Genomic DNA, 57,671 nt, shown 5'->3' with positions numbered 1-57,671 from the left:
TGGGTGAAGGTGCTGGTGCAATCATCTTGGAAGATTATGAACACGCAAAGGAAAGAGGAGCTAAGATATATGCTGAGGTAGTTGGAGGCGGTTTGTCGTCCGATGCTTATCATATGACTGCCCCACATCCTGATGGGATAGGAGTTATTGCCGTAATGAGAAATTGTTTGGAAAATGCTGGATTGAAACCTGAAGATGTTGATCATATCAACACACACGGTACTTCCACACCTTTAGGTGATGTTGCCGAACTTAAAGCTATTACGGAGGTTTTTGGCGAGCACGCCAAGGACATCAATATCAATTCAACAAAATCAATGACGGGACATTTGTTGGGTGCTGCAGGTGCTATTGAAGCTATTGCTTCTATTATGGCCATCGAGCACGGCATTGTGCCTCCAACTATCAACCATTCGGTAGTTGATGAAAATATTGATCCGCAATTAAACTTAACACTTAACAAAGCTCAAAAGAGAGATGTTAAAGTGGCTATGAGTAATACTTTTGGATTTGGCGGTCATAACGCTTGTGTATTATTCAAAAAATTAGATTAAATCCCGAATGAATTACATTCGTAACATATTAAATTCCCGTTCTAAAAATGACGGGAATTTTTTTTTAGAACTTCAGAAGATCTTAGGCTATAAACCTAAAAACAAGAGTCTATACGTCAAAGCATTTACCCATCGCTCCATGAATGTCAAGGATAAAAATGGGATCGCACTCAATTATGAACGACTTGAATTTGTTGGAGATGCCATGCTTGGCCTTGTGATTGCCGCTTATCTTTATGACGAAGTGCCAGAAGGTGATGAAGGTTATTTGACGAAAATGCGTTCTAAGGTGGTCAGCAGAGAGCATCTTAACGAATTGGGCAAGGAGCTTAGGCTCATCGACTTTGTCGAATCAAAAATTCCTAAGAACAATTTTGGAAGCAACATTCACGGCAACTTATTTGAAGCTCTTGTTGGTGCTGTGTTTTTGGACAAAGGCTATAAACAATGCGAAAAATTCATCAATAAAAAGGTTATTAACAAGCATATTGATATTGAAACGCTGGAAGGCAAAGTCATCAGTTATAAAAGCTTGTTGATTGAATGGTGCCAGAAAGAAAAGAAAACCTTTGATTACAATGTTTATGAGGATTCAGGCAATGACAACCTTAAACATTTTTCGGTAAAACTGTCCATTGATGGCAAAGTTGTTTCAAAAGCAAGGGCAACCTCCAAAAAGAAGGCTGAAGAAAAGGCTTCCAAACGCGCTTTTTTTGCGTTTCAAAATAAGATCAATCGATCATTTAAGGAATAAATATTGGCTTCCAATAAAAGTTACTAACTATAACGATTTCGCTTGGCGCGCCTGTTAAGAATATACCAAACATGATATTACAGTGGAGATAAAGTATTATCTTTACCGCTCATGTTATTATCACTATGGCGTTACACAAACTACTTGTAGATGATTTTTATGACGCATCCTACTCGCTTTTTGCTGTACATTGTAGATTGGAAGATTACAGGTTAGCATATCTTCTCAATAAATATTTGAACCTGAAACTGAGACGTCAACCTCAGGATTTAGATTACAAATATTTTGCTGCTACTTATTCTATTTACGAATGGTTTGATGAAGAGTTTTTTACAACTTGGCATATGGTGTCAAATGTTTGTAAGAGAGAGGAGGACAGTTTGCAAAGTTCGGGATCATTGTTTTCAACAAATGAAAAAGTCTTGAAAACCTATCATTTGTTGCCTGAGCTCAAAAATGTGGACTTCTTAATTAAAATTACTAATGATGACCGCTGTTTGGACGAAAAGATGATGTTGGACAAGATCCAGGCCATACCTCAAGTAATAACAACCTACACTATTGATGTAGACCAATTAAGGTCTAGAGATAACTTAATTTTTTGATTAATGCAAAAACGAAAAAAAACAAAGATAGTAGCGACATTAGGACCAGCTACGAGTACTAAGGCGGTATTAAAAGGAATGCTTGATGAAGGTGTGGACGTTTTTAGAATCAACTTTTCTCATGCTGATTATGCCGATGTTGAAGAACGCATCAAAATGATTCGTGAACTCAATGAGGAATTTGGATATAATGCTGCCATCTTAGGCGATTTACAGGGACCTAAATTACGCGTTGGTGTGATGAAGGGAGAGGTAGTCGTTAAAGAAGGGGATGAGATCACCTTTGCTACGGGGAAGAAGTTTGAAGGCACAAAAGACCGTGTCTTTATGACCTACGATAATTTCCCACAAGATGCCAAGCCTGGAGAACGCATATTATTGGATGACGGCAAGTTGATTTTTGAAGTTGTCTCTACAGATAAGAAATCTGAAGTTAAGGCCCGTGTCATTCAGGGTGGCCCTTTAAAATCGAAGAAGGGAGTTAACCTGCCAAACACTAATATTTCGCAACCAGCGTTGACAGAAAAGGATATTGAAGACGCTATTTTTGCCATTAAGATGAAAGTAGATTGGATGGCCCTATCTTTTGTACGCCACGCGGAAGACTTAATGCAACTTGAAGAATTAATTAAAAAGCACAGCGATCATAAAATTCCGATCATTGCAAAAATTGAAAAACCGGAAGCAGTTGAAAATATTGATAAAATTGTTGCTTATTGCGACGGATTGATGGTAGCTCGTGGTGATTTGGGCGTGGAAATTCCGGCAGAGGAAGTCCCTCTAATCCAAAAACAGCTGGTTCTAAGAGCAAAACGAGCTCGTATTCCTGTAATTATTGCAACCCAAATGATGGAAACGATGATTTCCAGTTTGACTCCCACTCGGGCAGAGGTTAATGACGTTGCCAACTCTGTGATGGATGGCGCCGATGCGGTAATGCTTTCGGGAGAAACATCAGTGGGACAATATCCTGTGCAGGTGATCAGACAAATGAGCAATATTATTAAAAGTGTGGAGGATTCGCCTTTGATCAAAGTGCCACAATCACCACCACATATTCGTACCAAGCGTTATATTACAAAATCCATTTGTTTTCACGCTGCAAACATGGCCAATGAAATCAATGCAAGAGCTATTTCCACATTGACCAATAGTGGCTATACGGCCTTTCAAATTTCAGCATGGCGACCAAGTTCACATATTTTAGTGTTTACTTCCAACAGACGTATTTTGACACAGCTCAGTATGTTATGGGGTGTTAAGGCTTTTTTCTACGATAAGTTTGTAAGCACCGATGAAACCATTGAAGATGTCAATGCCATCGCGTGCAAGGAAGGCTATCTTGAGACGGGTGATATGTTGGTCAGTTTGGCCGCAATGCCTATACAAGAAAAAGGGATGGTAAATACCTTAAGGGTTACTGAAATTACCAATTGTAATTTTTAAAATAGCAGAGATTCTTTAAAAAGAACTCTTAATCATAAAAACCTCGGGGACTCTTTAAAGGTCTTTGAGGTTTTTTTATTTCTACCAGTGTGTTTTAATATCCCGAGGTTCTTGATTGGGATACATAAGATAAATAAAAAGAGTTAAATTTATAGTGATTCAAATTTTCTTATTCATAAACGCAACCAATTGGTTAAAAACGCATCTATTATGAAAGCATCGTTAGCGATGCATTGTTCTAATTTCAATAAACTCTGATGAAAAAAGCGGTCATTCTTTTACTTGTAGTTATAGGTTTTAGTTGTGCTAAAAGCGATGATGACACTCAAGGCGTCATTAATTTAAGAGTGAATGGTTGTTTTGACAATTTTGAAAGTGGTGCCAAAATTTGCTTGGACTCTATTTTCAATGATTCTCGATGCCCAACAGGATTTGTTTGTGTCTGGGAAGGAGATGCCGTGGCCGCTTTCACATTGACCAAGAACAATGTGGTCAAGAGTTTTAATCTGCACGTTAATAAAAAATTTCAAAATGACACCATCATTGAAGGCATTGCCATCAAACTACTTCAGATAACACCTTATCCGGTGGCACATCAACCAATAGATCCTGACGATTATAGAGCGGAAATAAGCGTAGCTGAAAATTAAGCTTAGAAGAAACTCAAAATTAAAACCCGAACTTCAATTGCACGTTCACCGTTTGTTTTAGATTATTGACAGATGCAGCCTTGTTGTCTTCCGTATTTAGGTTGGACATTGATATGCCGAGTAATCGTACGGAGTTGCTCATCTTTTCTTGATACAATAAATCTTTTGCGGTTTCAAGAATGATTGTGTGATCACTTACAAAATAGGCTAAGGTTTTACTCCTGGTCTGCAATGTAAAATCACTGTATTTTATTTTTAGGGTGACCGTTTTTCCCGCAACTTTACTTTTATCTAGGCGCTTGGCGACTTCTTTGGCGATTTTCTCCAACTTTTCGAGCATAAATATTTCACTCGATAGGTTTTCATTAAAGGTGCGTTCGGCGGCTAAGGACTTTTGGATGCGGTTGGGCTTGACCTCACTGTTGTGAATTCCTCTAACCAAATAGTAATAATAACTTCCAGACTTGCCAAAGTGTTGTTCAAGATATTCTAAGGTTTTTGTTTTTAAATCTTCACCCGTAAAAATACCCAACTGATACATTTTATCTGCAGTTACTTTTCCTACACCATGAAATTTTCTAATGTCCAAAACTTTTAGAAAATCCAAAACATCCTCTGGATTGACCGTTTTTTGTCCGTTGGGCTTGTTGTAATCGCTGGCAATCTTAGCTACAAATTTATTAATGGATATTCCTGCTGAAGCTGTGAGTCCAACTTCTTTAAAAATGCGTTCTCTAATTTCTTGGGCAATCAAAGAAGCACTTGGATTTCCCTTTTTGTTTTCCGTCACATCCAAATAGGCTTCATCTAAAGAAAGAGGCTCCACCAAATCTGTATAGTCATAAAAAATGGCTCTAATTTTTTTTGAGATTTCCTTATAGCGATCAAAACGCGGACTTACAAAAATCAATTCCGGGCAATTGCGTTTGGCCTGCATCCCGCTCATGGCGCTTCTTACTCCAAATTTACGAGCTTCATAACTAGCCGCGGCAACGACGCCTCGCTTCTCACTGCCACCAACGGCCAGAGCTTTACCTTTTAATTCAGGGTAATCCATTTGTTCAACAGATGTGTAAAACGCATCCATATCTACATGAATGATCTTTCTAATTGGTAAATCGTTTGGCATAGTGTAAATTTATAACATCTAAACCTAATAGAAATTATAAAAGATGGCAAAAACAGCTATTGTTTTGGGTGCAACTGGATTGACGGGAAACATTTTGTTGAAAATGCTGTTGGAAGACGAGCGCTATGGTCAAGTGACTGTTTTTGGAAGAAACAGCTGTAATATAAAGCATCCAAAATTGGAAGAATATATTATTGATTTATTCGAATTGTCTCATTATGCCAATAAGTTTAAGGCAGATGAAGTCTTTTGTTGCATAGGAACAACTAAGGCGAAAACCTCAAATAAGGAGATCTATACAAAAATTGATTATGGGATTCCGGTGGAAGCGGCAAAACTTTGTAAAGCGAATGAAATTGGAACCTTTGTGGTTATTTCAGCTTTGGGGGCCAAAAAAAAGAGCAAGATTTTTTATAACAGGATCAAGGGCAAAATGGAAGTAGCGGTATTGGAACAACAGATTCCCAATACCTATATTTTACAACCTTCATTGATCTCGGGAAAACGTGAGGAATTTCGACTGGGAGAATATGTGTTCAATGCCTTGATGAGCCTATTTAAACCAATGTTCCGTTTTGGAGGGCTTAAACGCTATAAGCCAATTGCTCCAGAAACTATTGCTAAATGTATGATATGGGTGACCAACAATGCCTATCAGTCGGGACGAATCGAATCAGAAATAATACAAGAATTAGGTGAGTGAGTTAATTGAAATAGAGCGAAAGTTTCTTGTGGTTTCGGACGCGTTTAAGTCCGAAGCCTATAGACGTACACGGATAATACAGGCTTTTTTAAATTCTGATAAAAGCCGGATCGTCAGGGTAAGGATAAGTGGAGATGAAGGATTTTTGACCATTAAAGGAGAACCTTCAGAAGATGGCGTATCACGCTTTGAATGGGAAAGGCAAATTCCCAAATCAGATGCCGAGGCCTTATTGAAGTTGTGTGAAGAAGGCATTATCGACAAGATTAGGTATGAAGTCAAAGCTGGAGAACATATCTTTGAAGTGGATGAGTTTTTTGGTTCTAATGAGGGGCTAATTGTTGCTGAGGTTGAACTCAGTCACATTTCGGAGGTCTTTTTAAAACCCAAGTGGTTGGGTAAGGAAGTTACCGGGCAATCAAAGTACTTTAACTCCCAATTGCTAAAGAATCCGTATAAAAACTGGCCTAAATGAAAACTTTATAAAACTGAGAATGATGAAACATATAGCTTGGATGATTGGGGCAATGCTGATTTTAGCTTCCTGCAATGAGAAATATAGAAAGATAGACAAAGACGATGTGACGGTCAGTTCAGAGCGTTTGGATACGATTGGTCCTGAACCTAAAACCCAAACGGAGATTCGAGAGGAACTGCTCACCAAGGGCTATCAGATATTTGATATTATTGATGAGAAAACCAATGACACAATCATTATGCAGCAATATTTTATCGCTTTTTTAAAGAACGGTCCCAATAAAATTCAAAACGAAGAAGAATCCAAACGTTTACTTAGGGAGCACTTGGAACATTTAAAGAACATGTATGATATGGGTTATGCCGATATTTCCGGGCCTTTTGGGGATGTTGGTGAGATCACCGGGATTACCATTTATAATGTACCAACCTTAAAAATGGCAGATAGCTTGGCAAATGCTGACCCCATGGTGAAGGCTGGAAGTTTGGAGATTGAAATTCATCCGTGGTGGGCACCTAAAGGTTATTCTTTGAGATAAGGTAAAAAAACCACTGTTTGTGCGACAGTGGTTTTATAAGACTTAATTGATGAGAAGCTCTATACTTTCTCTTTTTTAGCGCAACAAGCCATTTTGCAGTCGTCTTTGCATGCTTTTTTATCAGCGGAAGCCTGTTCCTCTCCCATCTTTTTATCGGAACAACAAGCCTTTTTAAAATCTGCATCGCAATTATGTTCAGTAGAAAATGCCTCCACAGTTTTCATATCCTTCACACTATAGCTATCTGAAACAGATACAACAGCCTCTTCAAGAGAGGTTGGAGTTACTTTGGCGTTATCATACTCTACCATTGCTAAACGTGTGTCAAAATCGACTGTAGCAGATTTTACACCTTCCATTTTAGCAATTTTCTTTTCAATTGTTTTAGCACAACCCATAGCGCAGGTCATTCCATCTATACCAAACTCTGCTTTTGCGTAGGTGGCGTTGGGATCCAATTGGTTCTCAGTGACCGTTTCTGGCTGTGCCGTGTCAACTGTTTTTACTTCTGGTTGAGCCTCTTTGCAACTTACTGAGAAAACTACCAAGAGAGAAAGCAATGCAAGTGTTTTGAATGTTTTCATAGCTTATAATAATTTGAATTATCTTTTTATGGTAATACTAAACAAAATTAAGAAAAGTTCAGATTTATTGCACAAAAAATCAACAATTTACGCTTCAGGGCCTTAAAAGAGGATCAATATGGGATTTGGTTCAATCTAAAGCACTTGTTTATCATAGAAACTGACTTATTTCAATGTTTAGATAAGTACTAACTGAGACGACCTCCTCGCATTGATGGTATTAAAGATTTTAGAAAAGTGTATGATCACCTCTAAATAGAGCATAAAAAAAGTCTGAAGATCCAAACTTCAGACTTTTTATGTAATACTAATGGTATGTTAATTGAAATCTGCCTCAGTGACACCTTCATTAACTCTGTGGTTGGTCACGTTCATTTTGATAACTTGAGGACCAGTTGTAATTGACATACTATAAGGATACATCATTCCTTTTACTGGTGAATAATTGCCAAAATCTTCAACGGTAGTAAAGGTTTGCCCTTGTGCTTCCGTTGTTTTTTCGACTCTTACCAAATAACCTGACTCTACTTCGTAGTAACGGAATGAATCCTTGCCATTTAAAGTGACTTTTACTTTATAAGTATCCTTTCCATCAATACTGATCACACTTTCAAGAGATACGTCACTTGGTTCATAATATAGTTCAGGATAGATGGAATTTTCAGCCTGTTGGTCTGCAATCTGATCTTCTGTTAGCTCCAATCTGGCGCCTTGTTGTTCAATATAGCCTGTGGTACCGTTGAATTTTTGCTTCATGATCACACCCATGCCTTCTATGGACATTTCCAGGGAGGTTTTATTTGGTGCCATAGCTTTCATTTCACCTGAAGGGGAAAAAGGCATACCTTCAATAGTAACATTGGCATTCGTCCAAACTGTCTTTACCTCTTTCGCTTTATCCTTACCTCCAACAGCCTCAAAATATGAGTCTATCACGGTTTGTGCAGTTGCTCCTGCTGGAATTGGTTTTGAAAACTTTGGTTTGTCAACAGGATTGGCGAAAGGATCGAAATATAAAATAGGGATCCCGGTTTTTTCTAGATTTTCAAGAACATCGGCACCTTTACCTACTATAACAATCCTTGCGTTTTCCGGTTTAAAATATTTATTCGCTACACGATTGACATCTTTAGCTGTAACTGCATTGATTTTCTGCAAGAAAGTCTCGTAGAAATCCTTAGGCAAGTTGTTCAACTTAATGTTCAAGGCGTATCGCGCAACAGTTTGTGGACTTTCTAAGGCCAACACAAAATCGCCAACATATTTTGCTTTGACGTTTTTAAGCGCTTCAGCGTCTACTGGCTCAGTTTTTATACGTTTGACTTCTTTTAGCATTTGAACCACGGCACTATCCGTTACCGCATTTCTGACAGCAGTACTAGCTCTGAAGCGGCCTACGTACTTATCGGCATTGACGTTAGATCCTGCTCCATAGGTATAGGCGTGCTTTTCGCGTAAGTTCATATTAAGATAACTATCAAAACCTCCTCCTAAAATCTGATTGGCAATCAATACAGCATGGTAATCTGGATCATTCATTTTTAAATCGACATTGTTGGTCAATACAATATTTGATTGTACTGCGTTAGGCATATCCACAAAATTGATTTGGGTGTATTGTGCATTTGGCATCGCTTCAGGCACATGGGTCTCAATGTCTACAGATTTTGACCAATTTCCAAAACGTTTTTCGATTTGAGATTTGATGGTCTTGAAATCCACATCTCCAACAACGACCAAATATGCATTATTAGGATTGAAGTTTTCTTCATAAAAAGCTGTGACATCTCCAAAGGTGATGTTATTGACCGTTTCACTAGATACAAATTCTCCATAAGGATGTTTTACCCCAAAAGACAAAGCATTTCCTACGCGGGAAGCAACAGCATCAACACTTTTTTCTTGAGTTTTCAAACCTTCAATGAGTCGTTCCTTTTCTTTTAGGAATTCGTCCTCAACCAATAGCGGATGAATGGCAGCTTCAGCCAATAATTCTAAAATTCTATCAGAGTATTGAATTAATGCACTCGCAGAAGCACCAGAAGAACCGAAACTCAAGCGCGCGCCCATGAAATCAATCTCTTCATTAAACTCTTCTTTGGAAATTGATGTTGTTCCGTTGCCCAACATAGCCCCAACAATAGTGGAAACGCCAGCTTTGGCACCTTCTGTTTCTGGTTTGTTATCGATGGTCAGGTTAAAAGAGACTCTAGGAAGTTTATGATTTTCAACAACCAGCACTTTCATCCCATTATTAAGGGTGAATTCTTGAGGTGATTTTAAATCGATCTTTGGAGCAGGTCCAGGTTGAGGTTGTTTTGAACGGTCAATTTGTGCCTGAGCAGAAAAAGCCATGAAAAACACCATTAAGAATCCTGATATATAAGTTTTCATATGATACACTTGTTTTAAAATTTAATTATTGGTTATCTTTTTTTGGAAGATATTGAAGTTCAAGGCGTTGGTTTGGACTCAAATATTTTTTAGCAACCTCTCTGATTTCTTCTCTCGTGACAGAGCGATAGATATCAATTTCACTATTGATTAGGTTCACATCGCCTTTTAAAAGATAGTTGGTCGCTAAATTTGAAGCAATACCTGAAACGCTAGCATTGGAGTTGACATAGCGATTTTCAAACTGATTTTTAAGTTTTTGGTAGTCTCTTTCAGAGATCAATTCATTTTGAATTTTCACAATTTCTTCATCCATTTCGGCCAGCAAACTGTCCAATGGGACATCACCTAAAGGCAATGCTAAAATTGCAAATATGCTGTAATCCATTTGGCCTACGTTGATAGCTTGTGCTTGAAGGGCCATTTTCTTCTCGTCGACCATTTTTTTGTAAAGTACAGAGCTCTTACCGCCACTTAAGTAACTTGAAATCATATCCAATATATACGATTCGCGCTCTTTAAATCCAGGCGTACGGTATGCAGCAATGATCGCAGGAATTTGAATGTTGTCGTCATAATAATTGGCTTTAATAGTTTCAGTAATTGGCTTTTCTTCTGGAAAATTTCTAACTACATCTGCTCCTCGTGGAATAGGACCAAAATAATCCTTTACCATTTTTTTAGTCTTTGCCATATCGATATCGCCGGCAACAACTAAAACAGCATTGTTTGGTACATAGTATTTCTTGAAATAAACTTGAAATTCTTCCAGAGTAGCAGCATCCAAATCTTCCATTTCACCAATAAGCTTCTCTTTATACGGATGTACCTTGAACAAATTTTCCCCTATTGCAGCCAAAAATGCGCCATAAGGGGCATTGTCGAAACGCAATCTTTTTTCTTCTTTTACCACTTCGTTCTGAGTGTCTACACCAATTTGATTGATAATAGGATGCATTAAACGCTCAGATTCCATCCATAAACCCAGTTCTAAATTATTAGATGGGAATATTTCATAGTAGTAAGTTCTGTCCAATGAGGTGTTGGCATTGTTGGAACCTCCGTTGGCATTGACGATGGTAAACCATTCGCCACGACCAATGTTTTTAGTGCCTTCGAATAGGAGATGCTCAAAAAAGTGGGCAAAACCAGTACGGCCAGGTTCATAATCTTTTCCCCCAACATCATACATGACTGAAGTAATTACTACGGGAGCTGAATTGTCTTGATGTAGAATGACGTGTAATCCGTTGTCTAAATCAAACTCTTCAAATTCAACCTGTTGTGCATTGGCATGGGCACCAAAAAGCAGCAAAGCGGTCAAAGCGAATAAGAATTTTTTCATTGTGTGTTTTTTTAAATTAGTTATCGTATATTATAAGTAGCTCAATGTAAATATTTGTTACAAATGCGCTCAAAAATAAGAAATGATCATACCATTTCAGTGTGCATTGTAAAAAATAAGTTTAAAAATTGTTATAATCGAGATTTTTTTACGAAATTTAAGTCTCAAAAGTTAAAAACCTGCATTTTATGAATAGATCCTTATCAATTGCCTTAAAATATGGGTTGTTTATTGCGGGTAGCTTAATTGCGTATTTTTTGATTTTGAGATTATTTCATTTCCATGACCAACCTTGGTTGCGTTTGGCCAATGGTCTCTTTATGGCTGCTGGTATTTACTTCGCCATAAGGTCTTACAAAAACAAATACAATGCTGATTTTACCTATGTGGACGGTTTTAAAACCGGATTGCTCACTGGTTTCATTGCTACAGGCTGCTTCATTGTCTTTATGGCTATTTATATGTTCCATATTGATAAGGCATTTTCTCAGAGCATATTACAGGATTGGTTTGACGGAGAAGAGCGCGGTGCAGGTATGCTAATTATCATTATTTTAATGGAAGGGTTGGCCTCAACTGCCGTTTTGACCTTGGCTTGGATGCAGATTTTTAAGAAAAGTCAAAATATTGGCCAACATGAGCATTTCGGGGACAATAAACCTAAAGATACGCACTAAGACAACTTTACTCTAACCTTCATAAGTCAATCAAAGCATTGAATCAAATCCCTGTTCATTACGGAATCGTCATTTCCAATTCTGTTGATAAAAAGGCCTTTATAAATCAAATTTTGTCAAAAAATAGTACAGGCGAACTGAGTGTTTTTAATCACTACGATGGCATACTGTTTTCTGATTTGGCAATTGCCGAGTTCATAGAAAAGGAACATAGACATCATACAATCGAAATTACGAGATCAGAAAACAGACATTTTCATACCTTTTCTTCGGGAGAGCGACGAAAACTGTTCTTGGAATATTGCTTAGCCCAAAATCCAGATTATATAATTTTCGACAATCCATTTGATCATCTTGATCAACAATCGAGAACAGAATTATTCCATCAACTGTATAAGCTATCAGATTCTATTTCAATTCTTCAGCTATCCCACCAAGAGAAGAATTTATTGACATTTATAAAGCATAGGGTTCATGTGTCTGATAGTACTTTTAAAATAACCAAGATTAAGAAGGCGGGCTTATTGCGATCAAACAAACGTCCTTTTGATTTTCCAAGTTCTTTGGTGTCTTTTAAGGTGGCTTACGAAAAAATCATTGAGTTCAATCAAGTTTGTGTTCGTTATGGAGATCAGCCTATTGTCAAGGATATTTCATGGACAGTGGGTCAGGGAGAATTTTGGCAGTTGATAGGTCCCAATGGCTCCGGAAAGAGCACCCTGTTATCATTGATAACTGGCGATAACCCGAAAGCTTTTGGTCAGAACATCATTATTTTTGACAGAAAAAAAGGAAGTGGAGAAAGTGTCTGGGACATCAAAAAGAACATCGGATATTTTTCTACTCACCTTACCGAATTGTTCAAAAGAAACCATACGGTAGAACAGATGGTTTTGTCTGGCTTTTTTGATTCGATTGGTTTATATGTAAAACCTAGTGGACTGCAACAGCAAAAAGCATTGCAATGGCTTGATGTCATTGGCATGAGACATTTAAGGAACTCTTATTTTAACAGACTTAGCTTAGGGCAACAGCGCGTAGTGTTAATGGTAAGGGCCTTAATTAAACAGCCGCCCTTATTGATTTTGGACGAGCCTTTTGAGGGGCTTGATCCTGGAAACACTGCCTTGGTATCTCAGTTGATAAACGGCTTGGTCAAAAACACCGAAATTACGATCATCTATGTGTCCCATACCGTTGAAAAATCGTTGGCCCCATCCCATATTTATGAATTGATTCCGACTCAAGGAGGTTCTATTGGACGATTGAAACTGGAGGATTAATTCAATTTTTTTGGAAATCCGATTTCTTTCATATAAATTAGAATTGTCTGTTCATTAAAATGAAATATCGTCATCTTTCTCCAATTAAGAGCAAATATTCCATTCTGTCATTAAAAAACGTTTGTAGATTAATAATTTAGGTGTATATTTGCACCCATTTTATAATAAAAATTAACTAAATTTAAACGTTACGCTATGTACGCAATTGTAGAGATAGCAGGGCAACAATTCAAAGTTGAAAAAGACCAGAAAGTGTTTGTTCACCGTTTAGCAACAGAAGAAGGAAAGACCGTGTCTTTCGATAATGTTCTTTTGATTGGTGATGGTGATAAATTTACTTTAGGCGCCCCAGCTATAGACGGAGCTCAAGTAGGAGCAAAAGTCTTAAGTCACCTTAAAGGTGATAAAGTTATCGTTTTCAAGAAGAAAAGACGTAAAGGTTACCGTGTGAAAAACGGACACCGTCAAGCTCTTACTGAAATCGTTATTGAAAGCATTGTTGCTTCGGGAGCTGTTAAAGCGACCAAAGCTGAAAGCGAGGGAGCTGTTAAAGCGACCAAAGAAACAGCTAAAGCAGACAAAGCTAAACCTGCCAAGGCAGAAAAGCCAGCAAAAGCTGAGAAAGCTACGCCAGTAAAAGAGGCTAAAAAAGCAGAACCTAAGAATGCTGTAAAAAAGGAAGTTGAAGTCAGTGAGAATTTAGTAACTCGTGCAGAGCACAGAGCGGAAGATGCGAACGTTGAAATCAACATTGACAAAGTTCTTCACAGTATTGGAACTGCGCTAAAGGCAGATGCTGATGATTTGAAATTAATCAACGGAATCGGTCCTGTTTACGAAGAAAAGCTCAATGAATTAGGTATTTATACTTTTGAGCAAATCAGCAAATTAAAAGCTGCTGATAGAGAAGAGCTTTCAGCAATTGACGGTATCACACGTGAGAAAATCGAATCTGATGAGTGGGTAAAACAAGCAAAAGCTTTGTTGAAAGACAAAAAATAATATAATAACCTGTCTGCCGACGTGGCAGATATTTAAAACCTTAAGACAATGGCTCATAAAAAAGGAGTTGGTAGTTCTAAAAACGGTAGAGACTCAGAATCGAAGCGCCTTGGTGTGAAGATTTACGGAGGTCAAGCGGCTGTTGCTGGAAATATCATCGTAAGACAAAGAGGCTATACACATCACCCAGGTGAAAATGTGTATGGTGGAAAAGATCACACTTTGCATGCACAAGTTGATGGTCTAGTGAAATTCACAAAGAAGAAAGACAACAGATCTTATGTATCAGTTGAACCGTTTGACGTTTAATTTTTACAAATTCTGTTAACACCTAAAACCCTCTCTGGTCATCAGCGGGGGTTTTTTAATTTATAGAGGTTTCAAAGAATTTAAAAATCTGTGAGACTTCCTTACTATATAATTTCCATCTTCTTCAATAAGAAACTGGCGTTCATGTTTTTGCAAACTCCGGTTTTGAAGGTGTAATCAAAATAGAGGTCGTCATTGATGATCTCTGCATCAAAATAGTAGTTTTTTACTTCTTCGAGTTCATTTTCAATTTCACATAAACTCAGATCATGGGTAGCAATGATGCCGGTAGCCTTTGAGGCGACTAATTTTTCAACGAATTTCCGGGAGCCTATGGCTTTGTCGGTGCTGTTCGTGCCTTTTAGAATTTCGTCCAGGATGATAAAATAGGGTTCTTTTTGAATGGCGTCCACAATGAATTTTAAGCGTGTCAATTCGGAAAAGAAATAGGAGCTGTCATCCGTTAGGGAATCACTCGTACGCATGCTTGTAATCAATTTAACAGGGCTGTATTTGCTTGAGCCAGCACAAACGGGCAGGCCAACATTGGCCATGACAATATGGAGGGACACCGTTCTTAAGAACGTACTCTTTCCGGCCATATTTGCGCCTGTAACAATAAAAAATTGTTCGTTGTCAATAGTTAAATCATTATCAACACGCTTCTCCGGCTTTAGTAAGGGATGACCTAATTGGGTTGCTTTGATCACATGTTCTGATGTCGTAATTGTCGGGAATACATATTGAGGATGGTTGAAAGCGTAATTTCCCAAACTATTATAGGCATCAAAAAACGAGACTACCTCAAACCAATCTTCTACTTTGTCTTTGTAAGAAGCAAGCCAGCGCTCCACTTTATAACTGTTTTTTAAATCGGTCAGAAAGTACCCATTCCCAAAAATAGCAGAAATAAAATTGTTCCGATTATCCAAGGCATCTAAGGCATTGGACAACTTTGTGAAAATTACCGATGCTTTTTCGGATTCGGATTGAATGTATTTTTGCTTGTCGGATAATAATTCGGAAGTAAAAGCCTCATTTTCTATTTGTTTCAATAGTAAAGTGTATTGTTTGAAAGTTTCTTTAACTTTCTCTGTATGGACGGACAATTCGTTGATTTTCTTTACATATATACCTGTAATGCCCAAACCTAAAAGTAGCCAATAGCCCAAAAAACCGATACTGAGGATGTCTAAAAAGAATAAGGTGAACATGGTGATGGTCCCTCCCAAAAAGGCATATGGTACCCATTTTATCGCTTTTGGTAAAAACGGTTTGTGATTTTTTAGCCATTGGATGATTGTTTTGGCAGAGGTTTCTACCTCTATCAAACTTGCAGTAGCGGAATAGAGTTGGCGCCATTCTGTCTTTGATGCCAATTCTTTAATAGCATCTTGCCGTGTTTCAATATCTTGTATATGATTTGCTTTAAGAGCTTCAGAAAGTTGTTGTGTACCCTCATTGATGACTGTTCGGTTGAGGAATTGAAAGAAGGAACCTCGACCAAATAAATCAATGTCCAAACTGTAGAAATGTAATGGATCCTGGAATTCCAAACCTTGATTTCGGTCATGAAATTTACCGGAACCGATCTCAAGCTCTGTCTTATTAATTGCGCTCAAGGCTAATTTTAACTGCCTTTGGGCTTTAATATCAGTATATTTTGAGAGCAAAACGATAAAAATAAGAATACCTATTACAGCGATAGCTACCGCAATTTGCCAATTGGAAAACGTAAAGTAAATTCCGGTTATGGTTGCCAAAAAAATGGAGATACGCAAAATACTGTATAGCGTCATTTTTTTATAGAGCGCATCTGCTTCTGATTGATAAAATTTAGAATGCTCTTTATAATATAAATTTGGGTTGTGCATGATTGAAAATTGAGATTCAAAGAAACAAAAAATCCCAATTTTAAATTGGGATTTTTAGAGTTATTCCTGCCTACGCTATTGGAAGACTTTATCCTTTTAAGCTCGCAGCCAAATATTCACGGTTCATACGTGCAATATATTCAAGTGAAATTCCTTTAGGACATTCCACTTCACAGGCTCCGGTATTGGTACAGTTGCCAAAACCTTCTTCATCCATCTGTTTTACCATGTTAAGAACACGTTCTGTAGCTTCCACCTTCCCTTGGGGCAATAGTGCAAATTGAGACACTTTTGCAGCAACGAACAACATGGCCGAAGAGTTTTTACAACTCGCCACACAAGCACCACAGCCAATACAGGTTGCCGCTTCGAAGGCTTCGTCAGCATCGTGTTTGTTGATTGGAATGGCATTGGCATCAATGGTGTTTCCGGAAGTGTTTACCGATATAAATCCACCTGCGTGTTGGATTCGGTCAAATGAACTTCTATCAACCACCAAATCCTTAATTACAGGAAATGCATTGGCTCTGAATGGCTCTATAAAGATGGTATCGCCGTCTTTGAACATACGCATATGCAATTGACAGGTTGTAATTCCTTTATCAGGTCCATGTGGTTCGCCATTAATATGCAGTGAACACATGCCGCAAATGCCTTCACGACAATCGTGATCAAAGGCTACAGGCTCTTCACCTTTATTGATTAAGTCTTCGTTTAAAATGTCCAACATTTCAAGGAATGACATATCGCCATCAATTCCATCGATTGGGTAATCGACCATTTTTCCTTTTGTATCGGCGTTTTTTTGACGCCATATTTTTAAAGTTAATTTCATAACGTTCCTTCTTATTTATAACTTCTTTCTTTCACTTCAATATTCTCGAACTCCAATTCCTCTTTATGCAATACTGCATCTTTGGGTGTTCCTTTATATTCCCATGCCGCGACATATTGGAATTCTGGGCGTCTTAAGGCCTCTCCTTCTTCGGTTTGGAATTCTTCCCTGAAATGTCCTCCGGCAGATTCCTCTCTCTCTAAAGCATCTTTGGCAAATAGCTCACCTAACTCTAAATAGTCAGCAACTCGCATGGCTTTGGCCAATTCTTCATTATATTCGTTTAGGACTCCTGGGACTCTTACATCTTTCCAAAATTCTTCACGTAGCGCTGCAATTTCAACAATTGCTTCTTTTAAACCTTGTGCATTTCTAGCCATACCACACTTGTTCCACATAATTTTTCCAAGTTTTTTATGGAAATGATCTACGGAATGTGCTCCGTTATTATTGATTAGGTGCTCCAAGCTATCTTTCACGTTCTTTTCTGCTTCATCAAATTCTGGCGTATCGGTCGGAATTTTGCCAGTTCTAATGTCTTGTGATAGATAATCGCCAATGGTATAAGGCAGTACAAAATAACCATCCGCCAAACCTTGCATCAACGCCGACGCTCCAAGACGGTTTGCACCGTGATCAGAGAAATTGGCTTCACCAATGCAATATAATCCTGGCACAGTGGTCATCAAGTTGTAGTCTACCCAAAGGCCACCCATGGTATAATGCACCGCAGGGTAAATCATCATTGGAGTTTCGTACGGATTTTGATCTACAATTTTTTCGTACATCTGGAAGAGGTTACCATATTTTTCTTTGATGACTTCTTGACCAAATTTTTTGACTATTTTGGGATCGTTTTCATCAAAGCCTCTAATGTGGGCACGTTCTTTTCCGTAACGCTCAATAGCAGAAGCGAAGTCCAAAAATACGGCTTCACCGGTTCTATTGACGCCATAACCAGCATCACAGCGTTCTTTTGCTGCACGTGAGGCCACATCACGAGGTACCAAGTTTCCAAAAGCTGGATAACGACGCTCTAAGTAGTAATCTCTGTTTTCTGCTGGTATATCTGTAGGTTTTAATTTGCCTTCTCTAATGGCCAACACATCATCCATGTTTTTTGGTACCCAAATACGTCCGTCATTACGAAGTGATTCAGACATCAAGGTCAATTTGGATTGATGCTCGCCAGAAACAGGTATACAAGTTGGGTGAATTTGTGTATAACACGGATTTGCAAAGAAAGCACCGCGTTTATGGGCTTTCCAGGCAGCAGTCACGTTACTTCCCATGGCGTTGGTGGATAAGAAGAATACGTTTCCATAGCCTCCGGTACCCAAAACAACAGCGTGAGCGGAGTGACGCTCCACTTCTCCTGTAACTAAGTTTCTTGCAATAATGCCTCGCGCTTTTCCGCCAACCACAACTACGTCTAACATTTCATGACGGTTGTACATGGTGATTTTTCCACGGCCTATTTGGCGGTTCATGGCCGAGTAAGCACCCAATAACAGTTGCTGACCTGTTTGTCCAGCAGCGTAGAATGTACGTGACACCAATACCCCTCCAAAAGAACGGTTGTCTAAATAGCCGCCGTATTCACGTGCAAAAGGAACTCCTTGGGCTACACATTGGTCAATGATATTTGCCGATACTTCTGCCAATCGATAGACGTTGGCTTCTCGAGAACGGTAATCGCCACCTTTTACAGTATCGTAAAATAATCTGTAGGTGGAGTCACCATCACCTTGATAGTTTTTAGCGGCATTGATTCCTCCTTGAGCTGCAATAGAGTGCGCACGACGTGGCGAATCCTGAAAACAAAATGCTTTTACGTTATAACCAAGTTCGGCCAAGGTTGCCGCTGCAGACCCACCGGCCAATCCAGTACCAACAACAATCACATCAATGTTACGTTTGTTAGCTGGGTTGACAAGGTTAATGTTGTTTTTATAATTGGTCCACTTATCAGCAAGAGGACCTTTTGGTATTTTAGAATCTAAAGCCATATTAGATGTTTTTTTAGTTGAAGTGATGATAGAGAGCAATAAAGATAAATCCTAAAGGGATGACTATGGCATAAGCCTTGCCAAATCCTCTTAAACCTTTTGTGTATTTATTGTTGGCTCCCACCGACTGAAATGCAGAGCTGAACCCGTGCAACAAGTGCAATGATAAAAACACGAATGAAAGACAATACAAGGCCACGCGCCAAACGTCTACAAATTTATGCTGTAACTCCTCATAATAACGATACTCGCCACTTGCGAGAGTTCCAGACATATCGCCTTGAATAAACTTAGTGTTGATTTCTGGCAACCAAAAATCATAAAAATGAAGTCCTAGAAAAAGTAAAATGACCGCACCGGTGTAGATCATGTTTCTGCTCATCCAAGTAGAATTGGCATTGCCGTTATACTTGACATACCCAATGCTTCTTGCATTTTTATTTCTTATTTCCAGCACCATGCCCATCACAAAGTGAAAAATCACCCCAAAAATCAAAATGGGTTGAAAAATATATTGCACAACCCAAAAGGTGCCCATAAAATGAGAGGCCTCGTTAAACGTGTCGGCACTGAACACAGAAAGAAGGTTGATTGCAAAATGCTGTACTAAGAAGATCATGAGGAAGAATGCCGAAAGCGCCATGGCAAACTTTCTTCCAACTGAAGAATTAAAAATTCCGCCCATATTTTGTAGTTAGTTTAATGTGATACAAAGATACGTTTCAAACGATTGAATGACAAGAAATAGATTTAATTATACTTATTTGGAATGAGTTTAATTAAAGAAAGGAATCCATTTGTTTTGAAAATGAACCGAAGCCTTGAATCCATTTAGTTTGTTGATCTAAAAGTAAACATCTTCAAAATACCTTCAAAATATGGGGTTAAAAGTTTCATAAAAGGAGGTCAGATTTTTTTAACAACGGTCAAATCTGTAATTTTGAAAAAACGATTATCCCATGAAATACGACAGAATAGATTCCAAACTTTTTATAAAAAATCGGAAAAACTTTATGGCTCAGATGAAGCCGAGCAGTTTGGCGGTTTTTAATTCCAATGATATTTATCCTATAAGTGCCGATAGCACCATGCCATTTCAGCAACATCGGGACATTTTTTATTTAAGTGGTGTGGATCAAGAAGAAAGCATTCTTGTGCTTTTTCCTGATTGTCCGAAAGAAAAGCACCGTGAAATTTTATTCTTGAAAGAAACCAACGATCATATTGCCGTTTGGGAAGGTGAGAGGTTGACCAAGAAAGCGGCCTTCGAAACTTCAGGGGTCAGAACCGTTTATTGGTTGCAGGACATGGAGAAGATTATGTTTGAATTGATGTCGCAATGTGATACCGTTTACATTAATACCAATGAACATTATCGTGCGAGTGTAGAAACGGAAACCCGTGAAGACCGTTATACGAAATGGTTAAAAGAAAAATACCCAGCACATTCTGTAGCCAAAAGCAATCCTATTTTACAACGCTTACGGTCTGTAAAGGATCCCATTGAATTGGATTTGATGCAAAAGGCCTGTGATATCACTGAAAAAGGCTTTAGAAGACTTTTGGGTTTTGTGAAACCAGGGGTTTGGGAATATGAGATTGAAGCGGAATTGATGCATGAGTTTTTACGCAACCGCTCCAAAGGATTTGCCTACACCCCGATTATTGCTGCCGGGAATAATGCTAATGTGCTTCATTATGTGGTCAACAATCAGCAATGTAAAGCCGGCGATTTGATTTTATTGGATGTTGGTGCAGAGTATGCCAATTATGCAAGTGATATGACGCGAACCATTCCAGTGTCCGGGAAATTCTCAAAACGTCAAAAAGAGGTATATAATGCGGTCAACCGTGTGAAAAAAGAAGCTCAAAAAATGTTGGTTCCTGGAACGATTTGGGCAGACTATCACGTAGAAGTTGGTAAAATAATGACTTCGGAATTGTTGGGTTTAAAATTATTGGACAAGGCCGATGTTAAGAATGAAGACAAAGATTGGCCAGCCTACAAGAAATACTTTATGCACGGCACCAGTCATAATATCGGTTTGGATACACACGATTACGGGATTTTAACCGAACCAATGCAAGCCAATATGGTGTTTACCGTAGAACCCGGAATTTATATTCCAGAAGAAGGCTTTGGCATTCGACTGGAAGATGATTTGGTGATCCAAAAGAAAGGCGAGCCATTTAATCTGATGGGCAGTATCCCTATTGAAGTGGAGGAAATTGAAGATATCATGAATTCCTAAAAATAAATTTCATCGATTAAAAATATAGTAGAGGCTCTTTGCAAAGAGCCTCTACTTTTTGCAAAGAGCCTCTACCATAATACCACTCTGATTGGTTTCCACGCAAAAGTATATGGTAAACACCAATCAGATTTTTTAATAAGCCGGCACCAAATCAAACACATATCTATTAAGTTTTCTCAAAGTCTCCAGTTTGTCGCTGGTATTGATCAATAAAGAAATATTATTGCTGCTGCCGCCATAGGAAATCATTCTCACATTGACATCCTGTAGAATCTGGAACAATTTTGGTGTATCAGGATGGTAAACAATATGGTTTCCAACAAGGCAAACAATAGTCCGGTAGCTATCTATTTCAACTCTTGAGAATTTTTCCAATTCGTTCACAATTTCAGACAGATTTTTAGTGTCATCAATAGTAAGTGAAATGGCGATCTCTGAAGTTGTAATCATGTCAATGGATGTTTCGTATTTCTCAAAAATTTCAAATACCTTTTTTAAGAATCCGTGTGCCAATAGCATACGGGCCGATTTAATCTTGATGGCGGTAATGCCATCTTTTGCTGCAATAGCTTTGATGCCTTCGCCATGGATGTCATTAGTGATTAATGTGCCATGTGCAGTGGGCGAATTGGTGTCTTTTAAACGGACCGGAATGTCTAAGTCCCTTACCGGTGTTACAGTTTGTGGATGTAAGATTTTCGCTCCAAAATACGCCAGTTCGGCGGCTTCATCGAATGACAGGTTGGATATGGCATGGGTTTCTGGGACAAAACGTGGATCATTATTGTGGAAACCATCAATATCCGTCCAGATTTGAACTTCTTTAGCGTTTAAAGCGGCGCCAATAATGGTTGCGGTGTAATCGCTGCCACCACGTTGTAAGTTGGCAATCTGTCCCTCAGCGTCCAAACAGATGAACCCTTGGGTAATATAAATGTCGGCTTCAGGAAGTTCATTAATGATGCGATTGAAGTTTTGACGTATATAGAAGCTATCGGGCTCACTGAACTTGTCAATCCGCATAAAATCCAAGGCTGGTAATAACTGAGCGTTGAGGCCCTCTTGCAGTAAAAACCGACTGAATATAAATGTAGACAACAGTTCTCCCTGGGCCACAATTTTATTAGATAGAACGGTCGAATAATTGACGTTGACCGTAGCGTTAAGCATGTTGAAGATAGAACTGACATATAGGTGTGCTTCCTCTCTTAGATTAGGTTGATGAATTAATTGATTCACCGTTTGTATATAAGTTTTATGAAGATCGGAAATCAATTCTAAAGCATTTTCTATTTCCTTATATTTTATACATTCTGAAATTGTGACCAGCGAATTGGTGGTACCTGACATAGCAGATAATACCACGACTTTACGTTGACCATCATTAATAATGTTTTTGACATTGGTCATATTCTCTATAGACCCGACTGATGTACCTCCAAATTTTAATACAAGCATAATTTTAAATTTTATCGCACGAAAATAGGCCTAACCTCTGTTTCCACAATGAAAATTAAAAAATTTGACTAATTTTACACAAATTGTTAAATAGTTAACAAATGCGAACGATTACTGCTTGTGTCAATGAGATTCTAATTGCTCAACCTTTTTTAGAAGAAGCATTGTCAAGGGGCATCATCAACTATTCTGCTTTGGCAGAGGAATTGGTTATTCCCATCAGCGAGATGTTAAAAAAACCTGTGAAATCCGGTGCCGTCATGATGGCGCTGCGGAGATACCAATCACCAATGGATTTTGGAAATTCCCTTAAACTTAAGCGGGTTATCCAAAATCTGGGTGATATTACAGTGAGATCCAATTTAACAGATTTCACCTTTCAAAATTCAAAAACCTTGAGCTATAGCCACTCCAAAATTCTGGAGCAAATGGATAATTATTCTAATGTGTTTTACGCATTTACACGAGGGGTTTATGAGAGCAATATCATTATCTCAACCTCGCAAAAACACAATATTCTAAAGCATTTTCAGGATGAGATTTTGCTTGGGGAAAGAGCGGAATTATCTGCCATCACTATCAGCTTACCTTCTGATAATTCGAAAGTCACAGGTCTTTATTATCAGATTTTTAAGCGATTGGCTTGGGAAGGGATTGCACTCTATGAAGTCGTTTCTACGACCAATGAATTTACCATCCTGGTGGAAGATGAAGTGGTGGACAAGGCGTTTTCGGTCATGAAGCGTTTGAAGGAGTAACCCGTTCCAATACATTCAAGATGACGAACATAAAAAGGGAAGGTAATAACCAGCCTAAATTGAAATGGCCCAATGGAACAAAGTCAATCACAGCGTTCAAGGTGTCCGAAGGCATCAAGATTTTCAAAAAATCTGGAATACTAAATATAAATGCTATAATGACGACGCCTCTAAACACTAATGATGACGCCCATTTATCTGGGAGTGTATTCAGTAAAATTAGAATAATGGTTATTGGATAGATGAACATAAGAGCAGGAATGGCGATGTCTATGATGAATCCAACGTCAAATTGACCCATAACTATTCCTAATAAACTTCCTATAATAGCGGTTAACGTGTAAGCATTTTTAGAGTTGCGAAATAAGCCTTTAAAATAATCGGCAGTACCAGTAATAATGCCCACAGCGGTTGTAAAACACGCCAAAGCAATTAAAACGCTCAACAGGCTTGCACCTGCGCCTCCCAGAGTTTTGTTGCCCAGTCCTAACAGTAATTCCGGTCTCGTGATATTTATAGGAAATTCTGAATTGTGCAATGATCCACTCAAAATAAGCCCAGTATAAATAATGAACAAACCAAATCCAGCTACCAAGCCAGCTTTAAAAATAAGCTGTCTTTTTTCTATAAAGGATTGCGAGCTATTTAAATTGATGGAGATGATTAACACGGCACCTACCACCATGGCTGCGAGGGCATCAAAGGTCTGATAGCCTTCCAAAAGTCCATCAACCAAAGGTGCTTTAAATTGTGAAGCCTGTATAGTTTCTGATGGTGAAAACATGGCGATACCTATAATAGCTAACAATATCGCAATAATTATGGGAGTAAGATACTTGCCCAAGAGGTCTAAAACTTTGGACCGATTCATCACAAAAATAAACACTAAGATGAAGTAGATGCTGCTGGTGAGCAGACTGCTGCTTTCAAAAAATGGTGCAATGGCCATTTCGTGGGTTACTGAAGCCGTTCGTGGTGCGGGTAATATAATGCAGATGGCATAGACTAGTATGCAAAAGACAATACTAAAAAGGTGAGATACTTTTTTTCCAAAATCGTACATCGTACCCTGTAATTTGGCATGTGCGATAATGCCTAATATCGGAATAACCACCGCAGTAATCACAAAACCGACGGTCACCAAAAACCAATCAGGTCCAGCATTGAATCCTAAAAATGGCGGTAATATTAAATTTCCAGCCCCAAAAAACATCGAAAACAAAGCGAAGCCGGTAATAAGTATGTCCTTGATTTTATTCATCCTATAATTAATATAATGTCTATAAGCTTTTGCCTCGCGGGTCAAACTCTTTATATATTTGCCGAATATAGTTTAAATATGATTTTAGAATACAAAAATAGCCCAATCTTTTATACCGATGTAGGGCGGGGAAAAGCTGTGGTTTTGCTTCATGGATTTTTGGAGAATTCATCCATGTGGCAGGATTTGGTTGCCGAAATAAAAAATAGCCATAGGATTATTACCATAGATTTACTGGGTCATGGAAAAACGGGCTGTTTGGGCTATCTCCATACTATGGAAATGATGGCAGATGCCGTCGTGTCTGTTTTAGATCATTTGAAGATCAAAAATTCATTTTTTATAGGTCATTCTATGGGTGGATATGTGTCCTTGGCACTTGCTGAATTGTATCCTGAGAGGGTTTATGGTCTTTGTTTGATGAATTCCACTCCTTTTCCTGATAGTCTTGATCGGCAAATGAATAGAGATCGGGCAATTAAAGTGGTCAAACAGAATTCCAAGAATTTTATAAGGATGTCCATATCCAATTTGTTCAGCCCTGACAATAGAGAGCAATTTGTCGAAGAAATTGAATATATAAGATTGGAAGCCATGGATATGCCGGTACAAGGGATTGTTGCTGCTTTGGAAGGTATGAAAATTAGAAAGGACAGAAGTCAAGTGCTTAAAGCAATGGAAGCTCATAAAATGATTATTTTAGGACAGAAAGACCCTGTTTTGGAATTCGATGACTTAAAATTACAATTGGCTGAATTAGAGCTTGATATTGTGGAATTTAGAGGTGGGCATATGTCACATATTGAAAATAAATGCGAATTTACTTACTTTATAAAGCGTTTTATCGAAAATTGAGGTGTTTTGACGTCAATTTAATTTTATTTTTTTAAGTTAGGCATCTCTAACTAAGACAACCATGAAAAAAACCAGTAATGCCCCAGCCCCAATGAAGCTTTATTGCAGCCTTTTTGGTCACAATTATGTGGTTTCAAAAAAGGTCACTTCGCACGTCAAAGAATATACCTGCAAGTGCTGCAAAAAGCAGTTGACTACTAACAGTAATGGTGATTTAACGGAGTTAACACCTAAGTTTAAAGAAATCAATTCTATATTGGAAGAGATGTACATGCGCAGAACGCTCCGTTCACAGGAAAAAGCGCTCAGTTCATCGATATATTAGAATTGAAGACTGGCTTATTGTTTTGGTTTTTATATATTTAGATATCCTCTAAAATAATATTTAAAACTAATAGCCAATTGAAAACTGTTTACTGTTCTATTTTTGGACACAACTATGTTGTATCCAAAAAAATCACTTTTCATGTCAATGAGTATAAATGCACACATTGCCATTTAGAAATGACCACTAATAGCAACGGAGAATTGACACCGTTGACTCCAAAGTTCAGGGAAATCAATTCAGTTCTTGAACGTATCCATAAAAGAAGAAAATCTAGGAGAATGGAAGGATTGCTCGTATTTGAGCACTGATTTATTGTCTAGTTAATAAATCTCAAAATACACCTATACTTCACAAAGACGTTTAAAATACTAATTACGACGTCTTTGTGATGTTTTTTAGTACCCAGATATCAGGGATTTGTCAGTACAGAGGCCGAAAAAAAATGAATTTTATGTGATGGTTGAAGCCATCTCATCTTTCTCCAATTTATAATAGGGATTTTTTCGGTAGACATTGCGCAATGAAAATTTGGTCGGAAGGGAACGTTTTTCTGAGTAGCTATTTATTGAACTTTTCTCGAGAACTTTTATTAAAACCTTAACACATAATTTTCTCAATTGTAATTCGTTTTAATTACTATATGAAGTAGTCCTAAATCTTGAGTTTTGAAACATTTATATTGTAGATTATTTAGTCACGATTTTATTATAAAAAACGAAATCACCAAATTTGTCAAGGAGTATCAGTGCATGCGTTGTGGCTTGCAAGCGACCACAAGTGATACCGGAAATCTTATTCCTTTGACTGATAGGAGACGAGAGATCAATAAGGAATTAAAAAAGTTGTATAATAAAAGACGAAAAATAAAACAAAAAGTTTATTGATCTTTTAATGCGTTCCAACCTTTGGCAATTAAGGGAATAAGTGCATCTCCACGTGTTATCAAATGCATACCCTGTTCTTTTTCAGTCATATAGCCAATTACCGTTAAATTTGGATTCCCTTTGATTTTTGGAAAATCCTCTTGGGCAATGGTCATCAACAATTCATAATCCTCTCCACCATTTAAGGCAATTGTTGTACTGTCAATATTAAATTCCTCACAGGTGGAAATGACTTGTGGATCTAACGGAATCTTGTTTTCGTACAATACTGCGCCCACATTGCTTTGCTTGCATAAATGAATGATTTCTGAAGATAAACCATCACTAATATCAATCATTGAAGTGGGTTTTACTTTTAAATCCCTTAAAAGTTTGATAATATCCTTCCGTGCTTCTGGTTTCAATTGACGTTCTACAATGTAGGTATAGGGCTCTAAGTCGGGTTGGTTGTTTGGGTTGACCTTAAACACTTCTTTTTCACGTTCCAAAATCTGAAGTCCCATATACGCAGCACCGAGATCGCCAGTAACCACCAACAAATCGTTCGGTTTTGCACCACTTCTATACACAACATCATTTTTGTTGACCTCTCCAACTGCAGTTATGGAGATGATCAATCCTGTGGTAGAGGAGGTCGTATCACCACCAACCACATCAACGCCATATATTTTTGAAGCGGTTTCAATGCCAGCATAGAGCTCTTCCAATGCCTCCAAAGGAAATCGATTGGAAATTGCAATGGCAATCGTGACCTGAGTTGCGCTCGCATTCATGGCATATACATCTGATAGATTGGCGATCATCGCCTTGTAGCCCAAATGTTTTAAGGGCATGTAACTCAAATCGAAATGCACGTGTTCCACCAAAATATCTGTTGTGATCACAACCTGTTTCGATTTAAAGTCTAAAACGGCGGCATCATCACCAATACTTTTGATTGTGGATTTCTGGGTCGCTTTAAAATTTTTGGTCAAATGGTCAATCAGGCCAAATTCACCTAATTCACTTATGGGGGTACGGGATGGGTTTTTATCTTCTATCATGATACAAATTTAGGGATATAGCTTACAAAACGCCAATCATTTTTGGGAATTATTCTACACCAACTGCTATCTAAAAAACTAATAGTACTATTTGGGAATATATTGAAAAGATCCATGGAAATGCCCTAGTTATATTGTATATTTGTCCACTATTTAGAAATAATCTTAATAACAAATGATAAAAGTATCTGAAACAGCTAAAAAAAAGGTCATCGAGCTCATGAGTGAAGATGGCTTTGACTGTGCAACCGACTTTATACGCGTTGGTGTGAAAAGTGGTGGTTGTTCGGGTTTATCGTATGATTTGAAATTTGATAAATCACAAAGAGATGAGGACAAGGTCTTTGAGGATAATGGTGTCAAAATTGTTATTGATAAAAAGAGCTTTTTATACCTCATTGGTACAACCCTTGAGTATTCAGGTGGTTTAAATGGTGCAGGATTTGTGTTTAATAATCCCAATGCAAATCGCACATGCGGATGTGGGGAATCGTTTTCCCTATAATCCCATCCCAACTTTCCCAAAGGGAAGGATTTTAACAAATAATGTAAAAGACAATGACGAAATACACAGAAGACGATTTAAGAGAAGAGCTAAAAACCAAGGAATACCAGTATGGATTTTTCACTGATATTGAGTCCGATACGTTTGAGCCTGGTTTAAATGAAGATGTTGTTCGCGCAATTTCTTTGAAAAAGGAAGAGCCGGAATGGATGACCGAGTGGCGTTTGCAAGCATTCCGAGCTTGGGAAAAGATGATTGAGCCTGAATGGGCCAATGTTACCTACGAAAAACCTGATTTTCAGGCTATTTCCTATTATTCGGCACCAAATACTAAGCCTAAATATGATAGTTTGGATGAGGTGGATCCGCAATTATTGGAAACTTTCGAGAAATTGGGAATTTCTATGGACGAGCAGAAAATGTTGGCTGGTGTTGCCATGGATGTTGTAATTGACTCCGTTTCGGTGGCTACAACCTTTAAGAAATCACTGGATGAGAAAGGAATTATTTTTTGCTCCATCAGTGAGGCCATTCAAAAACATCCTGAATTGGTCAGAAAATATATAGGAACGGTTGTACCTCAAACGGACAACTTTTACGCAGCCTTAAATTCGGCAGTCTTTAGTGACGGTAGCTTCTGCTATATTCCAAAAGGCGTTCGCTGCCCAATGGAATTGTCCACTTATTTCCGAATCAATCAAGGAGGAACTGGACAGTTTGAAAGAACGCTTCTCATTGCAGATGAAGATAGTTACGTAAGTTATTTGGAAGGATGTACGGCTCCAAGCCGTGATGAAAACCAAATGCACGCCGCGGTAGTGGAGTTAATTGCAATGGATGGTGCAGAAATAAAATACTCAACGGTTCAGAACTGGTATCCTGGAAACGCAGAAGGCAAAGGAGGGGTTTTCAACTTTGTAACCAAAAGAGGGATTTGTGAGAAGAATGCCAAGATCTCTTGGACGCAAGTAGAGACAGGATCAGCGGTGACTTGGAAATACCCAAGCTGTATTCTAAAAGGTGATAACTCAGTAGGTGAGTTTTACTCTATTGCAGTGACCAATAACCACCAACAAGCTGATACAGGAACAAAAATGATCCATTTGGGTAAAAACACCAGATCGACCATTATTTCAAAGGGTATATCGGCGGGAAGATCACAAAACTCATATAGAGGCTTGGTCCAGATAGGACCTAGAGCAGAAAATGCCCGTAATTTTTCGGAGTGTGATAGTTTGCTGATGGGTAACGATTGTGGAGCACATACCTTCCCGTATATTGAAGTAAAAAACAAATCGGCAATAATAGAACACGAAGCCACAACGAGTAAAATTGGTGAAGACCAGATTTTCTACTGTAACCAGCGTGGTATTGATACTGAAAAAGCCATTGCGCTTATTGTAAATGGTTTCAGCAAAGAGGTATTGAATAAATTGCCAATGGAATTTGCTATAGAGGCACAAAAATTACTGGAAATAAGTTTGGAAGGTTCAGTTGGTTAGTGAATGATCAACCTGCAAGGCTTTAGAAACCATGTGGGTTGATACAGATTTAGTTTTCTATCTCAGACAACGATTTATGAAAAGAACAATCTTTCTTGTATTTATATTATTGGCATTTGTCGGCTGTAAAAACGATTCAAAATCTCCCAATGTCGTAAATGAGAATCAAGATCAGCTTGATGTGAAGGAGCTTACAGGAAATTTTATTTATTTTGCCGACGTAGCTGTTTTCCAAACCAAAAGCGAGCTGTTTGGCGTTGTCGAGGACCAAAAGGCTCAAGAGTTGATCAAGAGGGCCGAGATTTTAAAAGACCAGCCAACTGATGAGGTTAAAGTAACATTAAAGGTGAAAGTGACCAAAAAGCCAGAACATGAAGAAGGTTGGGAAAACAGGATAGAAATTATTGATATTATAACTGTTTCCAAGGTAGATCAAGAAAACAGTGACATTATAAAATTAAGATCACAAGAATAGAAGTATAAAAATCAGATTCTGACAGACAACTATTGGAATCTGTACGTTAAATTTAAGTAAAACCGTATGTTAAAAATTATTGATTTACACGCAAGTGTTGAAGATAAAGCCATTTTAAAAGGCATCAATTTAGAGATAAATGCTGGTGAAGTACATGCCATTATGGGACCAAATGGTTCTGGTAAAAGTACTTTGGCATCTGTTATTGCCGGCAAGGAAGACTATGAAGTCACTCAAGGAGACATCTTGTTTGAAGACGAAAGCATCAACGAACTGGCACCCGAAGAACGTGCCCACAAAGGTGTTTTCCTATCCTTTCAGTATCCCACTGAAATACCCGGAGTTTCTGTAACCAACTTCATGAAAACGGCCATCAATGAAACTCGTAAAGCAAGAAAGCTTGGAGACATGCCGGCTAATGAGATGTTAAAAATGATCCGTGAGAAATCAGAAATGCTGGAAATTGACCGAAAGTTTTTATCCCGATCCTTAAACGAAGGGTTTTCTGGAGGTGAAAAGAAACGGAATGAGATCTTTCAATTAGCCATGTTGGAGCCAAAGCTTGCTATTCTTGATGAAACTGATTCAGGTTTGGATATTGATGCTCTTCGAATTGTGGCCAGTGGAGTTAACAAAATTAAAAGTAAAGATAATGCGGTCATTATCATTACCCACTACCAGCGTTTGTTGGATTATATTATCCCCGATTTTGTTCACGTCATGTTTGAAGGACGCATTGTTAAATCTGGTGGGAAAGAATTGGCTCTAGAGCTTGAAGAGAAAGGCTACGATTGGATTAGGGAAGAAGTGAACGCGTAGTTTGGTTTGAAGGGTTTCTTGTTTAAGGTTTCAAGTTATGGCAACCATTAAGAAATTTGAAGATTTAGAAATATGGTAGGAAGCTCGAAGACTTTCAAACGAGATAAAAGAAATCGCTTTAAAATCTGAACTAAAGAATGATTTTAGACTGAGGGATCAAATCAAAGGATCTTCAGGTTCAGTAATGGACAATATTGCTGAGGGATTTGAGCGCGACGGGAATATTGAATTCAGACAATTTTTATCTGTCGCTAAAGGATCAGCAGGAGAATCAAGATCTCAATTATATAGAGTTTTTGATTATGGATATATAGAAATAGAGAAGTTAGAGAAATTGGTGGATGCATACGAACAATTAAGTAAACGAATAGCCAATTTCATAATATATTTAAACAAACAAGATTTCAAAGGGAACAAATTCAAATGATTACAGATGCGTAATCAACTTGAAACAAGAAACAAAAGAAACTTGAAACTTACAGAATGGAACTAAAAGAAAAACTCATAGCCTCCTTTATGGCATTTGAAAACTTGGTGGATATTGATTCGCCAGTTCATGATGTGCGAAGTGAGGCCATCAAAGAATTTGAAACAAAAGGCTTTCCGTCAAGAAGAGACGAAGCCTGGAAATACACCTCCTTAAATAGTATTTTAAAGCACGATTATAGTGTGTTTCCCAAAAGTGAGAGCCATATCGATTACAACGATATTAAGAAATATTTCATTCACGATATTGACACCTATAAAATTGTCTTTATCGATGGGAAATATTCATCTCATCTTTCAGAAACAACACACGACGGGGTTGATATCTGCTTGATGTCATCCGCATTGTCAAAGCCAAAATACAGGCCTATTATTGAAAATTATTTTAATAAGGTAGCGGCAAAAGATGGTCTAACCTCATTGAATACCGCATTTTCTCAAGAAGGAGCTTACATTCATATTCCTAAGAACAAATCGGTGGCAAAACCAATTCAAATAATTCATTTCTCAACGGGCAATGAAGCAGCATTGATGCTACAGCCCAGGAATTTGATTGTTGTGGACGAAAACTCACATGTCCAGATTGTTGAGCGCCATCAAAGTTTGACCGAAAACCCTGTGTTGACCAATTCGGTTACTGAAATTTTTGCAGACAAACGTGCGATTGTGGATTATTATAAAATCCAAAATGATAACGAAAATGCCTCGTTGATCGATAGTACATTCATCAACCAAAAGCAAGAAAGTTGCGCAACCGTTCACACTTTCTCTTTTGGTGGCAAATTGACGCGAAACAATCTCAATTTTTATCAAAACGGAGAGCGGATCGACTCTACTTTAAAAGGTGCGACCATTATTGGCAACAGACAACATGTGGATCATAATACTTTAGTACATCATATTGAACCAAATTGCGAAAGCCATCAAGATTACAAAGGTATTTTTGATGACCATGCTACTGGTGTTTTCAACGGAAAAGTATTGGTTAACAGAGAAGCTCAAAAAACCAATGCCTTTCAGGCCAACAACAATATTCTAATTGGTGATAAGGCAAGTATCAACACCAAACCGCAATTGGAAATTTTTGCTGACGATGTCAAATGTTCACATGGGTGTACCATTGGACAATTGGACGAAAGTGCTATGTTTTACATGCGCTCAAGAGGTATTCCAGAAAAAGAGGCTAAGGCTTTATTGATGTATGCCTTTAGCAATAACGTATTGAGTTCGGTTAAAATCCCAGAGATTAAACAACGTATTACTAATATTATCGCTAAGAAATTAGGGGTTAATATTGGATTCGATCTGTAGTTAGAATGCGGACCCACCTACCGGCGGGGTGGGTGATGTAGATATGGCAGTTTTCCGTTGATTATTATTTTCGATAGTTCATTCTGTTTCTATCAAATTTAAATCGGCGTTATCATAAACAATCAGCATCACCCGCCTGAACGGACGGACAAATCAACGTTCCATTCAACGATTCCAAATTTCAAAAATTAGAGCATGTTTCCAGTCGAAGACATAAGAAAAGATTTTCCAATACTTCAAAGACAAGTCAATGGGAAACCATTGGTATATTTTGACAACGCTGCTACTTCACAAACACCGCAGCAGGTTATTGACGCCATTGTAGATTACTATTCAAACTACAATGCCAATATCCATAGGGGCGTTCATAGCTTGAGTCAGGAAGCAACCGATAAATATGAAGAAGCACGATTAAAGATTCAAAAGCACTTTAACGCAAAAGCATCGCACGAGATCATCATGACTGCTGGCACAACACATGGCATCAATTTGGTGGCAAGTGGCTTCACAGCACTTCTAAAAAAAGGCGATGAAGTAATTGTGTCAGCTTTAGAGCACCATAGCAATATTGTTCCGTGGCAAATGTTATGTGAGCGTACTGGTGCTATCCTTAAAGTCATTCCTATGAATGATGAAGGCGAATTGATAATATCGGCCTACGACGAACTACTTTCAGAAAAAACCAAACTCGTATTTGTCAATCATATTTCCAATGCATTGGGAACGATTAATCCTATCGAAAGCATTGTCCAGAAAGCCCACGCTGTTGGCGCTGCCGTTTTGATTGATGGCGCACAAGCGTGTCCTCACTTAAAAGCAGATGTCCAAGCTTTGGATGTTGATTTTTATGTCGCTTCTGCCCATAAAATGTGTGGTCCAACCGGCGTTGGTATGCTGTACGGAAAGGAAGAGTGGCTCAATAAATTACCACCATATCAAGGTGGAGGTGAAATGATTGCTGAGGTGACCTTTGAAAAAACTACTTATGCCGACTTGCCCCATAAATTTGAGGCAGGCACCCCAAATATTTGTGGAGGTATTGCTTTTGGAGCGGCTATTGACTATATGAATCAGATTGGTTTTAAGAATATTGAAACTTATGAGCATGAACTTTTGGACTATGCCACAAAACGACTATTAGAAATAGAAGGCTTGAAAATTTACGGCACCTCAAAAAATAAAACCTCAGTAATTTCCTTTAATCTGAAAGACATCCATCCATATGATGTTGGTACCTTACTTGATAAAATGGGTATAGCGGTCCGTACTGGTCATCATTGTGCACAACCGATCATGGATTATTTTAAAATTCCGGGAACCATAAGAGCTTCTTTTGCATTTTACAACACCAAGAATGAAATAGACACTCTGGTTGAAGGCGTTAAAAAGGCTAAAATGATGCTATCCTAAGCTTCAGGTTTCAAAAATTGATTATATGAGTTCAAAGTTTTTAGCCATTATGTCAATGGTACTTTTATTTTTTTCCTGTTCAACAAACACCGATAAAGTAATTTTAATAGCAAGTACCAAAGCTGATTGCACTGGCATCTCGCCTCAAAAATGCTTGCAAATTAAGGAGGAAGGCGAAACCAATTGGACTTATTTTTATAGTAACATTGAAGGCTTTGACTATGTTGAAGGCTTCTACTATAGATTAAAAGTTTCGGTTTCAGAGATAGAGAACCCGCCAGCAGGCGGTTCCTCATTAAAATATAGATTGATTGAAGTTTTAGAAAAATCAAAAGCACCTTTAAATTTGGATCAAGGATCGTGGCTGGTAACCCGGGTAAAGGATAGGGACAGTTTTGGTAGAAATCCGTTTATTAAAATAGACCTGTCACAAAATGAAATCAACGGCAATACAAGCTGCAATCGGTTTTCTGCAAAAATTAAAGTGACCAATAATAAGGTTGATATATCTGAACTGTCTTCAACTGAAATGATGTGTAAGGACATTGATGTGGAAACTGCGTTTCTTGATGCCTTGGCAAGTATCACATCGTACAGTTTGAAGAACGATAAACTTCAGCTATTGGACGCTAATAAAGAACTGCTAATAGAGTGCAATTATTTGAAATCAGAATAGCCTGTAGGATTCAACGACTTGATATCCATGGTTAAATTGCTTGTTTTGAAGAGATAAATTGTAACTTTGTATAAAATTTTAGAATGACAATAAAAGCAATACAAGAAGACCTCATTGATGAGTTTTCAATGTTTGAAAATTGGGAGGAACGCTATCAATATATGATCGATTTGGGCAAGACCTTACCATTGATTGACGAGCAATATAAAACTCAAGAAAACATTATTAAAGGCTGCCAAAGTAGGGTTTGGGTACATGCTGAAATGGATGGCGACAAAGTGGTATTTACTGCGGATAGTGACGCCATAATCACAAAAGGCATTATAGCGATTTTGATTCGTGTGTTCTCAAACCAAAATCCGCAAGATATTATTGATGCTGATACTGATTTTATCGATGAGATAGGCCTTAAGGAGCATTTGTCTCCAACACGAGCCAACGGATTGGTGAGTATGATCAAACAATTGAAGATGTATGCCATTGCATACCAAACACAGTTAAACTAATTCCTGAATTCCTGCGTAGGCAGGAATCTTTGAATTGTTATTTCAAAACAGATTGTTATTGCACGATAAAGCTTGAATACTTTCTGATTGGAAAATAGATTTTATACAAACACAGTACAGTTGAATTATGTTTATGAGTTTAATAGTTTAGATATTTATTTCTGAAATAAACCTACACTCTTAAACTTCTGAACTTCTAAACTTTTAAATGATGAGTGAAAAAATAGATACATTCGCCTTAGGTGAAAAGATAGTGAACGTTATAAAAACGGTTTATGACCCTGAAATCCCTGTCGATATTTACGAATTGGGATTGATTTACGATGTTTTTGTCAATGAAGATTACGATGTCAAGATACTTATGACCTTGACCACGCCAAACTGTCCGGTAGCTGAAAGCTTACCTTTGGAAGTTGAAGAACGCGTAAAATCCATTGACGAGATAAACTCGGTTATTGTAGAAATGACATTTGATCCACCTTGGAGTCAAGACTTGATGAGTGAAGAAGCTAAATTGGAGTTGGGGATGCTTTAGTGTTCAGTATTCAGTTAGCAGTAAGAAGTCACCCATCATCGGTCCTCTGTCTTCGGTCAGTATACTTATTTTTAATTGATATTCAGAACACCTAAATCCTACATCCCACTTTAAATAATGGCACGACCAAGTCTAAAATCATTAAAAGACAAAAATAAAACGAGCTTAAGAAAGTCTTTTAATGCCTTGGTGTTTATTCCGCGTTTCTTTAAGGAAATCTGGCAAGCCAATAAAAAACTATTGCTTATATCGGCATTTTGCCGCCTTATTGGTGCTGTTTTACCGGTGATTATCTTATGGGTTGGAAAACTCATTATTGATGAGATTATTCTACAAACGCAAATCGATGTCTCAGATCTAACACAGCTGTGGACCTATGTTGGCATTGAACTGGGACTCGTAGTACTTTCTGATCTCATGGGTCGCGCTATTTCCTTGACCGATGGACTTTTGGGAGATGCTTATTCCATTGTATCTTCAGTATCCATTATTAAAAAAACCAATCAGATAGATATCAGTCTCTTGGAAGATTCCGAATTCTATGATAAATTGGAGCGTGCCAGAGTACAAACTGCAGGACGTGTAGGACTTTTGTCCAATGCCCTTGGCGAGGTTCAGAGCTTGATTTCAATTACCACACTTGTAGCTGGTCTGATTTACTTTGAACCTTATCTAATTATTATGTTGGTGTTGAGTATTATACCTTCTTTTATTAATGAGATTTGGTTCAGTCAGCAGCAATATTCACTAGCAAGAGGTTGGACCGCCGAAAGACGTGAACTTGATTACTTGAGATTTATCGGTGCAAATAATGTTACTGCAAAGGAGATTAAACTCTTTGGATTGACCGATTTTATCGTCGGTCGCTTTAAAAATCTTTCTGACGAATATTACGAACTGAATAAAAAGCTGGCAATGAAACGTTCGGCTTTAGGGTTTGTGTTCAATGTTTTGGGTACCTTGAGTTATTATGGTGCTTATGTATTCATTATTTATCGTGTGATTTCAGGAGTAATTACTCTTGGTGAATTGACGTTTTTGTCAGGATCTTTCAATAGGCTGACTCGGAATCTTCAGGATTTCTTTTCAAAATTCACGAGGATTACAGAAAGTGCACTTTATTTGAAGGATTATTTTGAGTTTATTGATCTTTCTATCGTTCCAAAACATGTAGAGGATCAGACGTTGCCAGACACCATTAAAACAGGGTTTGAATTTCGAAACGTGCGTTTTTCTTATCCAGATTCCGAAACTGAAATTCTGAAAGGTGTGAGTTTTAAAATATCCGCCGGAGAGAAGATGGCCTTTGTTGGTCAAAATGGTGCCGGAAAAACAACACTGACCAAACTGATGTTACGGTTTTATGAACCCACATCTGGAGAAATATTGTTGGATGGCATCAACATCAATCGGTTTAAACAAGACGACTATCAGAAGTTCTTTGGTGTGATTTTTCAGGATTTTTTCCGTTATGAATTTACGGTCAGAGAAAATATTGCCGTTGGCGATATTGATGAGTTGGACAATCTAGAAAAAATCGAGAATGCTGCCCAATTAAGCTTGGCCAACGAAGTGATTTCTGAATTTAAGAAGGGCTATGACCAACAACTCGGAAAACGTTTTTACAAAGGACAGGAACTCTCTGGTGGCCAATGGCAAAAAGTAGCTTTGGCCCGTGCGTATATGAAAGATGCAGAAGTGATGATTTTGGACGAACCAACATCGGCATTGGACGCGAAGGCAGAAAGTGATGTTTTCAAGCGATTTATTGCGTTGACTAAAGGGAAAACGAGTATTATCATCTCTCATAGATTCAGTACCGTGAGACAGGCCGATCGGATTTTGGTATTGGAAGAAGGTAAAGTATTGGAGCTGGGAACCCATGACGAATTGATGGCAAACAACAATCTTTATGCACAACTTTTCCAACTACAAGCCGAAGGATATCAATAAATTCAACCGTCTATTTTCTACGCACTACGTGCTTGAGGAATAGTTTAATAGTAATTGTCGTTATATTGTTAAATATGGGACCCCGCCCGAATGCGGGGTTAATTCAACCATCTATTTTGTCTACGCACTACGTGCTTGAGGAATAGTTTAACAGTAATTGTCGTTATATTGTTAAATATGGGACCCCGCCCGAATGCGGGGTTAATTCAACCATCTATTTTGTCTACGCACTACGTGCTTGACAAAATAGGGTTTCATTAATAAAACACTTAATTTTACATTATGGAAAATGAAATTGTCAACAGAGTAGCCAATAGTAAATTGGTGGTTGTAAACTTAGAAGATTATTATCCAAAGGGTCAACGTACGGTTTTTGATATCAAAGAGTGGTTGTTTCAAGAATTGGTGCTTCGTGAAAAGGATTTTAGAGCACAGGTAAAAGAACATGATTGGTCTCAATATCAAGACCATTACGTTGCTCTGACCTGTACTTCAGATGCCATCGTGCCCGCATGGGCTTTTATGTTATTGACCATGCATTTACAACCCTATGCCAAAACCATTGTGGTTGGAAGTTTGGAACAGCTTGAGACCTCAATCTATCAGGAGGTCATCCGAAACCTTGAAACTGATGCATTTGTAGATCAGCCGCTCATCATCAAAGGTTGTACAAACAAACCCGTTCCTGCAAATGCCTATATCATGTTGTCCCAAAAATTAAAACCTTTGGCAAGGTCTATTATGTATGGAGAGGCTTGTTCTTCAGTACCCTTATACAAAAGGAAATAACCATCAGACCGAAAAATTATTGATTAAATTGTATCTTTGCGCGTTTTTAAAAATGAATCAAAGGAATTTAAAACAGTAAATTATGAAACACAGAGTAGTCTTTAGCTTTGTCTTTATGTTGGCAATATCATTTGGATTTGCACAAACCAAGGAAGAGTTGCAAGCGCAAAAATCGGAAAAACAAGCAGTAGCTGATGCAGCACAAGCCGAAGCTAATGCCATCCAAGCTCAAATAGATGCACTTCCAGGCTGGAAAAAAGGTGCGTTTGGAGTCATTGGTGGCAGTTTATCAAATTTCAATAACTGGTATGCTCAAGGTACGCCTAACAATAGTTCTGGAAATATTGGTATTAACTTTAATGCCTTTGCCAATAAATTAGAAGACAAATATTTTTGGAGAAACTCACTAACCGTTAATCTGGCCTGGGTCAAATTGGATGATAAGGATGATCCAACTGACAATGATAGTTTTAAACCAACTACGGACGTGTTTAATATTTCGTCATTATATGGTCAAAAATTAAGTGATAAATGGGCGGCTTCCGCTTTGGGGGAATATAGAACCACTATTTTAAACAATTTTAATGACCCCGGCTATTTAGATTTAGGTGTAGGTTTTACGTGGACTCCGCTCAACAATTTGATTGTTGTGATCCATCCATTGAACTACAACTTTGTGTTTGCCGATAGCAATACCGTATTTGAATCTTCTTTAGGAGCAAAAGTTATGGCGGACTATACCAGAAAAATTGGAGCAATTGACTTCAAAACTAACCTTTCTGCCTTTTACAGTTATAAAGATTCTGACCTGTCCAACTGGACTTGGACCAACAATTTCAGTTATACTCTTTGGAAGCGGATTGGTGTAGGCTTTGATTTTGCCCTGAGAAGCAATAAACAGGAAGCCTTAAATTATGCCCTTGCCAATTATAGTGGGCCGATTGGGAATGAGCCTACTTTTGGAACTGTCGATAACGACTTACAGACCTACTATACTGTTGGTTTGACTTATAAATTCTAAGAGAACATAAAGTGATATAAAAAATGCTACCTGTTATGGGTAGCATTTGTTTTTAAATTAAGATTGGCTCACTCTTCTTCACCAGCCTCATAATCAGGATACAAAAAATCGTTATACGGGAAGCGGGTCACGTGGGTATTTCTCACCTCTTCATAAACACGCTTTTTAAAACTTTCCAAATTTTTCTTGTTCAGGGCTGAAATGAAAATAGCGTCATCTCCAATTTTGTTCATCCAAGTTTTTTTCCATTCTTCTAAGGTATAGTTGTCCTTGGTTTTAACAGCAATCAAATCGTCCTTATCAAAAGGAACTGGTTCATAAGCATCAATTTTATTGAAAACCATAATGGTTGGCTTATGTCCACTGTCAATTTCATTCAAAATTTTGCGCACGGATTCTATCTGCTCTTCAAAGTTGTGGTGTGAAATATCGACCACATGAAGCAATAAATCGGCCTCCCTGACTTCATCCAAAGTACTTTTAAATGATTCAACGAGCTGTGTTGGCAATTTTCTGATAAACCCAACGGTATCACTCACCAAAAATGGCAGATTGCCTATCACCACTTTTCTTACCGTGGTATCAAGGGTGGCAAACAGTTTGTCTTCTACAAAAACCTCACTATTGCTAATAACGTTCATTAGGGTAGATTTACCCACGTTGGTATAGCCCACTAATGCAACACGGACCAAATGACCTCTGTTACCGCGCTGAATGGCTTGTTGTTTGTCAATGACTTTTAGTTTATCCTTTAAGAGTGTGATCCGATCTCGAACAATACGACGGTCAGTTTCAATTTCGCGCTCTCCTGGACCACGCATTCCAATACCTCCTCGTTGACGTTCCAAGTGAGTCCACATCCCTTTTAATCGTGGCAGTAAATATTCGCATTGTGCCAATTCAACTTGCGTTCTGGCGTAACTTGTTTGTGCGCGTTGAGCAAAAATGTCAAGGATAAGGTTCGTTCTGTCCAATACCTTGCAATCTAAAATCTTGCTTATATTTCGTTCTTGGGCGGCCGATAATTCATCATCAAAAATGGCAGTATCAATTTCATTTTCTTTAATGAAATTCAAAACATCCTGCAACTTGCCCGTTCCGATAAACGTTTTGGGATTGGGAGTCTCCATTTTTTGCGTGAAGCGTTTAACCACCTCACCGCCTGCTGTAAAGGTTAAGAACTCTAATTCATCTAAATATTCTCTAGCTTGTAATTCATCTTGGTCCTTGGTGATAACCCCTATTAATACGGCTCTTTCTAATTTAATATCTGATTTTTCTAACATACATGTATTTAAAACACAAAGTTACATAATTGATTGGCTATCATTTAGTATTTTTAAAACTTAAATTCATAAAGTGAACCTTCAAACCTCCAATTCTGAGACCTATACCGTTGCATTCTATAATACTGAAAACTTATTTGATTTTATAGATGATCCATTGATCAATGATATTGATTTTTTAGAAGCATCAAATAAAAACTGGAACAAAGAACGATATCAGAATAAAATCTATAAAACGGGGATGGCCATTTCAAAAATTGGGTTTGATGAGCTTCAAAAACCACCAACATTAATTGGTCTGGCTGAAGTGGAAAACGATAGGGTCTTAAACGCTCTGGTGAAAAGCGCCCACCTAAAAGATTACAATTATGGTTTTGTACGTTACGACTCGCCAGACGAAAGAGGCATTGATGTCGCTTTTTTATATGATAGGGAAAGCTTTACTCTTGAAAACTCAGAGAATATTACGCTTGATATTAAGAGTGAACTCGGAGTAAGAGATTATACTAGGGATATTCTCAAGATTTGTGGTTATTTGGATGGTGAAAAAATCCATCTTCTTATCAATCATTGGCCTTCAAGACACGAAGGGTCTGATACGACCGGATATAAACGGATGCATGCATCTCAAAAAGTAGTTGCCCTTATTGATGGGATCCTACAGGAAGATGCTGAGGCAAAGGTGATTATTATGGGCGATTTTAATGATAATCCAAGGAATGAAAGTATCCAATTTTTGAAAAACACAAAGTCACTATTCAATCCTATGGAAAAGCTTATGTCTTACACCAGGGGAAGTGCCAATCATAATTCCAAATGGATATTATTTGATCAAATTTTGATGACCCAAAATTTTTTGGAACTGGAGAAAGAAGGACTAAAATTTTTAAAAGCTGATATTTTTGATGAAAAATTCTTGACGCATTACAATGGCAAATATAAGGGTCAGCCTTTCAGAACTTACGTCGGTAAAAAATATAAGGGCGGTTTCAGTGATCATTTTCCCGTGTATATTCAGTTGAAAAGAGCGAATCAATGAGTTAATATCAGTCAAAGATTGTGATCAGGTCCTGATTTAGTTGGGAATGGGTTCAACTTATTGACTAATTAAAAAACCCTCAAAAACAGCATCGCCAAAAATAAGGCTACCGAAGGAATTAACCACAGGGTCCAAATGCCATAATTCGATTTCTTCTTTTGATTTGCATTCATGATCTTTCGATTTTTACCGCTGTATTGGATCCAGTTGATAAAGTAAAGAAGCAGGCAAGCCAAGGCATACAATATCCATGCTTTTGTTGCGGACATGGTTGACACGTGCATTTGGTGGAAGAACTCTGCAAAAAACACTCCTAAAACCAACAAAAATGAGGCCTGGACTATGGTAATGTAAACAATGGCAATGGAATTGGCCTTTTTTTTATAAGTTCCTCTTTTATAATGGTTAAAACTATTAAAAAATAGTTGGTCAAATAGGGTCATATAGAGTTGGTATGATTAAGGTTTACTCCTTTTCAAAAATATAAATATCATCAATTAGGTAAGCGCCCGACAATGAGGTTGTTCTTCCGTTGCCCTTCACTTTAAAGGCAATGTACAAAATTCCTTTATAAGACGAGAGATCAATTAAACCAGAATCTACGAATTCATTCGATGGGGTGGTTTGTGAGGGTAAGGAAGCGTCTAAGGGGTGCCATGTTGCAGATAGCACATTGCTGCCATCAAAATCCGTGGATATCAATACTTCCAATGTGTTGCTGGCCGATCTGACTTCGTTTTGGGCTGCTTTAAAGTTGAGGTAGGTGTGAGAATCCGAATCTCGAGTAATTCCCGGTGTAATCAGCCATCCAATATTAGAAGCATTTCCAGACCCTACAGGGTTAAATTCAGTATATCCGTTACCATCAGAACTGCGCTCTTTCCACTTCACTTTTCCTGCTTGGGCAAAATTGGTCCAGCCATCAAAATTTAAATCGGTGTCGTCAACGGCCAAATCAAAATCCTCTTTAAATATAATGTCAAAATCTTCAATGCCCAATGGTATACATCTATTATCATCCATGTTCACATCACTCAGATCATTCAATGCCAACACTATCGTACTGCCATCAAATGTTTTTACAATGACTCCCTTGATCGTTCCATTTCCGAGAGGAAGCAATATATCTTTAAAGGTGGCGAAAGAACTCGTTTCCAAAGGGAATTTAGAATAACCAATATCATTTGTGCAAGTTTGCATTTCCCTGAGCGTGTCAAAATCTTGAACGGGATCAAAATAGCGTTTGCCTTCTAAATTATCAGCGAATTCCACATGGTTAAATTGAACATAAAGCCCCAAATGGTTAGCGTTAACTTCTGAAAAATTAAGTTGTAGTGGCTGCAATTCTAAGGTGTTTTGTGAACGAAATAGCTGTCGCGTCCTCTGATTTTCGGTCATGCGTTTTACCGTGGTGCCATATTGATCGGTTGCTGTTTCACCACCGATTGTTATGACCCCATTGCCAACCCGTTCCTCTCCGATATATAGGCCTTTTAATTTGATGTAAATTTCCCTCCCAAAATTATATTGGTTATAAGTCTCCACTTGATTGAGGATGACTTTAATGCCAGCGGTAGGGTTTTCTGGCACATTTTGAAGAAATATTTCTTTAAAGAAGTTACCTTCTTTATCTGATGAACTCACGTAGCCTTTTATATAAATATCCGTTTCTATTAACACAGGCTTTCTATAGTTATTGGCATATTTCAATTTTAATTCTGCCATTGAAACTTCGATGGCGTCACTGGCCAATAGCGCTTCCAAACCTTTGTTCTCTTCAATGCCCAGATCATAGGGAACCTTGAAATCATCGTCTTGTACACAAGAACATGTCATGATATGCATCAGTATCATGATGAAAATCGCTAAAATTCTATTTGTCTTAAACATAATCTTATTGTTTTTTCTGTTCATTTTTAGAATCTGACGTGCAGGTTCAAAAAGTAAGTCGTCCCACGTCCATACCAGTATTTTGATCCAAATACCGGTATCTCATTGCTGGCGTCTTTTTTTAGCATCCTATAATTAGCATTCCTGCCTTGTTCAAAGCCACCTGTCTTATGTGCAACATCAAGGATGTTGTTAACACTGCCAAAGAATCCCACAAAATAGCTGTTGATTCGCCATGATTTTCCGCCAACAAGATTTACAATCATATACTCATCAAATTTCTCCTGTTTCAAAAGCTGCCTTGCCACTTCAGGATCATAATCGTTAAAAGGTAGACCATCCGCATCAGTATAGAAATTGTGCGTTCTAATTAGCGGACTGATATCCACGTATGCCTTATCAAAAAAATTTGCGGTGGCGCCAAACCACCAATAATCTGGATCACGATATTCAAAACCTAAAGAATATGCGGTTTGAGGCCCACCTGCAAGTTTGTAGTTTTTAAGATTTGCCTTTCCGAAATCAACCCCATTTGGATTAGTAAAACTCGAAGAAGTCAAATACAAATTCGGGTTGTTGTCGTAGATAAATTGGCCTAAAGATGCGACACCTTTTAATTTTATGGATGGAGTCACTTGTGCTTCAATGCCAAATTCTCCACCAAAATGTTTTTTGTCAATACCTTGTGAAATCTCTTGGACGAATGCTGAGGTCTGATTTTCGGAGATTTCAAAACTGCTCAGCCCATCGGCGTAGTAAAAAGAGATTTTATTGGCATCTTCAATTTTTGTATAATAACCGGTTAATTTTGCCTTTACAACTGAAGATCGGAAGATATAACTGGCATCAGCAGAAGTGATTTTTTCTTCAGTAATGTTTTTTACGACGTTGTGATTTTCCCTTGAGTTGGAATAGGTATTTCTAAGTGTTGGTGCTTTTGAAAGATATCCTGCATTGAAATCCAATACGTGTTTTCCAGTTATCTTATAGGTCAATCCAGCTTTTGCTCCCAATCCTGTAAAACTGAGTTTTTCACCTTTTCCGAGAGAATTATTCGCATAAATTTCATGTTGATAAAGTCCTTCACGCTGGTAGGTGGTATTGGATACACTTAATGCGGCAAAATAATCGACTCTTTTGTACTTGAATTGGGCTTGGGCAAATCCGGAAATTTCATTCGCATATAGATTGTAGTTGTATCTAAACCGATCGGCTTCACCAACAATTTTATTTGGATTTTGTAAATCGTATTGGATATTGTCAAATGAATCAACATTCAACACACCTGATGCACCCAATAAATCTTTGACCTCTGCAAAATTTTCAGATTTTAAATGGCGATAATTGATGGTGCCATTTAGGGTAATATGGTCAGAAATATCAGAAGTAAGGATGGAGTTTACAGTGAATTGAGTGTCATCATTTCTGTCCTCATATAGAGAATATGCTGCATTTAAATCACTGCTATTGTTGGTGATATTGGCATCATAAATTCGGTTCCAATCTATTTGACCGTCTTTTAAAAAAGCTTGTTCCAATTGATAAGCCTTGGCATAATCGGGTCCGTTTTTATCGGCTAAAGCATAACTAGGAAGTTTTTGGTAATAGGCAGGGCTTGGGTTGCCACCACCAGGATAGTCCAATCGGCTGTTTCCTATTTTACCAAATTGGTAGGCAAGATTCGTATTCAGAGTGGTTTTATTGCTGATGCCCCAATAGTGATTCAACATGAAGATCGGCTCACTCACCTCTTTGACACGTGAGTTGCGTTTTTCGCCATTTTGATAACCCCAATATTCGTTGTATTTGATGCCCTTTAAATCATAAACCTCTTGGGTATTTGGAGATGATTTACCGCGTCGATTGGGCGCATAAATTGAGGTGAAGTTAATACTCTGCTTATTATTGATTTTCTTCTCAAGGGAAACAAAAAACGAATTGGCATTATAAAATGTAGCCTCTTGGTAGCCTTCTTCTCCCCAACGCCTCCCAATAGCAGTAGAAGCCGCCCAACCGCCTTGCATAAGTCCAGTGGCATAGCTTGCAATAACCCGTTGCGTATAACTTCTATCAGACGATGAGTAGGTAATACGACCACCTTTTCTGTATTCTGATGCTCTGGTATTTATATTTGTTGATCCCAAAGCACCTCCATAAGTATAATTCGAAGGCCTTAAATTAGCCGATAATTCTTGATTTCTCAACACGTCATTTAGGCCACCCCAGTTGCTCCATTCTGGTCGCCCACTATACAACTTGTTCATTTCAATACCATTGATCAATACAGAACTGTTTTCGGAATCGAGACCTCTAACCTTAAAAAACGAAGAACTGAACTCAAACGCAACAGTACGTTCAAAGACATCATGGGAAGATTGTAAAAGCCCGGAAATATTATCTGAGCCGCCAGTACTGTCATCGTTCAATTCGTCATCTGATAGAGTTATGGTATATAGGTCAACCGAATCTGCGATATTAATATCAAGCATCATATCTCTGATGTCCAAGGTATGTCCTTCGTTGACAATGATTGGGAAGCGCTTTGTAATATAACCCTCTTTTTCAACCTTGAGAATCTGCTCTCCAAGGGGAATATTGAAAGTGAACCTGAATTCCCCTTCTGGATCAGTATGTGCAGTTTGAAGGGTTTCCTCAATGGTAATGATGACATGAGGAATAGGAGCATGAGTGGTGCCATCAATAACACTTCCTTTTACGATAGTTTCTTGCGCAGCAGCTGTAAAGACAGAAAAGATTCCAAATAAGAAAATTGAACTTTTTTTCATAAGAACATTTTTTTTATTTCAGTTTCAAATAACCTATCTGCTATTGTGGCCTCAACCTTTGGTTGAAAATAATGTCATAGCTTATAGCAAGAAACTAAGTTTGACCTGATTTTGATTAGGACAACATCATTTTCCTTACAATCTAATTATTAGGCATTTAAGATAGTCAAAATATATTATGTTTATAATAAAGTTTTAGATTTGGAATAATCTTTAATGGCGTTTTAAAAAGGTGTAAAAGATGAAGTTTAAAAAATTGATAATGACATTGATTTTGTTGGTTTGTGTCACTAATCTTTGGTCTCAAGAAACCAAAAAATTTAAGATACATACTATTGGCTTTTATAATTTGGAGAATTTGTTTGACACGATTAATGATCCTACCAAATTTGATGAGGCAAGTCCGATAATGGAATTGAATACGGGGCGGTCAGAAGTGTACAAAAAGAAGGTACATAATATGGCGCGGGTAATAGTAGATATTGGTGCTGATGGAGCAGGCAATGCTCCAGCGATTTTGGGTGTTGCAGAAATTGAAAACCGCAGTGTTCTAGTTGATGTGCTCAATGATTCGCTGTTATTGGGATTTAATTATGGCATTGTTCATTACGAATCTCCGGACAAACGCGGTATTGACGTGGGTTTGATTTATCAGAAGGCGATATTTCAACCGATACATACCAGCAGCCATACTTTATATATTTATGATGACATGACCAGAAATCGTGTATATACCAGAGATCAGCTTTTAGTAACAGGCAAGTTGGAAGGCGATTTGATACACCTTATTGTCAATCACTGGCCCTCTCGAAGTGGAGGAGAAGAACGCAGTAGAAGCAAGCGTGTTGGTGCGGCCAAACTCAATAAACGGATAATCGATTCCTTACAGATCATTGATCCCTACGCTAAGATTATTGTTATGGGCGATTTAAATGATGACCCCATCAATATCAGTATCAAGGAGGTGCTAAATGCTAAGGCTGATAAACATGATGTGGAGTTTAAAGGCATTTACAATCCTTTCGAAAATTTTTATAAGAGAGGACTAGGCACAAACGCCTATCGCGATGCCTGGAGTTTGTTTGATCAAATTATGATGACGCAACCGTTATTGGAAAAGGATTACTCCTCGTTCAGGTTTTATAAAGCCTTTATTTACAACAAAAATTATTTGACCACAAAACGAGGCCGTTGGAAAGGCTATCCTTTTAGAAGTTTTGCGGATGGTGGATTTACTGGAGGCTTTAGTGACCACTTTCCTGTATACATATACTTAATTAAGGAAGTTGAGTAAAACGTTACCTTATTAATATAAAAAAGCCACCTTTAATAAAAGAATGGCTTTTAAAATATTATATATTTAACATGTTACAGGTCAAACTTAATCCCTTGTGCTAAAGGTAAGTCTGCTGTGTAATTAATAGTATTGGTCTGACGTCTCATATACACTTTCCATGCATCTGAACCTGATTGACGTCCGCCACCGGTATCTTTTTCACCTCCGAAAGCACCACCAATTTCAGCACCTGACGTTCCAATGTTCACATTTGCTATCCCGCAATCAGATCCCTGTACGGATAAGAAAGTCTCGGCTTCACGTAAATTATTCGTCATAATTGCTGAGGACAAGCCTTGAACAACTCCATTTTGAATCTCAATGGCATTATGTACGTCTCCAGAATACTTTAATAAATAAAGAACAGGAGCAAAGGTTTCGTGTTGAACGATTTCATATTCTGGTTGGGCTTCAGCAATGGCTGGTTTTACATAGCATCCACTTTCAAAACCTTCACCCGATAGCACGCCGCCTTCTACGATAATTTTTCCACCCTCTTCAACAACTTTCTTTAAGGCATCTTGGTACAATTTGACAGCATCTTTATCGATTAACGGACCCACGTGATTATTTTCATCCAACGGGTTTCCAATTCGCAATTGCTTGTAAGCGGCTATCAAGGCCTCCTTAACTTTGTCGAATATACTTTCATGGATGATCAATCGACGGGTTGAGGTACAACGTTGTCCGGCGGTACCAACAGCGCCGAACACAGCACCAATAATGGTCATTTTAATATCGGCATCTGGCGTAACGATGATGGCATTATTGCCACCCAACTCCAATAGGGCTCTTCCTAAACGTGCCGCAATTTCCTTAGCAACAATTTTCCCCATTCTGGTAGAACCTGTTGCTGAAATCAATGACATTCGTGTATCCTTCGTCATCAATTCACCCACGCGATAATCGCCAGTGATCAAACAAGAAATACCTTCTGGTAAATTATTGGCTTTAAAAACTTCAGCCGCAATATTCTGACAAGCGACTCCGCAAAGTGGTGCTTTTTCACTTGGTTTCCAGACACAAACATCACCACAAACCCATGCCAAAGCGGTGTTCCAAGACCAAACAGCTACTGGAAAGTTAAACGCCGAAATAATTCCAACAACACCTAGTGGGTGGTATTGCTCATACATTCTATGCCCTGGACGCTCAGAGTGCATGGTCAAACCATGTAGTTGACGGGAAAGACCCACTGCAAAATCACAGATGTCAATCATTTCTTGTACTTCGCCTAAGCCTTCTTGGTAGGATTTACCCATTTCATAGGAAACCAATTTACCAAGGGCTTCTTTCTTTTCTCTAAGTTTTTCACCAAATTGACGTACAATTTCACCACGTTGTGGCGCTGGCGTTGTTCTCCAAGTTTTAAAAGCCGAAGTTGCGGTCTGCATGACCTTTTCGTAATCTTCTTTGGTGGTTGTTTTAACCTTGCCTATCAGTTTTCCATCTACTGGAGAGTAGCTTTCAATAATATCGCCTTTAGAAAAATTATTTGAGCCTGTTGACGTACCCTCATTAATATCTTTAATGCCTAATTCCTTTAGGGCTTTTTCAATTCCAAAATCTGTAGCAACTGCTTGCATAAATGTCTCTTTTAATTATTTAATGATTCTTGCGAAGATAACAATAAAATGTCGCTTTTTGAAGTCTGAGCTTCTTAAAAAAATACTAACTTTAAGGCTGATTTTCAATTTAGATACTATGAAAAACCTGATTTATTTTCCTCTCTTGTTGCTTTTATTTTTAAACTGTAGGGGCAATCAAAACTCTGCTGCTTCAGATTCAGAGCAACAAACAAAAACCGAATCCTCTGCAGTCAAGGATGTCAAGTCTAAAAAAGCCAATGAGTTTGCCATTGTCATTCACGGAGGTGCCGGTACCATTTTAAGAAAAAACATGTCGGCAGAAGACGAAGCTGCCTATAACGCGAAATTGGAGGAAGCCATTAGAGTTGGGTATGATATTTTAAAAAATGGTGGTACAAGTTTGGATGCGGTTGAAAAGACCATTAATGTTTTAGAAAACTCGCCATTGTTCAATGCAGGAAAAGGTGCGGTGTTTACACATGCTGGTACCAATGAGTTGGATGCATCCATAATGGACGGTAAAAATCTGGATGCAGGAGCCTCTGCCGGAACAAAAACAGTAAAAAACCCCATCAACTTAGCCCGAGCGGTCATGGAAAAATCGCCACATGTGATGTTGTCTGGAGAAGGTGCAGAGCAGTTCGCAAAAGAACAAGGGTTGGAAATTGTTGATCCCTCTTATTTTTATACCGAAGCACGCTTCAAAGCGTTAGAAAGGGTAAAGGCTTCTGAAGAGAGAGAAACAGCCAGAGATAAGTCGGCCTTTTATGACCCCACAATTAAGGATTCAAAATTTGGAACGGTGGGTTGTGTGGCATTGGATAAAAATGGCAATCTTGCTGCAGGAACTTCTACTGGAGGAATGACTAATAAGCGTTGGGGACGGATTGGCGATGCACCAATTATCGGTGCAGGAACTTACGCCAATAACGCCACCTGCGCGGTAAGCAGTACAGGTTGGGGTGAATACTTTATTCGCGCTATGGTAGCTCATGATATTTCAGCATTGATGGATTATAAAGGCTTGAGTTTACAGGAAGCTGCCAAAGAAGTCATCCAGAAAAAAGTACCAGATCTGGGTGGTGATGGTGGAATTATTGCAGTAGATAAAGATGGAAATATGGTGATGGAATACAATACAGAAGGGATGTATAGAGCATCAATGGATGCCTCAGGAAACCTCACTGTTGGAATTTACAAGGATTAATTTAAGATGAATTATCACTATGTTTACACAAGCCTTTAAGTTCGAAATTGCCATTTAACACCATCAATCATATGTCTTTTAAAAATATTTTCACCTGGGTTTTTGCATTGCTTCTTGTGGTTTCTTGTAAAAAGGATAGCCCTTCAAATGAAGAAACCGATAATCTTTTCAAGTTCCGTGATTATATCAGCTACACCACTGCAGGTCGTGTGTCTATCGCCGACCCTATCATAATCAATCTGACCAACGATGTGGAAGGCTGGACTATTGGACAGGAAATTTCCGATAAGATTGTCACTATAAAACCTCATGTCCAGGGAAAATTATTGGTTGAAAATGCGCACGCATTAGTTTTTAAACCAGACGAAACACTTCAGCCGGATACTGAGTATAGTGTGACGGTTAAGTTGGATAAGATTTATAAAAACCAACCCAAAGATTTTGGAACGTATACTTTTCAGTTTAAAACGATTGCGCCAAATTTCAATGTGGTCACCAATAACTTACAATCCTACAGCAAAAACTGGCAATACTTGGAAGCGGCTTTAAAATCGGCAGATATTATTGACATCAAAGATGCCAAACAACTCGTGGAAGCATGGCAAAATGGAAAGAAACTCAAGTTGCAATGGAATGAGTCCATTGAAAAATCCAAAGTTTTTGAATTCAAAATTGACAGCATCAACCGACTTATTGAAGACAGCGAAATCTTGGTCAAATGGAATGGTAAAGCTATAAAAGCAGATAATTCGGGAGAGAATAAGTTCAATATTCCAGGCATCAATAATTTTACCATCGTTAATGTTGAGGTAGTTCAGACACCAGAACAGTACTTATCGCTTAATTTTTCTGATCCTTTAAAAAAGCAACAAAACTTTGATGGTCTGGTCACCATTCAGAATTCCAAAAACCCTAAATTTATCGTGGATGGGAATGTGTTGAAAGTATATCCAAGTTCAAAATTGGTGGGAAATGTTTTGGTCGATGTTTTTCAAGGGATAACCAATGCAGACGGATTCAAACTGAAAAAACAATTTTCAGAAACCATTTCTTTTGAAGAATTAAAACCACAGGTGCGCTTAATAAGCAACGGAACAATTCTACCTAATTCCAACGAAGTGAAATTTAATTTTGAAGCTGTCAACTTAAAAGCGGTTGATGTGCGCGTCATCAAAATATTTGAAGATAATGTGCTGCAATTTCTACAGGATAACCAATTGCAAAGCAATAATCAATCGGCAATAAAGCGCGTGGGAAGACGGATTGCCAAACAAACCATCACCCTACAAAATGATGCGGTTGAAAATGACGGCAAGTGGAAAGCCTATAGTATTGATCTTTCTAAATTCTTCAATGCCGATCCTGGTGCGATTTACCGAGTCGAATTGAGCATCAAAAAGGAATATTCAATGTTCAATTGTGATAATTATTCCAATGTTGAAAATTCAGATGAGGATTATTATGACGATTATTATTACAACGATTACTATGAAGAGAGTTATAATGAAAGTACAACTGAAGATGAAGATCTTCGCGAAGAAGAGTATTGGGATAATTTAATCTACAGTTACCGAAATTCCAATTACAACTGGAATGAGCGTAATAACCCGTGTCACGAGGCGTACTACAATGAGAATCGTATCGTTTCGCAGAACTTACTCGCGTCCAATTTGGGCGTTATTGCAAAACAAGGGGCGAACAATACCTATTATTTTGCGGTCACCAATATTTTGGATACCAATCCAGAAGCTGGCGCCATGGTGCGTTTATTCAATTTTCAACAACAGGAAGTTGGAAGAGCGACAACCGATAGCGAAGGTTTGACCACATTCAAGACGAATAAATATGCAAGTTTCGCCATTGTAACCAAAGGGAAAAATACCACTTATATTAAGTTGGTTGATGGCAACTCGTTGTCCTTAAGCAAGTTTGATGTGTCTGGAAACAGCTTACAACGCGGACTTAAAGGCTATATCTATGGCGAACGTGGCGTTTGGCGTCCTGGAGATTCGTTGTTTTTAACCTTTATGTTGAACGATAATGACAACAAATTGCCAAAAGGGCATCCGGTTAAAATGGAAATCACCGACCCCAGTGGTAAACTGATTTATAAGAATATCAATACAGAAAACATCAATAATTTCTACCGATTTACCGTGCCAACCCACAGTGAGGACAAAACTGGAAATTATAGTGCCAAGGTGTCGGTAGGTGGCGCTTCGTTTTATAAGAGTTTGCGTGTCGAAACTGTGAAGCCCAACCGTCTAAAAATCAAAATAGATTTTGAAGATGAAGTATTGTCGAGCAATGCACCGCTAAATGGCACTTTGGATGTCAAATGGTTGCATGGCGCACCTGCAAAAAATTTAAAAGCGGAGATAAAAGCCAAATTCAGTACCTCTTACGAAGGCTTTAAAAATTATAAGGATTACGAATTTGTTGATCCTACCCGTTCATTTTCTTCTGAAGAGATGAATGTTTTTGAAGGGAATTTAAATGAAGACGGCATCGCAAAAGTCAACAAGTCTTTAAATGTTGGCAAAAATGCTCCAGGATTATTGAACGTTCAATTTTTGGTCAGGGCTTTTGAAAATGGCGGCGATTTCTCATTGGATGCCTTTACAAAAACTTACGCACCTTACAATTCTTTTGTCGGATTGAAATCCCCAGAAGGGAATCGCTACGGCTCGTACTTTACGGATGAAAACCAAACTTTTGATGTGGTTACTGTGGATGCAAAAGGCAATCCTGTAAAACGGGAAAATCTCGAAGTTAAAGTCTATAAAATTGAATGGCGTTGGTGGTGGAACTCTTCTTATGATAATCTATCCAGTTATGTGTCCAGCAATTACCATCGCTCTTATTTGGATAAAAAAGTGACTACCGATGCTAACGGGAAAGGGAAATTCACCTTAAACATTCCAGAAAATGAACGCGGTCGGTATTTGATCAGGATTACAGATCCAGAAAGTGGTCATGCTACGGGAAGAACGGCGTATTTCTATAAAAACTGGTATCAAAATTCGCCAGATACAGATAAAGAGGCAGCAAAAATGTTGGTCTTTTCGGCGGATAAAGAAAATTATAATGTTGGGGAAACGGCTAAAATCACCTTTCCTTCAGGAACTCAAGGCAGAGCACTTGTCAGTATTGAAAACGGATCAGAAGTGTTGTCCTATAAATGGGTAGTGACTACGCAAGGTGAAACAACGGTCAATATTCCGATTACTGCTGAAATGGCGCCTAATGTCTTTGTCAATATCTCGTTATTGCAACCACATGCTACCACGGCTAACGATTTGCCAATTCGTTTATTCGGTGTGATTCCAATAATGGTTGAAAACCCAGCCACCAAATTGTACCCAGAAATCAAGATGCCAGATGTGCTTCAGCCAGAACAGGCGTTTGAAGTGGTGGTCAGCGAAAAGAATAAAAAATCAATGACCTACACCATCGCTATTGTAGAAGAAGGGCTTTTGGATCTCACCCGATTTAAAACGCCAAATGCCTGGGATGAATTTTTTGCGCGCGAAGCCTTGGGCGTAAAAACCTGGGATGTTTTTGATGATGTGATTGGAGCTTACAGCGGTAGCATTGATCAGGTATTTGCGATTGGTGGCGATGCCAATGCCGCTGCCGGAAAAAATAAAAAAGCCAACCGATTTAAACCGGTGGTTAAATATTTGGGGCCTTTCACTTTAGGTTCAGGCGAAAAGAAATCGCATAAAATAAAAATGCCAAACTATATTGGTGCGGTTCGGGCGATGGTAGTTGCGGGAGATGCAAAAACCGAAGCTTATGGCAGTGTGGACAAATCGGTGCAGGTCAAAAAGCCATTGATGGTCTTAGCCAGCTTGCCAAGAAAATTGAGTCCGGGAGAAAAAGTGACCTTGCCGGTTACGGTATTTGCCATGGAGCCTAAGGTGAAAAATGTCAACATTAGCTTAAAACTCAGTGATGGTATTTCAGTAGTGGGAGAGAAAACCAAAACGCTCAATTTTGCAAGGCCAGACGAGCAAATGACTTACTTTGAATTGGATGTAAGTAAAGCAAAAGGCTTCAATACAGTAGAAGTGATTGCCAGTGGAAATGGTGAGAAATCAACTTACAAAGTAGAAATTGATGTTTACAATCCTAATCCAATTACTTCAAAATCATTGGATGAAACTCTTGAAGCCAACGTTTCAAAAACGATGGATTTCTCAACTTTTGGTGAAATGGGAACCAATAGCGCAACCGTTGAGTTTTCAACCTTGCCACCTATGGATTTCACAAGACGTTTACAGTTTTTGGTACAATATCCGCATGGGTGTTTGGAACAAACCACTTCAGCGGTGTTCCCACAATTATATTTGACCGATATCTTCGATTTGACTTATCAGAAGAAACAGGAAATCCAAAGGAATATTGAAAACGGGATCAAGCGTTTGGGTAATTTCCAATTGGCATCAGGCGGCATGAGCTATTGGATGGGAGAGAACACTGTTAATGATTGGAGTACAACCTATACCGGTCATTTTATGTTGGAAGCGGAAAAGAAAGGATTTGTATTGCCATTGACGTTTAAGAGCAATTGGTTGCGATACCAAAAACAGGCAGCTAGCGATTGGCGTCCAAGTTATAGAACAGCAAATACCGATTTGGCCCAGGCTTATCGTCTGTACACCTTAGCTTTGGCTGGAAGCCCAGATTTGGCAGCAATGAACCGTTTGCGTGAGTTTAGCGAAATTTCGAATGAAGCCAAATGGCGATTGGCTGCAGCCTATGCTTTGGCAGGCCAAAAGGAAGCGAGCGATAAGATTTCGAGTACGGCAAATGTCAACTTCTTACCTCCAAAATATAATTATTATACTTATGGTTCTGTTGATAGAAATAGAGCAATGGCTTTGGAAACCATGGTATTGACCAAAAATCCTAAAATGCGAGAATTGGCACAGGATCTCGCCAAAGATCTTTCCAGTAATCGATGGATGAGCACGCAAACCACAGCCTATAGCTTATTGGCGATGGCAAAAATGGTGGAAGCAAACGGCGGAAAAGCATTAAAAGTGGAATATACGCTGAATGGCAAATCTGAAACCATCGATACAAAGAGCGCCATTGCACAACGTGAGTTGTTGGTTAAAGAGGGTAATAATACATTTAGTTTTAAAAACCACCAAGCCAATGTGGTCTATGTTCGCGTGTTGAATTCCGGTAAATTACCGCTTGGTGAGGAGGTTTCAGAACAACGCGGGTTGAGTGTTTCTGTGGTTTATAAAGATTTAAATGGCAATGTTATAGACATTGGGAAATTGAACCAAGGTCAGGATTTTGTGGCGGTGGTTAAGGTAAGCAATCTTAAAAACCAAGATGTAAATGATGTGGCGTTAACGCAAATCTTTCCATCGGGCTGGGAAATTGTCAACACCCGTTTTACCGATTTTGGGGACACTACCACAAGTCAGGCGAGATATACGGATATCAGGGATGATCGGGTGAACTTTTATTTTGACTTGCCACAGCGTGGGAAAAATGATAGCAAAACCTTTACCGTCATGTTGAACGCCTCTTATTTGGGTACCTATTATTTGCCAGGCGTTCAAGCCGAAGCCATGTATGATAATGAGTTTTTAGTGCGGACCAAGGGCAGATGGATTGAAGTAAACCAGTAAAATTCCTGCGAAGGCAGGAATCTCAGAGTTTTTAAGGCCGAAAAATCGATACTGATCTAACCACCTCGACTTCATCCCGATTCTCGTGATGAAGCCACTCCTCCTTTAAAAGGATGAGAATTTGAAATTAAGATTCGATTTGAAATTGCGCATATGTTTTTAAATAATGCTGAATCAAAAAAATTCCTTCCCTTTTTAAGGGAAGGTGGCCTAAAGCTCAGAATAGAGCTTTAGGCCGGAAGGGTTTTTTATAAAACAGAAGATTTAAACTCTATTGAAATAATCATAAAAGCTCTAATTTTAATATTTAAGCTGTAATAAAATAAAACCAAATAAATAGTAACCATTAAAAAGTAAGAGACATGTCAGAACAAGTTCAGTTAGTACCTAACAATTCTTTAATCACAAAAACACCAGAGGAAGGCAGACAATTAGCCGTAAAAATGGCAAGGCTTATCATAAAAGTGACGCAGCCTGATGCTGAGGTGAGAGAAAAGCTTCGTCCCGTATATGCTGAAGATGCGGCAATGCTGATTGCAGTAGGACAAACAGTTGCCACAGAATTTGCAACTATTGCGGCTGCGAATAATTATTGGAGATAAGTGTTGTCAGAAGATGAGTAGCTGTTTTTAAGAACCACCTCGTCTTCATCCCGATCCTCGTGATGAAGCCACTCCTCCTTTAAAAGGAGGAGAAGTTTAGATTATGATTAGATTTGAAATGAGGCGTATATTTTTAAATAATACCGAATCAAAAACTTCCTTCCCTTTTTTAAGGGAAGGTGGCTTTAAGCTCCGGAGAGAGCTTAAAGACGGAAGGGTTGTTTTTCTAAATGATCACCAATGAAATCAAACATCCATAACCGAAAGTATCTTTTAGAGCGGA

51 protein-coding genes and 1 pseudogene (1 of these 52 only partly in view) are annotated in these 57,671 nt (G+C 38.3%); 36 read left to right on the top strand and 16 right to left on the bottom strand.

The genetic code is table 11. The features are described 5' to 3' along the window. The 5 genes from fabF to G6N06_RS09400 form a co-directional block, all read left to right on the top strand. A protein-coding gene (gene fabF, locus G6N06_RS09420) for a beta-ketoacyl-ACP synthase II (protein ID WP_163516187.1) crosses the window boundary here: on the top strand, window positions 1–554 show its 3' end. Its footprint begins 697 nt before the window's first position; only the last 554 of its 1,251 coding nucleotides appear in the window; the start codon falls outside the window, past its left edge; its stop codon occupies window positions 552–554. Window positions 555–561: 7 nt separating this feature from the next. After that, window positions 562–1,308, top strand: a complete 747-nt coding sequence (gene rnc / locus G6N06_RS09415; RefSeq protein ID WP_163516186.1) for a ribonuclease III — start codon at window positions 562–564, stop codon at window positions 1,306–1,308. A 125-nt stretch (window positions 1,309–1,433) separates the two neighbouring features. Continuing rightward, window positions 1,434–1,913 carry an IPExxxVDY family protein gene (locus tag G6N06_RS09410; protein WP_163516185.1) on the top strand — a complete coding sequence of 160 codons (480 nt, stop codon included), beginning with the start codon at window positions 1,434–1,436 and terminating at the stop codon, window positions 1,911–1,913. A 3-nt stretch (window positions 1,914–1,916) separates the two neighbouring features. Continuing rightward, window positions 1,917–3,359 (top strand): pyruvate kinase, encoded by a 1,443-nt coding sequence (pyk, locus tag G6N06_RS09405; protein WP_163516184.1) that lies wholly within the window; start codon window positions 1,917–1,919, stop codon window positions 3,357–3,359. 257 nt (window positions 3,360–3,616) lie between these two features. Beyond that, entirely contained in the window at window positions 3,617–4,009 is a 393-nt protein-coding gene (locus G6N06_RS09400) for a hypothetical protein (protein WP_163516183.1), read from the top strand. Window positions 4,010–4,028: 19 nt separating this feature from the next. Here G6N06_RS09400 and dinB read toward each other — a convergent pair whose 3' ends face one another. Further along, the gene (gene dinB / locus G6N06_RS09395) at window positions 4,029–5,138 is read right to left on the bottom strand and encodes a DNA polymerase IV (protein ID WP_163516182.1); all 1,110 of its coding nucleotides are present in this window, start codon (window positions 5,136–5,138) and stop codon (window positions 4,029–4,031) included. 43 nt (window positions 5,139–5,181) lie between these two features. On the opposite strand from dinB, the gene G6N06_RS09390 reads away from it, so the two are divergent. Genes G6N06_RS09390 through G6N06_RS09380 form a run of 3 tightly spaced genes read left to right on the top strand, consistent with a single transcriptional unit; the run spans window position 5,182 to window position 6,857 of the window. After that, window positions 5,182–5,841: an NAD(P)H-binding protein gene (locus G6N06_RS09390; protein WP_163516181.1), complete on the top strand. Its 660-nt coding sequence runs from the start codon at window positions 5,182–5,184 to the stop codon at window positions 5,839–5,841. Further along, complete coding sequence (locus tag G6N06_RS09385; protein ID WP_163516180.1) at window positions 5,834–6,316, top strand: CYTH domain-containing protein; 483 nt, start codon at window positions 5,834–5,836, stop codon at window positions 6,314–6,316. The genes G6N06_RS09390 and G6N06_RS09385 overlap by 8 nt, the downstream gene beginning before the upstream one ends. 22 nt (window positions 6,317–6,338) lie before the next feature. After that, window positions 6,339–6,857 carry a YciI family protein gene (locus G6N06_RS09380; protein WP_163516224.1) on the top strand — a complete coding sequence of 173 codons (519 nt, stop codon included), beginning with the start codon at window positions 6,339–6,341 and terminating at the stop codon, window positions 6,855–6,857. 59 nt (window positions 6,858–6,916) lie between these two features. On the opposite strand, the gene G6N06_RS09375 is transcribed toward G6N06_RS09380, so the two are convergent. The 3 genes from G6N06_RS09375 to G6N06_RS09365 form a co-directional block, all read right to left on the bottom strand. Beyond that, a complete protein-coding gene (locus G6N06_RS09375) occupies window positions 6,917–7,441 on the bottom strand; it encodes a cation transporter (RefSeq protein ID WP_163516179.1) in 525 nt (174 codons plus the stop codon). A 318-nt stretch (window positions 7,442–7,759) separates the two neighbouring features. After that, entirely contained in the window at window positions 7,760–9,835 is a 2,076-nt protein-coding gene (locus G6N06_RS09370; RefSeq protein ID WP_205334749.1) for a M16 family metallopeptidase, read from the bottom strand. A 25-nt stretch (window positions 9,836–9,860) separates the two neighbouring features. Continuing rightward, window positions 9,861–11,180, bottom strand: coding sequence for a M16 family metallopeptidase (locus G6N06_RS09365; RefSeq protein WP_163516178.1), 1,320 nt, complete (start codon window positions 11,178–11,180; stop codon window positions 9,861–9,863). 188 nt (window positions 11,181–11,368) lie between these two features. Here G6N06_RS09365 and G6N06_RS09360 point away from each other — a divergent pair, with 188 nt between their 5' ends. The 4 genes from G6N06_RS09360 (at window position 11,369) to rpmA (ending at window position 14,451) form a co-directional block, all read left to right on the top strand. Continuing rightward, the gene (locus G6N06_RS09360; RefSeq protein WP_163516177.1) at window positions 11,369–11,857 is read left to right on the top strand and encodes a DUF4199 domain-containing protein; all 489 of its coding nucleotides are present in this window, start codon (window positions 11,369–11,371) and stop codon (window positions 11,855–11,857) included. A 38-nt stretch (window positions 11,858–11,895) separates the two neighbouring features. Continuing rightward, window positions 11,896–13,140, top strand: coding sequence for an ATP-binding cassette domain-containing protein (locus G6N06_RS09355; RefSeq protein ID WP_163516176.1), 1,245 nt, complete (start codon window positions 11,896–11,898; stop codon window positions 13,138–13,140). 195 nt (window positions 13,141–13,335) lie between these two features. Then, entirely contained in the window at window positions 13,336–14,142 is an 807-nt protein-coding gene (rplU, locus tag G6N06_RS09350) for a 50S ribosomal protein L21 (protein ID WP_163516175.1), read from the top strand. A gap of 48 nt (window positions 14,143–14,190) precedes the next feature. Then, window positions 14,191–14,451 carry a 50S ribosomal protein L27 gene (gene rpmA, locus G6N06_RS09345; protein WP_163516174.1) on the top strand — a complete coding sequence of 87 codons (261 nt, stop codon included), beginning with the start codon at window positions 14,191–14,193 and terminating at the stop codon, window positions 14,449–14,451. A 104-nt stretch (window positions 14,452–14,555) separates the two neighbouring features. On the opposite strand, the gene G6N06_RS09340 is transcribed toward rpmA, so the two are convergent. The 4 genes from G6N06_RS09340 to G6N06_RS09325 form a co-directional block, all read right to left on the bottom strand. Further along, window positions 14,556–16,325, bottom strand: coding sequence for a MutS-related protein (locus G6N06_RS09340; RefSeq protein WP_163516172.1), 1,770 nt, complete (start codon window positions 16,323–16,325; stop codon window positions 14,556–14,558). An 88-nt stretch (window positions 16,326–16,413) separates the two neighbouring features. Next, window positions 16,414–17,160, bottom strand: a complete 747-nt coding sequence (locus G6N06_RS09335; RefSeq protein ID WP_163516170.1) for a succinate dehydrogenase/fumarate reductase iron-sulfur subunit — start codon at window positions 17,158–17,160, stop codon at window positions 16,414–16,416. A gap of 11 nt (window positions 17,161–17,171) precedes the next feature. After that, window positions 17,172–19,169, bottom strand: a complete 1,998-nt coding sequence (locus tag G6N06_RS09330) for a fumarate reductase/succinate dehydrogenase flavoprotein subunit (protein ID WP_163516168.1) — start codon at window positions 19,167–19,169, stop codon at window positions 17,172–17,174. Window positions 19,170–19,182: 13 nt separating this feature from the next. Continuing rightward, a complete protein-coding gene (locus tag G6N06_RS09325; protein WP_163516166.1) occupies window positions 19,183–19,854 on the bottom strand; it encodes a succinate dehydrogenase cytochrome b subunit in 672 nt (223 codons plus the stop codon). A 274-nt stretch (window positions 19,855–20,128) separates the two neighbouring features. Here G6N06_RS09325 and G6N06_RS09320 point away from each other — a divergent pair, with 274 nt between their 5' ends. Further along, a complete protein-coding gene (locus tag G6N06_RS09320) occupies window positions 20,129–21,421 on the top strand; it encodes an aminopeptidase P family protein (RefSeq protein ID WP_163516164.1) in 1,293 nt (430 codons plus the stop codon). A 135-nt stretch (window positions 21,422–21,556) separates the two neighbouring features. On the opposite strand, the gene G6N06_RS09315 is transcribed toward G6N06_RS09320, so the two are convergent. Next, window positions 21,557–22,882 carry an aspartate kinase gene (locus G6N06_RS09315; protein WP_163516162.1) on the bottom strand — a complete coding sequence of 442 codons (1,326 nt, stop codon included), beginning with the start codon at window positions 22,880–22,882 and terminating at the stop codon, window positions 21,557–21,559. Window positions 22,883–22,983: 101 nt separating this feature from the next. Between G6N06_RS09315 and G6N06_RS09310 the strand changes: the two genes are divergently transcribed. After that, on the top strand, window positions 22,984–23,640 hold the full coding sequence (locus G6N06_RS09310) for a hypothetical protein (protein WP_163516160.1): 657 nt from the start codon (window positions 22,984–22,986) through the stop codon (window positions 23,638–23,640). Here G6N06_RS09310 and brnQ read toward each other — a convergent pair. Beyond that, complete coding sequence (gene brnQ / locus G6N06_RS09305; RefSeq protein WP_163516159.1) at window positions 23,618–24,901, bottom strand: branched-chain amino acid transport system II carrier protein; 1,284 nt, start codon at window positions 24,899–24,901, stop codon at window positions 23,618–23,620. The genes G6N06_RS09310 and brnQ overlap by 23 nt on opposite strands. A 78-nt stretch (window positions 24,902–24,979) precedes the next feature. On the opposite strand from brnQ, the gene G6N06_RS09300 reads away from it, so the two are divergent. The 4 genes from G6N06_RS09300 to G6N06_RS20205 all read left to right on the top strand — a co-directional run bounded on the left by G6N06_RS09300 (window position 24,980) and on the right by G6N06_RS20205 (window position 26,968). Continuing rightward, the gene (locus G6N06_RS09300) at window positions 24,980–25,756 is read left to right on the top strand and encodes an alpha/beta fold hydrolase (RefSeq protein ID WP_163516157.1); all 777 of its coding nucleotides are present in this window, start codon (window positions 24,980–24,982) and stop codon (window positions 25,754–25,756) included. A 61-nt stretch (window positions 25,757–25,817) separates the two neighbouring features. Further along, entirely contained in the window at window positions 25,818–26,081 is a 264-nt protein-coding gene (locus tag G6N06_RS20215) for a DUF1660 family phage protein (RefSeq protein WP_240338025.1), read from the top strand. Window positions 26,082–26,158: 77 nt separating this feature from the next. Next, entirely contained in the window at window positions 26,159–26,392 is a 234-nt protein-coding gene (locus tag G6N06_RS20210) for a DUF1660 family phage protein (RefSeq protein WP_240338024.1), read from the top strand. A gap of 357 nt (window positions 26,393–26,749) precedes the next feature. Then, window positions 26,750–26,968, top strand: a complete 219-nt coding sequence (locus G6N06_RS20205) for a DUF1660 family phage protein (RefSeq protein ID WP_488585437.1) — start codon at window positions 26,750–26,752, stop codon at window positions 26,966–26,968. Here G6N06_RS20205 and thiL read toward each other — a convergent pair. Continuing rightward, the gene (thiL, locus tag G6N06_RS09295; RefSeq protein ID WP_163516155.1) at window positions 26,962–28,011 is read right to left on the bottom strand and encodes a thiamine-phosphate kinase; all 1,050 of its coding nucleotides are present in this window, start codon (window positions 28,009–28,011) and stop codon (window positions 26,962–26,964) included. The two genes, G6N06_RS20205 and thiL, sit on opposite strands and share 7 nt — an antisense overlap. A gap of 175 nt (window positions 28,012–28,186) precedes the next feature. Between thiL and G6N06_RS09290 the strand changes: the two genes are divergently transcribed. From G6N06_RS09290 to G6N06_RS09230, 13 genes and pseudogenes are all read left to right on the top strand, one after another. Continuing rightward, window positions 28,187–28,516 (top strand): HesB/IscA family protein, encoded by a 330-nt coding sequence (locus G6N06_RS09290; protein ID WP_163516153.1) that lies wholly within the window; start codon window positions 28,187–28,189, stop codon window positions 28,514–28,516. 53 nt (window positions 28,517–28,569) lie between these two features. Beyond that, window positions 28,570–30,018, top strand: a complete 1,449-nt coding sequence (sufB, locus tag G6N06_RS09285; RefSeq protein WP_163516151.1) for a Fe-S cluster assembly protein SufB — start codon at window positions 28,570–28,572, stop codon at window positions 30,016–30,018. A gap of 76 nt (window positions 30,019–30,094) precedes the next feature. Next, window positions 30,095–30,493 carry a hypothetical protein gene (locus tag G6N06_RS09280; protein ID WP_163516149.1) on the top strand — a complete coding sequence of 133 codons (399 nt, stop codon included), beginning with the start codon at window positions 30,095–30,097 and terminating at the stop codon, window positions 30,491–30,493. 66 nt (window positions 30,494–30,559) lie between these two features. Further along, complete coding sequence (sufC, locus tag G6N06_RS09275; RefSeq protein WP_163516147.1) at window positions 30,560–31,312, top strand: Fe-S cluster assembly ATPase SufC; 753 nt, start codon at window positions 30,560–30,562, stop codon at window positions 31,310–31,312. Between the two features lie 37 nt (window positions 31,313–31,349). Then, a pseudogene (locus tag G6N06_RS09270) lies at window positions 31,350–31,739 on the top strand (four helix bundle protein). Between the two features lie 56 nt (window positions 31,740–31,795). After that, complete coding sequence (gene sufD, locus G6N06_RS09265; RefSeq protein WP_163516145.1) at window positions 31,796–33,109, top strand: Fe-S cluster assembly protein SufD; 1,314 nt, start codon at window positions 31,796–31,798, stop codon at window positions 33,107–33,109. Between the two features lie 195 nt (window positions 33,110–33,304). Further along, window positions 33,305–34,519, top strand: coding sequence for an aminotransferase class V-fold PLP-dependent enzyme (locus G6N06_RS09260; RefSeq protein ID WP_163516143.1), 1,215 nt, complete (start codon window positions 33,305–33,307; stop codon window positions 34,517–34,519). 25 nt (window positions 34,520–34,544) lie between these two features. Further along, window positions 34,545–35,195, top strand: coding sequence for a DUF4377 domain-containing protein (locus tag G6N06_RS09255; RefSeq protein WP_163516141.1), 651 nt, complete (start codon window positions 34,545–34,547; stop codon window positions 35,193–35,195). An 83-nt stretch (window positions 35,196–35,278) separates the two neighbouring features. Further along, on the top strand, window positions 35,279–35,701 hold the full coding sequence (locus G6N06_RS09250) for a SufE family protein (RefSeq protein ID WP_163516139.1): 423 nt from the start codon (window positions 35,279–35,281) through the stop codon (window positions 35,699–35,701). A gap of 211 nt (window positions 35,702–35,912) precedes the next feature. Further along, window positions 35,913–36,236 carry a DUF59 domain-containing protein gene (locus G6N06_RS09245; protein ID WP_163516220.1) on the top strand — a complete coding sequence of 108 codons (324 nt, stop codon included), beginning with the start codon at window positions 35,913–35,915 and terminating at the stop codon, window positions 36,234–36,236. A gap of 117 nt (window positions 36,237–36,353) precedes the next feature. Beyond that, complete coding sequence (locus G6N06_RS09240) at window positions 36,354–38,189, top strand: ABC transporter ATP-binding protein (RefSeq protein WP_163516137.1); 1,836 nt, start codon at window positions 36,354–36,356, stop codon at window positions 38,187–38,189. A gap of 282 nt (window positions 38,190–38,471) precedes the next feature. Beyond that, the gene (locus tag G6N06_RS09235) at window positions 38,472–38,978 is read left to right on the top strand and encodes a DUF2480 family protein (protein WP_163516135.1); all 507 of its coding nucleotides are present in this window, start codon (window positions 38,472–38,474) and stop codon (window positions 38,976–38,978) included. An 82-nt stretch (window positions 38,979–39,060) separates the two neighbouring features. Then, window positions 39,061–39,999, top strand: a complete 939-nt coding sequence (locus G6N06_RS09230) for a DUF3078 domain-containing protein (RefSeq protein ID WP_163516133.1) — start codon at window positions 39,061–39,063, stop codon at window positions 39,997–39,999. 68 nt (window positions 40,000–40,067) lie between these two features. Here G6N06_RS09230 and hflX read toward each other — a convergent pair whose 3' ends face one another. After that, window positions 40,068–41,285, bottom strand: coding sequence for a GTPase HflX (hflX, locus tag G6N06_RS09225; protein WP_163516131.1), 1,218 nt, complete (start codon window positions 41,283–41,285; stop codon window positions 40,068–40,070). Between the two features lie 73 nt (window positions 41,286–41,358). Here hflX and G6N06_RS09220 point away from each other — a divergent pair, with 73 nt between their 5' ends. Beyond that, complete coding sequence (locus tag G6N06_RS09220; protein WP_240338023.1) at window positions 41,359–42,324, top strand: endonuclease/exonuclease/phosphatase family protein; 966 nt, start codon at window positions 41,359–41,361, stop codon at window positions 42,322–42,324. A 68-nt stretch (window positions 42,325–42,392) separates the two neighbouring features. Here G6N06_RS09220 and G6N06_RS09215 read toward each other — a convergent pair whose 3' ends face one another. Genes G6N06_RS09215 through G6N06_RS09205 form a run of 3 tightly spaced genes read right to left on the bottom strand, consistent with a single transcriptional unit; the run spans window position 42,393 to window position 47,000 of the window. Next, entirely contained in the window at window positions 42,393–42,767 is a 375-nt protein-coding gene (locus G6N06_RS09215) for a hypothetical protein (RefSeq protein ID WP_163516129.1), read from the bottom strand. A gap of 22 nt (window positions 42,768–42,789) precedes the next feature. Then, window positions 42,790–44,214, bottom strand: a complete 1,425-nt coding sequence (locus tag G6N06_RS09210; protein WP_163516127.1) for a DUF5689 domain-containing protein — start codon at window positions 44,212–44,214, stop codon at window positions 42,790–42,792. A 26-nt stretch (window positions 44,215–44,240) separates the two neighbouring features. After that, window positions 44,241–47,000, bottom strand: a complete 2,760-nt coding sequence (locus G6N06_RS09205; protein WP_163516125.1) for a TonB-dependent receptor — start codon at window positions 46,998–47,000, stop codon at window positions 44,241–44,243. A 241-nt stretch (window positions 47,001–47,241) separates the two neighbouring features. Here G6N06_RS09205 and G6N06_RS09200 point away from each other — a divergent pair, with 241 nt between their 5' ends. Beyond that, window positions 47,242–48,294 (top strand): endonuclease/exonuclease/phosphatase family protein, encoded by a 1,053-nt coding sequence (locus tag G6N06_RS09200; RefSeq protein WP_163516123.1) that lies wholly within the window; start codon window positions 47,242–47,244, stop codon window positions 48,292–48,294. A gap of 74 nt (window positions 48,295–48,368) precedes the next feature. Here G6N06_RS09200 and amaB read toward each other — a convergent pair whose 3' ends face one another. Next, a complete protein-coding gene (amaB, locus tag G6N06_RS09195) occupies window positions 48,369–49,922 on the bottom strand; it encodes an L-piperidine-6-carboxylate dehydrogenase (protein WP_163516121.1) in 1,554 nt (517 codons plus the stop codon). A gap of 118 nt (window positions 49,923–50,040) precedes the next feature. On the opposite strand from amaB, the gene G6N06_RS09190 reads away from it, so the two are divergent. From G6N06_RS09190 to G6N06_RS09180, 3 genes are all read left to right on the top strand, one after another. Beyond that, window positions 50,041–51,132 (top strand): isoaspartyl peptidase/L-asparaginase family protein, encoded by a 1,092-nt coding sequence (locus G6N06_RS09190; protein ID WP_163516119.1) that lies wholly within the window; start codon window positions 50,041–50,043, stop codon window positions 51,130–51,132. Window positions 51,133–51,203: 71 nt separating this feature from the next. Further along, entirely contained in the window at window positions 51,204–56,786 is a 5,583-nt protein-coding gene (locus G6N06_RS09185) for an alpha-2-macroglobulin family protein (RefSeq protein ID WP_163516117.1), read from the top strand. Between the two features lie 362 nt (window positions 56,787–57,148). Next, window positions 57,149–57,388: a hexameric tyrosine-coordinated heme protein gene (locus G6N06_RS09180; RefSeq protein ID WP_163516115.1), complete on the top strand. Its 240-nt coding sequence runs from the start codon at window positions 57,149–57,151 to the stop codon at window positions 57,386–57,388. The last annotated feature ends 283 nt before the right edge of the window (window positions 57,389–57,671 follow it).

This window comes from Gelidibacter japonicus (assembly GCF_010725055.1).
In the GTDB taxonomy this organism is placed as follows: domain Bacteria; phylum Bacteroidota; class Bacteroidia; order Flavobacteriales; family Flavobacteriaceae; genus Gelidibacter; species Gelidibacter japonicus.
The sequence above is the reverse complement of the archived record's forward strand: the minus strand, read 5'-3'. Positions and strand labels throughout refer to the sequence as shown.

What these genes read in the sequence shown, in the direction of transcription:
- rnc (WP_163516186.1), top strand. Translation starts at nt 562, where the DNA reads ATGAATTACATTCGTAACATATTAAATTCCCGTTCTAAAAATGACGGG.
- G6N06_RS09410 (WP_163516185.1), top strand. Translation starts at nt 1,434, where the DNA reads ATGGCGTTACACAAACTACTTGTAGATGATTTTTATGACGCATCCTAC.
- pyk (WP_163516184.1), top strand. Translation starts at nt 1,917, where the DNA reads ATGCAAAAACGAAAAAAAACAAAGATAGTAGCGACATTAGGACCAGCT.
- G6N06_RS09400 (WP_163516183.1), top strand. Translation starts at nt 3,617, where the DNA reads ATGAAAAAAGCGGTCATTCTTTTACTTGTAGTTATAGGTTTTAGTTGT.
- dinB (WP_163516182.1), bottom strand. Translation starts at nt 5,138, where the DNA reads ATGCCAAACGATTTACCAATTAGAAAGATCATTCATGTAGATATGGAT.
- G6N06_RS09390 (WP_163516181.1), top strand. Translation starts at nt 5,182, where the DNA reads ATGGCAAAAACAGCTATTGTTTTGGGTGCAACTGGATTGACGGGAAAC.
- G6N06_RS09380 (WP_163516224.1), top strand. Translation starts at nt 6,339, where the DNA reads ATGAAACATATAGCTTGGATGATTGGGGCAATGCTGATTTTAGCTTCC.
- G6N06_RS09375 (WP_163516179.1), bottom strand. Translation starts at nt 7,441, where the DNA reads ATGAAAACATTCAAAACACTTGCATTGCTTTCTCTCTTGGTAGTTTTC.
- G6N06_RS09370 (WP_205334749.1), bottom strand. Translation starts at nt 9,835, where the DNA reads ATGAAAACTTATATATCAGGATTCTTAATGGTGTTTTTCATGGCTTTT.
- G6N06_RS09365 (WP_163516178.1), bottom strand. Translation starts at nt 11,180, where the DNA reads ATGAAAAAATTCTTATTCGCTTTGACCGCTTTGCTGCTTTTTGGTGCC.
- G6N06_RS09360 (WP_163516177.1), top strand. Translation starts at nt 11,369, where the DNA reads ATGAATAGATCCTTATCAATTGCCTTAAAATATGGGTTGTTTATTGCG.
- rplU (WP_163516175.1), top strand. Translation starts at nt 13,336, where the DNA reads ATGTACGCAATTGTAGAGATAGCAGGGCAACAATTCAAAGTTGAAAAA.
- rpmA (WP_163516174.1), top strand. Translation starts at nt 14,191, where the DNA reads ATGGCTCATAAAAAAGGAGTTGGTAGTTCTAAAAACGGTAGAGACTCA.
- G6N06_RS09340 (WP_163516172.1), bottom strand. Translation starts at nt 16,325, where the DNA reads ATGCACAACCCAAATTTATATTATAAAGAGCATTCTAAATTTTATCAA.
- G6N06_RS09335 (WP_163516170.1), bottom strand. Translation starts at nt 17,160, where the DNA reads ATGAAATTAACTTTAAAAATATGGCGTCAAAAAAACGCCGATACAAAA.
- G6N06_RS09330 (WP_163516168.1), bottom strand. Translation starts at nt 19,169, where the DNA reads ATGGCTTTAGATTCTAAAATACCAAAAGGTCCTCTTGCTGATAAGTGG.
- G6N06_RS09325 (WP_163516166.1), bottom strand. Translation starts at nt 19,854, where the DNA reads ATGGGCGGAATTTTTAATTCTTCAGTTGGAAGAAAGTTTGCCATGGCG.
- G6N06_RS09320 (WP_163516164.1), top strand. Translation starts at nt 20,129, where the DNA reads ATGAAATACGACAGAATAGATTCCAAACTTTTTATAAAAAATCGGAAA.
- G6N06_RS09315 (WP_163516162.1), bottom strand. Translation starts at nt 22,882, where the DNA reads ATGCTTGTATTAAAATTTGGAGGTACATCAGTCGGGTCTATAGAGAAT.
- G6N06_RS09310 (WP_163516160.1), top strand. Translation starts at nt 22,984, where the DNA reads ATGCGAACGATTACTGCTTGTGTCAATGAGATTCTAATTGCTCAACCT.
- brnQ (WP_163516159.1), bottom strand. Translation starts at nt 24,901, where the DNA reads ATGAATAAAATCAAGGACATACTTATTACCGGCTTCGCTTTGTTTTCG.
- G6N06_RS09300 (WP_163516157.1), top strand. Translation starts at nt 24,980, where the DNA reads ATGATTTTAGAATACAAAAATAGCCCAATCTTTTATACCGATGTAGGG.
- G6N06_RS20215 (WP_240338025.1), top strand. Translation starts at nt 25,818, where the DNA reads ATGAAAAAAACCAGTAATGCCCCAGCCCCAATGAAGCTTTATTGCAGC.
- thiL (WP_163516155.1), bottom strand. Translation starts at nt 28,011, where the DNA reads ATGATAGAAGATAAAAACCCATCCCGTACCCCCATAAGTGAATTAGGT.
- G6N06_RS09290 (WP_163516153.1), top strand. Translation starts at nt 28,187, where the DNA reads ATGATAAAAGTATCTGAAACAGCTAAAAAAAAGGTCATCGAGCTCATG.
- sufB (WP_163516151.1), top strand. Translation starts at nt 28,570, where the DNA reads ATGACGAAATACACAGAAGACGATTTAAGAGAAGAGCTAAAAACCAAG.
- G6N06_RS09280 (WP_163516149.1), top strand. Translation starts at nt 30,095, where the DNA reads ATGAAAAGAACAATCTTTCTTGTATTTATATTATTGGCATTTGTCGGC.
- sufC (WP_163516147.1), top strand. Translation starts at nt 30,560, where the DNA reads ATGTTAAAAATTATTGATTTACACGCAAGTGTTGAAGATAAAGCCATT.
- sufD (WP_163516145.1), top strand. Translation starts at nt 31,796, where the DNA reads ATGGAACTAAAAGAAAAACTCATAGCCTCCTTTATGGCATTTGAAAAC.
- G6N06_RS09260 (WP_163516143.1), top strand. Translation starts at nt 33,305, where the DNA reads ATGTTTCCAGTCGAAGACATAAGAAAAGATTTTCCAATACTTCAAAGA.
- G6N06_RS09255 (WP_163516141.1), top strand. Translation starts at nt 34,545, where the DNA reads ATGAGTTCAAAGTTTTTAGCCATTATGTCAATGGTACTTTTATTTTTT.
- G6N06_RS09250 (WP_163516139.1), top strand. Translation starts at nt 35,279, where the DNA reads ATGACAATAAAAGCAATACAAGAAGACCTCATTGATGAGTTTTCAATG.
- G6N06_RS09245 (WP_163516220.1), top strand. Translation starts at nt 35,913, where the DNA reads ATGAGTGAAAAAATAGATACATTCGCCTTAGGTGAAAAGATAGTGAAC.
- G6N06_RS09240 (WP_163516137.1), top strand. Translation starts at nt 36,354, where the DNA reads ATGGCACGACCAAGTCTAAAATCATTAAAAGACAAAAATAAAACGAGC.
- G6N06_RS09235 (WP_163516135.1), top strand. Translation starts at nt 38,472, where the DNA reads ATGGAAAATGAAATTGTCAACAGAGTAGCCAATAGTAAATTGGTGGTT.
- G6N06_RS09230 (WP_163516133.1), top strand. Translation starts at nt 39,061, where the DNA reads ATGAAACACAGAGTAGTCTTTAGCTTTGTCTTTATGTTGGCAATATCA.
- hflX (WP_163516131.1), bottom strand. Translation starts at nt 41,285, where the DNA reads ATGTTAGAAAAATCAGATATTAAATTAGAAAGAGCCGTATTAATAGGG.
- G6N06_RS09215 (WP_163516129.1), bottom strand. Translation starts at nt 42,767, where the DNA reads ATGACCCTATTTGACCAACTATTTTTTAATAGTTTTAACCATTATAAA.
- G6N06_RS09210 (WP_163516127.1), bottom strand. Translation starts at nt 44,214, where the DNA reads ATGTTTAAGACAAATAGAATTTTAGCGATTTTCATCATGATACTGATG.
- G6N06_RS09205 (WP_163516125.1), bottom strand. Translation starts at nt 47,000, where the DNA reads ATGAAAAAAAGTTCAATTTTCTTATTTGGAATCTTTTCTGTCTTTACA.
- G6N06_RS09200 (WP_163516123.1), top strand. Translation starts at nt 47,242, where the DNA reads ATGAAGTTTAAAAAATTGATAATGACATTGATTTTGTTGGTTTGTGTC.
- amaB (WP_163516121.1), bottom strand. Translation starts at nt 49,922, where the DNA reads ATGCAAGCAGTTGCTACAGATTTTGGAATTGAAAAAGCCCTAAAGGAA.
- G6N06_RS09190 (WP_163516119.1), top strand. Translation starts at nt 50,041, where the DNA reads ATGAAAAACCTGATTTATTTTCCTCTCTTGTTGCTTTTATTTTTAAAC.
- G6N06_RS09185 (WP_163516117.1), top strand. Translation starts at nt 51,204, where the DNA reads ATGTCTTTTAAAAATATTTTCACCTGGGTTTTTGCATTGCTTCTTGTG.
- G6N06_RS09180 (WP_163516115.1), top strand. Translation starts at nt 57,149, where the DNA reads ATGTCAGAACAAGTTCAGTTAGTACCTAACAATTCTTTAATCACAAAA.